Here is a 54452-nt window from a genome sequence, read left to right on the forward strand (position 1 = left end):
CACCGCCCTCGCCGAGATGGCGGCCGGCATGCTTCATCACCAGGAACGCACCGTTGAGGCAGACGTCGACGACCGAGCGGAACTGTTCGGCGTCGAGCTCGGTGATGACACCGAAGCCGCTGAACCCCGCACAGTTGACCACCACGTGCAAGGCACCTTCACGCTCCACGACGCTGTCGAAAAGCGTTGCGACCGAGGCTTCGTCAGTGACATCCACCTCCGCCCAGGTGTGCGGGTCACCCAGCGTCGCCGCGCGTTCGCGGGCCAGATCGGTGTTGCGGTCGGCGATCGTCACGCGCATGCCCCGGGCTGCCAGCGTCTGGGCCGTCGCCCAGCCGATCCCGGAAGCGCCCCCGACAATCACGGCTATCTGCTCGGTCATGACACCTTCCCGTCGTTGTCCGGAGCTCCCCACTTGCGCCGCACGGCCTCCCACGGGTTGCCGTATCCCGGTGGCTGACCGTGGTACGGCGACTGACGTTTGAGGTATTCGCGAGCCAGCGGTGCGATCACCCGGAAGATGTAGCGTTTCCAGCCGACCTTGTCGGCGGTCTCGGCCAACATGTCGGGCCAGGAGTGGTGCTGATGTTTGAGCACCTGTTGTGCGGTCGCCGAGTCCATCCAGTCGGTGGCGAACCAGCCGGCGTCGTCGTTCGGGTCACCCTTGCGGCCGGCGGGCAGCGCACCGACGAGACCCATCGCAGCGGCGGTGGACTGTCCGATGTCGCTCTGCCGCAGCCGGTGGGTGTCGTCGCCACCGATCAGCAGGGTCTGGCCTGAGACGTCGGCCGTGGTGGCCGCCGCGAACGCGGACGCCACATCGCGGACGTCGACGGTCTGCAACCGTCCGTCGGCGGGCAGTACACCTTCGAAGAAGATCAGGTTGGGGTCCATCCCGAGGTTGGGTTCGGTGGTCAGCACCCCACCGAGTCGCAGGATCACCCAGTCCAGGCTCGACGCCCGCACCAGAGCCTCGGCTTCGACCTTGTGCTTGCCGTAGTTGTCGTACGGGTTGACCGGCGTCTGCGCGGTCAGGACGTCAGTGATGTGGTGCGGGTTGCGCGGTCCGTACACCGCGATGCTGGATGCCTGCACCAGGCGCGCCGGATTAGGTTGAGCCTCAAGGGCTTTCACCAGGTTGGCGGTCGCGCCGACGTTGACCTTGTAGGCCAGTTGTGGTTTGGCGTAGCACAGTGGCGGGATCACGGCGGCCAGGTGGATGACGGCGGCGGGGGAGACCTCGGCCAGCAGCTTCTCGACAGCGGCCGGGTCGGTGAGGTCCGCCCAGCGCACCTGGACGCCGGTGGGGAGAGCCGCGGCGGCCTTCACGGTCGCCGGTGTTTCGAGGTCGGTGGCGACCACCCGGCGGCCGGTGGCCGCCAGCTGCTTGACCGTGGCACTTCCCACCAACCCGAATGCGCCGGTTACCAGCACAGCGTCGGACATCGAGCCCCTTCCGTCAGAGAACGCGTTCTAGTGAAGCACGGGCGAGGTACTGGTCCTAGCGCTTCACGCAGCGGAATCCGATGTGGCTCATGCCGGTGTCGACCATCTGCGGGCGGCGCGCGGCGGGACGGTAGCGCATGCAGTAGCTGTCGGCGCACAGCAACGATCCGCCTTTGACGACCTTGCGTGGCACGGTGAACTGCGGTTGCGCGGGGTCGTAGCTGGCCGCCTCGCTGCCCGCCCACCAATCGGTGGTCCACTCCCAGACATTGCCGGCCATGTCGAACAGTCCGTACCCGTTGGGTCCGAAGGTGCCGACGGCGGTGGTGCGTCCGTAGCCGGGTTCCGGGCGCCAGGGGAAGTCGCCGTGCCAGTAGTTCGCCAGGCGCTCGCCGGGTCCTTCGGGCTGATCGCCCCACGTGTAGTCGGTGTGCTCGCGCCCGCCGCGGGCGGCGGTCTCCCATTCGGCCTCGGTCGGCAGTGCCAATCCGGCCCAGGCCGCGTAGGCGTCGGCGTCCTCGTACGCGACGTGGACGACGGGGTGCTCGGCGCGTTTGGCGATCGACGAACCGGGTCCCAACGGGTGCAGCCAGGAGGCGCCCGGGGTCCAGGTCCACCACTGGCTGAGGTGACGCAGGTCGACGGGCCCGCTGGTCCGGCGGAACACCATCGAGCCCGGTTGCAGGTTGGCCGGCGGCGCACCCGGATAGTCGGTCGGGTTCAGCGGCCGCTCGGCGACGGTGAGATAACCGGTGGCCGAGACGAATTCGGTGAACTCTGCATTGGTGACCTGCCGGGCCTGGATGCCAAAGCCGGCGATGGTCACCGGTCGAGCGGGAGATTCTTCGGGGTAGTGCCGGTCGGAGCCCAGCATGGCGGTCTGTGCGGGGATCCGGACCAGTCCGGGCTCAGTCACCGAAGACGGTTTTCCAGTCGTCGCGCATACTCGCCCGTGTCCAGCCGGACTTCTCGGCGTGCTCCAGGGCCTTCTCCGCGCCTGCGGTGTAAGCGAATTCGCGCATATCGTCATCGTGGCAGACCAACATCGCCAGCGACGGCCCTGATCCGGCCATCGCGTACTGCAGCATCTCGATGTCCCCGTTCGAGTTGCCCACGGCCAGGATCGGCCGCCGGCCAACCCGCTCCCAGATGCCGACCGGCTTGACCGGGCCGTCGTTGAGGATTTCCGGCTGCGCGGTGGTCAGCAGTTCGCCGTTCTGGTAGATCAATCCGACCGAACTGCCGATCACCCGTTCCGGCGGGACGCCGTACATCGCCGTCGTGACGGGCCGCATGAAGTCCCGGCCGCCGCCGGAGACGATGTAGTTGGTGAAGCCCGACGACTCGAGGTAGCGCAGCAATTCGATCATCGGCGCATACCCGCAGGCGGTGTACGCACGGCCGAGTGTCGGATGCTTGGCGTCGGCGAAAAATGCGTTGACCCGCGCCGCGTGCTCCTCGGTGGTGATGGTGGCGTTGGCCGAAAGAACGCCTCCGGCAAGGAGTTTCAGGTCGGAGTCGTCACCGTTGTAGTGCTTGGTGACTGCGTCGCCGAACCAGCCCAGATCGCCGGATGCGGCGGCGGTGTAGGGCTGTTCGGTAGCCAGCGCGGGATCGAGCGCGACCTGTTCGGCGATCCGCCGGACCAGGAAGTCCAGCTGGATGTATGCCGGCTTCTCGCACCACAGCGTGCCGTCGTTGTCGAACACGGCGACCCGCTCCTCGGGTGCCACCGAGTCGACGGCACGCGCTGTGAACTCGACGAGTGCCGACTTCGCGGCCCCGTCGGCCCACGACTCCAGCATCTAGTCGGCCGCCAGGAACTCGTCGAGCTTCTTGACGATCTGGTCGATGCTGAAGCTGGCCGGTGGGTGCCGCGGCGGAAATTCCTTGAAGGTGTCGAGGAACATCGACGCCATCGCTGTTGCGTAGAACGCGAAGAAATCCCGCCGCAGGAACCACTCGTAGTACGTGTTCGACGTGATGTCGGCGTACTCGAACGGGTCGGTGCGCAGGTTGAACAGCTTGGGTACCCGCAGCTCGGTGAACGGCTCGGCCCAGATCCGCAGTGTGCCCTGGCAGCGCTGCTCGGCGAACACGATCTTCCAATTCTCGAAACGCATCGCCACCAGTTGGGCGTCGTCGTTGAAATAGAAGAAGCCGCGTCTGGGACTGTGCTCGACCTCGCCCATCAGATAGGGCAGCAGGTTGAACCCGTCGATATGGACCTTGTATTCCATATCGCCGATCCGATAGCCCTTCTTCAGCTTCTCGCTGACGTCGGGGTCTCCCGCTGCGGCCAGCAACGTCGGCAGCCAGTCATGGTGCTGGATGATGTCGTTGGAAACGCTGCCCGCCTTGATCTTTCCGGGCCAGCGGATCATCTCCGGCACCCGGTAGGCGCCCTCCCAGTTGGTGTTCTTCTCGCTGCGGAACGGAGTGGTACCGGCGTCCGGCCACGAGTTCCGATGCGGGCCGTTATCCGTCGAGTAGATGACGATGGTGTCCTCGGCGATACCGAGTTCGTCGAGAACGTCGAGCACCGTGCCCACGTTCTTGTCGTGGTCGATCATCGCGTCGTGGTATTCCGACTGCCACAGCCCCGCCTGCCCCTTGCTGCCCGGTTTGAGGTGTGTGTACAGGTGCATGTGGGTGAAGTTGCACCAGACGAAGAACGGGTTTCCCGCGTCGTGCTGGCGACGGATGTACTCGACCGTGCGATCGGCGATGTCGTCGTCGATGGTTTCCATCCGCTTGGCGGTCAGCGGCCCGGTATCGGTGATGGTCTGCTTGCCGACGGGCCCGAACTTCTCGTCGTCGGGCTCGGTCGAAACTTCGGCCAGCGCCTTGCAATCCATCACGCCGCGCGGCAAGGCCTGTTCGTAGAGTCGCGGGAACTGATCCTTGTGCGGATAGTCGTACTGCTCGGGTTCCTCTTCGGCGTTGAGGTGATACAGGTTGCCGTAGAACTCGTCGAACCCGTGCACGGTCGGCAGGTACTTGTTGAGGTCGCCGAAATGATTCTTGCCGAACTGGCCGGTGGCGTATCCGAGCGGTTTGAGCAGCTCGGCGATCGTGGGATCCTCGGCGGCCCAGCCGATGTCGACACCGGGGATGGCGACCTTGCTCATACCGGTGCGGTAGACGCTTTGGCCGCTGATGAAAGCGGCTCGTCCGGCCGTGCAGCTCTGTTCACCGTAGGAGTCGGTGAAGCGCATACCCTCGGCGGCGATCCGGTCGATGTTGGGTGTGCGGTAGCCCATGATTCCGTCGCTGTAGCAGGACAGGTTCGTGATCCCGATGTCATCGCCCCAGATGACCAAGATGTTGGGTTTTTCTCCAGGCATATTCCGACGTTAGGCCAGTCGGTCGGGCGATGGTGCGCTCTCACCAACTATTCATGAAACCTGGATCAGGACGAACAGTTTTCGTATCGGGCGGTCAATTGTCGTTCCGGCTGGGTGGGTAGGTACACCAACGGGTCATACCTGGTGCATCCGCCGACGGTGACCACGACGGGGCCGCGGGCGAATCCGCGACCGCCGATGTGCCCGGACAGCTGATCGCCGGCACTGTAGAGAACCGGTGCCGGCAGTGTCGCCACGACCGGCAGATGTGTGCGCGCCAAACTCAATGCGACCGCGATATCGTGGGACCCGATTGTCTTCTCGGAGAACCAAACTGGTGCGGTGAGCGGAGCATTGATCCGTAGCCGATCGATATGGGCGATCGCCTGGTCACTGTTGAGCCGGTTGAACACATCCAGCTCGGCCGCCGTGGGCAGCCGCCGTGACGTCTTGATCTCGGCGGGGTGCTCCTTGCCTGCCTCGACGGACCAGTCCAGCCCCGCAAGGTGCGGGAATCGATCGGCCAACGTGCGCATCGCCGCGCTGACGTTGCGGTAGTCGCTCGGATCGGCAAGGTCGAGGCGTGCGAGATTCGATTGGCCGCCTTCCTGTGCGGTCAGCTGTCCGCCCGGATGCGTAATGGTGGATCGCATAGTGACTGTGGCGCCGGGGAATTCGTGTCGGAGCAGCGCCCAGTCCCGCGCCTGCGTGACGATCTGATCCGCGTTGGTGATCGCCAGCGTCCCGCTGTCGACGGCGAACAGATTCCAGCCGCGTCGCAGGTCCATCTCGAGCCGGTATCCGGTGTACTTGCCCCCGGCAAGATCGCGCAGATACTGCGAGGTGATCGCGGCGGCCTGATCGCTGGTCAGATGGTCGGAAACGTCGACGTACAGGCGGAAGTAGACCATGCCCTGCGCCTGACTTCGGGCGAAGTCGCTCGTGGCCGCGACCACGCCGGGCAGACCCCGCACCTGGGCGGCGAGCGCGTCGGCGTCCGCGCGCCGGTCTGGCACGCCGCCGGGAGCGCACCCCACCAGCGCGGCGAGTGCGATCAACGCCCCCAGGGCGGCGGATAGACGGCGGATCGGCACGGCAACCGAGTGTACGGGTGTGGAGTCTGGCAACGCGCTGTGAGCGCGGAGTACTGAAGTCGCTCTCGCACCGGCCTTTTGGCCCTCGCGGTCGACGCGGCTTCGGAGCAGTGTGGAGGACGTGAGCGCAGACGACACCCTGGCCACGGTCCCCTTGAGCGAGGCCTTGTCGACGTTGGAGACCTCGGCCCTTGGACTGACATCCGAGCAGGCGCTGACCCGTCGTGACCGTTATGGGCTCAACCAGATCGAAGAACAGCGCGTCAACCCGGTGCTGGCTTTCCTCGGCTATTTCTGGGCCCCGATCCCGTGGATGATCGAGGTGGCACTGCTGCTGTCGCTGGCCGCGCGGCACTGGGCGGACGCGCTGATCATCGGCATCCTCCTGATCCTCAACGGGCTGGTCGCATTCGTGGAAGAACACCAGGCGGCCGGCGCGATCGCCGCGCTCAAAGAGGGGTTGGCCACCTCGGCGCGCGTCCGGCGGGACGGGTCGTGGGTCACCGTCGCGGTCAGTGAACTCGTGCCCGGCGACGTGGTCCGGGTACGTCTCGGTGATGTGATACCGGCTGATCTGCGGGTGCTCGACGACGTTTCGGTGCAGGTCGACCAATCCGCACTCACCGGAGAGTCACTGGCAGTGACCAGGGGCCGGGGTCAACCGCTGTACTCCGGCTCGGTGCTGGTGCGCGGCGAGGCGGATGCGGTCGTGTACGCCACCGGTGCCTCGTCGTATTTCGGGCGCACCGCTGCGCTGGTACAGACGGCCGGCACGATCAGTCACTTCCAGCGCGCCGTTCTGCGCATCGGCCACTACCTGATCGTGCTCGCCGTGGGGTTGGTGGCGCTGACGACGGTGGTGTCGCTGATCCGCGGCAACGCCGTCCTGGAGACGCTCGAGTTCGCGTTGGTGGTGACGATCGCATCCATCCCGGTCGCCCTGCCCGCGGTGCTGTCGGTCACGATGGCGGTCGGGGCGCGCAAACTCGCCCGACAGCAAGCGGTGGTGAGCCACCTGCCGGCCATCGAGGAATTGGGTGGCATGGACCTGCTGTGCTCCGACAAGACCGGCACGCTCACCCAGAACCAGCTGGCAGTCGCCGCGGTCTGGACTGCCGACGGAGTGGCCGAGCAGACACTGCTCGCCACCGCCGCACTGGCCTCCCGCGCCGAGGACAACGACCCCATCGACCTCGCGGTACTGGCCAGTGCGGTGCAGGTTCCGGCGGCCGACGTATCGCTGTTCGTCCCGTTCGACCCGGTGAGCAAGCGAACCGAAGCGCAGGTGCGCGATGTTTCCGGCGGGCAGTTCCACGTGAGCAAGGGCGCACCGCAGGTCATCGCGGCGCTGTGCGAACATGACCCCGCCGCCGACGCGGTCGCCGGCGTCGTCGGCGGATTCGCCACCCACGGCTATCGCTCCCTGGCAGTGGCTCAGACCGACTCGGCCGGTGTCTGGCGGATGATGGGCGTGCTCGGCCTGGCCGACCCACCGAGGTTCGACTCGGCTGAAACCATCGCCGCAGCAAGGGAACTCGGAGTCCACGTGAAGATGGTCACCGGCGATCAGGTTGCGATCGGGCAGGAGATCGCCCGCCAGGTCGGCCTCGGTGACCGGATCCTCGACGCCGCCGCGCTCGACGCATCCGCGGACCAGGAGCTGGCTGATGTGGTGGCGGGCGCTGACGGGTTCGCTCAGGTCTATCCCGAACACAAGTACCGGATCGTTGAGCTTCTGCAGTCCCGCGGACACATCGTGGGAATGACCGGCGACGGCGTCAACGATGCTCCGGCGCTCAAGCAGGCTGACGCCGGGATCGCCGTTGCGGGCGCCACCGATGCCGCACGGGCAGCAGCGGATGTGGTGCTGCTCGCACCGGGACTCTCGGTGATCGTGGCCGCAATCCGAGAGGCCCGCGAGATCTTCGAGAGGATGACCAGCTACGCCATCTACCGCATCGCCGAGACGATCCGGGTGCTGTTGCTCATCACGCTCTCGATCATCGTGATGAACTTCTTTCCGGTCACCGCGGTGATGATCGTGTTCCTCGCGTTGCTCAATGACGGTGCCATCCTGGCGATCGCCTACGACCGGGTTCGCGGCTCATCAAAACCCGCGTCCTGGGACATGCAGGGGATCTTGGTCATCGCCACCGCGCTCGGCCTGATGGGGGTGGCCGAGACGTTTCTGCTGTTTCTGGTCGCGGACAAGTATTTCGGCCTCGACCACGACCTGATTCGGACCCTCATCTACCTCAAACTGTCGGTGTCGGGCCATCTGACCATTTTCGTCACTCGCACCCGGCGGCCGTTCTGGTCGTCACCTGCGCCTGCTCGTGTTCTGCTCGTCGCAGTCATCGGGACGCAGGCGGTGGCGACGGTGATCGCGGTCTGCGGGTTCGCCATGACGCCGCTGGGCTGGCGATGGGCGGCTGTGGTCTGGGTGTACGCGATTATCTGGTTCCTCGTCGAGGACCGCGTGAAGTTACTCGCGTATCGCTGGCTCGATCGGCGGTAACCGCGCTCGTTATCCTCGAAGGATGCCGACGAGATTCCGATTGCTCATGGCTGCCGCGCTCGTTCTCGGGCTGACTGCTCTGCAACAGCCGTCGGCCAACGCCGGAACCGGCCACGAACCGCTGACCGCCGGGGGCCTGGTGGCGGCTCTCACCGCCGACGGTGTCGCGGTGCCCAACGCCATCGACACCACCGCCCAGGAGTGTCCCGCTGCCGGCTGCGAGCAAGCGATCGTCACCGACACCCTGAGGGTCAAGTCGTTCGCGACGGTCCGGCAGGCCAAGTGGTATTCGGTCGCGGCGGGGCTGCCTCGATTCGCCAACATCGTCGTCGAATTCGCGCCGCCGCTGACCGTCGCCGAACGAGACGGCTATCTCGAGGCGATCGGACGGCTGCTGCCATGAGGTGTCCTCGGCGGCCCCTGAGGCTGGCGGTAGCCGGCCTCGCCGTGCTGGTGGCGGGCTGCGCCGGCCAGGACGCCGGTGCGCCGCCGCGGCCGAGCGTGCCGGCTGGACCGGTGATGCTCAACGATGCGTCGGTCGGCTCGGTACTGAGCGCCATCACGAAGTCCGGGCTGCCCGCGGTGAACGCCCACGATTCGACGGCGTCCAGGTGCCCGCAGGCAGGCTGTGTCCAAGCGACTGACACCGACACCGTCTCGATCCTGAAGTTCCCCAGCACCGGCCGAGCGGAGATCTACGCCGCCGCGGTGCCCGACATGCTCCAGGTCGAAGACGTCGTCCTGGTCTTCACGACCACCGTGACGAGCGAGCAGAAGGCCGCCTACGGCCGCGCCGTCAAAGACGCGATGCGTTAGCCCTTCATCTCGGCGTAGAGGTCGGTGTAGTAGGGCAGGCAGTGCTCGAGCGCCTCACCGGTGGTGTACAGCGGCTGGTAGCCCAGGTCGCGGCGGGCCTTGGCGATGGAGAAGTAGTTGTCGATCGACACCCGTTCCACCGCAAGCGGTTCCAGCGGCGGCTGGGGGAACTTGAACTTGAAGTGCAGCCACTGCCAGCCGGTCAGGACGGCATGGACGAAGCCGCCGGGAATCCATACCGTCGGCCACTTCTCGCCGCAGGCCTCCACCACCGGTCGGGAGAAGTCGAACATGTTGATCGGCTCGCCGTCGTTGATGAAGTACGCCTGACCGGGTGCGGTGCCACCGGGCGCCAAATGCTCTGCGGCCAATATGAATCCGTGCACGAGGTTGTGCACGTAGGAGTTGTCGAGCTTGGCGTCCTTGTTGCCGACGAGAACCTTCACGTGCCCGGCGATCACCCGCTCGAACAGCTTGCGGAACATGGTCTGATCGCCCCGGCCCCAGATGCCGCTGGGCCGGATCGAACAGGTCAGCAGGCCGTCCACACCGTTCTGGCTGAGCACGAACTTCTCGGCCACCACCTTGGTCTCGGTGTAGAGGTCGTTGAAACGTGCTGTGTACGGCAGTGTTTCGTCGCCATTGACGATCCGTTGGCCGCCCATGACCACGCTGTTGGATGCGGTGTAGACGAATCGCTTGACGCCGGCTGCTTGTGCGGCGTGCACCAGGTTCTTGGTCCCTTCGACGTTCACGTCGAAGCTGCGCTTGCGGTACTCCGCGGTGACCGACGCCCCGCCCATCAGGTCGATGATCGCCGCGGTGTGGAAAATCGTGTCGATCCCGTCGACGGCCGCAGCGACGGTGGCGGTGTCGCAGATGTCGCCCTGGATCACTTCGAGGCGCTCATGGGAGGGCAGCGCCGACGGTGCCCGATCGAAGGCGCGAACGAAGTGCCCGCGGTCCAGCAACTCGGTCACGAGGTTGGCGCCGACGAATCCGGCGCCCCCAGTCACCAGGACGCGGCCCAGCTCGGTTGTCAGGGTGGCATCACTCATGGCGGCGAGAATAACTGAAACACGTTCCAGTTTTCCAATATCGCAGGTTAGCGCGCCGGCCGGATCACTCCTCGTCGGCGTCGCGGGCGGCCAGCGCATCTTCGATGCGTTTGCGCGCCCCGGCTAAGTGCTCCTCACAGCGTCGTGCCAGTTCCTCGCCTCGTTCCCACAGTTTCAGCGACGAATCAAGATCGAGGCCGCCTTGCTCCAGCACCCGGACGACCTCAATCAGCTGATCCCGGCAATCTTCGTAGCCAAGCTGACTAATGGGCGTCGTCTCGTCAGGTTTGCTCATGCGGATCCGTCCGTCGGGCCTGTGCTACTTGCGCCGATTGCGCCGTCGCCGACCCGGATGCGCAGCGCGGTTCCGGGCGGTGCATCGGCGGTAGAGCGAAGGATCTCAGCCTCTCCTTGTCGGCTGAGCACCTGGACCACGGCGTAACCCCGCGCCAGGGTGGCCGCCGGGCCGAGGGTGGCCAGCCGCGCCGCGAGGTGACCGATCCGGTCGGTTTCGGCGGCGACCAGCCGTTTGACGTCGCGTCGAACGCAGGCCCGGGCCCGCTCGATCTCCTCGGTGCGATGTGTCAATGCGCCCAACGGGTCGGCCAGCACCGGCCGACTGCGCAGATGGGTGACGGTCCGCTGCTCGCGGCCGACCCAGTTGCGCAGTGCCTGCGCACTGCGGTGCCGAAGCTCCGAGACCAGCGCCAGCTCGGCGGCCGTGTCGGGAACCACCCTCTTGGCGGCATCGGTCGGGGTGGCCGCCCGCACATCAGCGACCAGGTCACACAGCGGGTTGTCCGGCTCGTGGCCGACGGCGCTGACCACCGGCGTGGTGCACGCGGCGATCTCACGGCACAGCGTCTCATCGGAGAACGGCAGCAGGTCTTCCACGCTGCCGCCGCCGCGGGCGATCACGATCACGTCGACCTCGGGGTCGGCGTCGAGTTCACGCAACGCCTCGACGATTTGCGCCACTGCGTTGACGCCCTGCACCGCGGTGTTGCGGATGGCGAAACGGACCGCGGGCCAGCGGGCGGCCGCCACCGTGGTCACGTCGTGCTCGGCCGCGCTGGCCCGCCCCGTGATCAGGCCGACGGTCGACGGCAGGAATGGCAGCGGGCGTTTGAGCCGCGGGTCGAACAGTCCCTCGGCCTCCAGCAGCCTACGTAACCGTTCGATGCGGGCCAGCAGCTCACCGACGCCGACCGCGCGAATGTCGCTGACGCGCAACGAAAACGAGCCGCGCACGGTGTAGAAGCTCGGCTTGCCGCACACCACCACCTGGGTGCCCTCGGTGAGCTTCACCGGTGCCGCGAGCAGCAGATCACGCGAGCAGCTGATATCGAGCGACATGTTGGCCGCCGGATCGCGCAGCACCATGTATGCCGTGGAGTTGCGCACGTTGATCTGGGTCAGCTGACCTTCGACCCACACCGTGCCGAGCTTGTCGATCCAGCCGGCGATGCGGATGGCCACCGCTCGGACCGGATACGGGTTCTCCGCAGAGTTGTTCTGAGCGCTGGTCACTTGGCGGACGCGCGGGTGATCCTGTTGGCCAGCAGCGTCTGGAACGGCGCCCGCGACTTGGAGGCCTCCTCGTAGGCGAGCAGCGCTTCGAGGTCGGCCACACTGAGCGATTGCAGCCGGGCCCGCAGTTGCGCCAGCGTCAGCGACTCGTAGTCGAGCTCCTCGGCGATCGGCGGTGCACCCTTGGTGGCCGTTGCCCCATTGGAGGGCTGGGCCGAAGACTGAGACTTCACCTCGACGCCGTCGGTGGTGCTGTACAGGGCGAACCGGCCTTCGGTGAGACGCTCCCCGTCCTGTGCGGGTGCGTCGTCGTCCTCGCCGGCGGAGTCCTCGTCGAAGGTCGCCCACTCGGGCTGCTCGTCCTTCGGCGGGAAGATGTTCTCCAGGGCGCTGTCGCCCTTGATCACCAGGTCAGCCAGGTCCTGCTGCATCTTCATCACGATGTGCGCGACGGTGCTCGCCACCGTCATCGGGTACATCAGGATGGTTTGCGGCAGCTTGCGGGTTTCTTCGAGGGCGGTGACGGCGGCGCCGACCAGCAGACGAACCCCGTACGGTGCGGTTGCCATGGGCCCTAGCCTACGGCTGGCCCGTCGAGGTTGCGGGAACGTACCCTGAAAGCATGCCGCCTACCGTCAACATGGGGATTCCCGGTGCCGCCAGCACGGCTGCCGGGCCAGTCACCGGCAAGCGGGTGCTGCTGGCCGAACCGCGCGGTTACTGCGCGGGCGTGGACCGTGCCGTCGAGACTGTCGAACGCGCCCTGGAGAAGCACGGCGCACCCGTCTACGTGCGCCACGAGATCGTGCACAACCGCTACGTGGTGGACACCCTGGCCAAGGCCGGTGCGGTGTTCGTCGAGCAGACCGACGAGGTGCCCGAGGGCGCCATCGTGGTGTTCTCGGCGCACGGTGTGGCGCCGACCGTGCACGAGGAGGCGGCGGCCCGCAACCTGCAGACCATCGATGCCACCTGCCCGCTGGTCACCAAGGTGCACAACGAGGCCAAGCGGTTCGCTCGCGACGACTACGACATCCTGCTCGTCGGCCACGAGGGCCACGAGGAGGTCGTCGGCACCGCCGGTGAAGCCCCCGACCATGTTCAGGTGGTCGACAACCCGGACGCCGTGGACAAGGTGACCGTGCGTGACCCGAACAAGGTGATCTGGCTGTCCCAGACCACGCTGAGCGTCGACGAGACCATGGAGACGGTGCGACGGCTGCGGGAGAAGTTCCCGACGCTGCAGGACCCGCCCAGCGACGACATCTGCTACGCCACCCAGAACCGGCAGGGCGCGGTCAAAGCGATGGCGCCCGAGTGCGATCTGGTGATCGTCGTCGGCTCGCGGAATTCGTCGAACTCGGTGCGGCTGGTGGAAGTGGCGCTGGGCGCCGGCTCGAAGGCCGCCAAGCTGGTGGACTACGCGGACGACATCGACCCGGCCTGGCTGTCGGGTGTCACGACCGTCGGCGTGACGTCGGGTGCCTCGGTTCCCGAGGTGTTGGTGCGCGGGGTTCTCGACCGGTTGGCCGAATACGGTTACGGCACCGTGCAGACGGTCACGACCGCCAACGAGACGCTGGTGTTCGCGCTGCCGCGCGAGATCCGGCCTGCCCGGACCTAATTCCGCGACTCAGCGAGCTCAAGGCCCGCCGAGAGTAACGCCGTGGCGGGAATCCAGGTGTTTTCTCGCCGTGAGGTTACTGTCGGCACGCCCCATCGAAGGGGCCGTTGAATCGGGATCGCTCAGCGGTCGGGACGCCACGATTCGGCGTCCCAGTCATTCGCGCTGGGGCGACGCGTCCTGGGCGGGCGACCCGGCTCCGGGTCGACCTCACCGCGATAACGCACCCGCGACACCGGGTGATGGGTATCGCTGTCGCCGTTCGTCCGCCCGGGCGGACGTTGCCGGGTCGGCGGTTCGTACGGCGGGTACGGCTCGTAGGACGGGTAGGGCTCGTAGGGCTCGTACGGCTCGAATCGGCTGCTGCGCCGCGAGGGTGAGCCGTAGGGGTCCCTGCGGTCGCGGGCCTCACGCGGCTCGCGGGGCTCGCGGGGCTCGCGCGGCTCACGCCGTGACGAGGTGCGGCTGTTCGGGTCACGCGGCTGGCGCCGACGCCGCGGAGTCTCGGGGTAGTCGAGCGCGTCGGGCTCGGCGTCGACGGGACGACGACGGGCCGACTGGCGGCGGGGCCGCTCGGGCGCCTCGGTGATGTCCTCAAGCGGGGGACGGGCATGCCGCGAGCGGGTCGGTGCCGGACGCTTGGCGGGCCGCTCCGAGCGCGGACGCCGTTCGGCGGTCGCGGGTCGGTCGATGCCGTGCTTGCGCTTGGGCGTCTCGGCGGCATCGTCCTCGTCCTCGACGTCACCGCGCTGCAGCATCGACGAGAACTTGGCCGCCAGCCCGGCGAAAAGGCTGGGGCCCGCGGCGGTTTCGTCGTCGCCGTCGGGGCGGGCCGGCGCCGACGATTTGGCCGACATCCCGAAATACCAGCGCACCAACCCGATCAGCAGCACGCCGGCCGAGGTGAACAGCATCAGCGGGAAGCGCTCGATCAGCGGGTAGCCGAAGTTGATCAGGGTGTCCTTGACGCCGGTGAACGCTGCGCCGTGGAACAGGAAGTAGGAGCCCGGCACCATGACGAACAGGATCAGCGGAGGCTGGATGACGGCGGTGAAAATACTGGAGTAGCGCACCGCGAGAACGGCCGCCACACAACCGAGCGCGTACATGGCGGCGAAGACGTTGCCGAGTTCCTTGTTGCCGGAGCCCGCATCGAAGGCGAAGCCAATTGTGGTGGCGATCACAGCAATCAGGACGGCGGCCCACCATGGCACGCCGGACAGGTTCGGGTGCGCCGAGCGGTTCGCGGGCGCCACGGAGGACCTCGCTCGCTGTGCTGACACACGTAGACCGTACCGGCTCCGGCTGAATGTGGACCGTCGGCGGGGCCGCAAGCGGAGGGGTCATCCGGGGCTTTCTCCTAGACTGTCTTCTCTGTGAGCCTGAGCCTCGGAATTGTCGGTCTGCCCAACGTGGGAAAATCGACCCTATTCAATGCGCTGACCCGCAACAACGTGCTGGCAGCCAACTATCCGTTCGCGACGATCGAGCCGAATGAGGGCGTCGTCCCGCTGCCCGACCCGCGGCTGACCAAACTGGCCGAGATCTTCGGCTCCGAGCGGATCCTGCCGGCGCCGGTCACGTTCGTCGACATCGCCGGCATCGTCAAAGGCGCCTCCGAAGGCGCGGGGCTGGGCAACAAGTTCCTGGCCAACATCCGCGAGTGCGACGCGATCTGTCAGGTGGTCCGGGTGTTCGCTGACGACGACGTCGTGCACGTCGACGGCAAGGTGGACCCGAAGTCCGACATCGAGGTCATCGAAACCGAGCTGATCCTGGCCGACCTGCAAACCCTGGAGAAGGCGGTGCCGCGGCTGGAGAAGGAAGCCCGCAACAACAAGGACCGCAAGCCGGTGTTCGAGGCCGCGACCGCTGCGCAGGAGTTGCTGAACGGCGGTACGACGTTGTTCGCCAGCGGCAAGGACTGGTCGCTGCTGCGCGAGCTGAACCTGATGACGATCAAGCCGTTCCTGTATGTGTTCAACGCCGACGAGTCGGTGCTCACCGACGCGGCCAAGCAGGCCGAGTTGCGTGCGCTGGTGGCCCCGGCGGACGCGGTGTTCCTGGACGCCAAGATCGAGTCGGAGCTGATCGAACTCGACGACGAGTCGGCGGCCGAGCTGCTGGAGTCGATCGGGCAGAGTGAGCGTGGGTTGGATGCGTTGGCGCGAGCCGGTTTTCACACGTTGAACCTGCAGACGTATCTGACCGCGGGGCCAAAAGAGGCGCGCGCCTGGACGATTCACCGCGGGGACACCGCACCGAAGGCGGCCGGCGTGATCCACACCGACTTCGAGAAAGGCTTCATCAAGGCCGAGGTCGTGTCCTACGACGACTTGGTGGAGGCGGGCTCGATGGCCGCGGCCAAGGCTGCGGGCAAGGTGCGGATGGAAGGCAAGGACTACGTCATGGCCGACGGCGACGTGGTCGAGTTCAGGTTCAACGTCTAGGCCGCGCGTCGACTGTGGGGGATGTGCACGCAGTCCGCCCGTTTTTCGTGCACGAGACCCACAGTCGCGATTTGACGTCTAGCAGACCTGTCGGTGGGCGGGTCTAGCTTGGGCGCCATGAAGCTAGTGTCGATCCGCCTGATCACCGCCGACGTGAAGCGTCTCGTCTCGTTCTACGAGACCGTGACCGGAGCCCATGCGGTCTGGGCCAACGAACTGTTCGCCGAGATCCCCACCCCGGTGGGCGTGCTGGCCATCGGCAGCGAGAAGACCGTGCCGTTGTTCGGCGCGGGATCTGCCGAGCCGGCCGCCAATCGCAGCGCCATCATCGAGTTCATCGTGGGCGATGTGGACGCCGAATACGCCCGCCTGCGTGGGCAATTGGACGAGGTAGTCACCGAGCCGACCACCATGCCGTGGGGCAACCGCGCCGTGCTGTTCCGCGACCCCGACGGCAACCTGGTGAATCTGTTCACTCCGGTCAGCGACGATGCGCGTGCCAAGTTCGGTGTCTAATGAGAGGCATGCCGCTCGTCGACCGCGCGCTTGCCGGGCTGGCTCGCCAGCTCGGTGATCCCACCGGCTTCGCGGGCCGGATCGTCGGGCGGGTACTCAACCGTGGCAATCGATCAGTCGTCGTCGCTGCCGTTGCCGCCACCGAGTGCGGGTCCGCCGACATCGCCGACATCGGATTCGGCGGGGGCGTCGGACTCGAGGTCTTGCTCGATCGCGGGGACACAGTTGTTCACGGTGTCGAGATGTCAGCAACGATGCTCGCTGAGGCGCAGCGCAGGTTCACCACCGACATTGCGCGCGGGCGGTTACATCTGCACTCCGGTCGGATGGAGAGTCTGCCGCTCGGCGATTCCGCACTGGACGCGATCATCTCGACCAACACGGTCTATTTTGTGCCGGATCTCGCACCAGCTCTCCATGAGCTGGCTCGGGTGCTCCGGCCGGGCGGGCGACTGGTGCTGGGGGTCGGTGATCCGGAACAGATGACCACGATGCCCTTCACCCGCCACGGATTTCGGTTGCGGCCCATCGACGAACTCGTGTCGGCTATCCGCGCCGCGGGTTTCGATCAGATCGAGGACAGACGCGTGGGTAATGGCCCGCGGGCCTTCCATCTCCTGGTGTGCGACCTGCCGGTGATCTAGCGGCAGCAGTTCGGGTCCAGCACCGTGCAGAGTGCCACCAGCGCCTCGCGGCGCGGGCGGTGGTAGACGTTCATTCCGCGGCGCTCGGATTCGACCAGACCTGCACGACGCAGCTGAGACAGGTGGTGGCTGACCGTTGATTCGCTCAGTTCTACCGCCGCTGCCAGGTCGCAACTACATACCTCGCCCGCGTCCGAGCCGAACAGCAATGAGACCAGTTTGACCCGAACCGGGTCAGCTAATGCCTTGAGCCGCAACGCGATCTCGAGTGCTGCCTGATCGCTGACGGGGCCAGCGGCCACTGGCGCGCAGCGGACCGGCGCGGACATGTCCACGGTGGGCAGCGTCTTCGGCATGGCTACATCTTGCCACGGATATTGACATACGTCGAAGAGGTGGCATCATCGTGTGTACCCGTAGTTCGACATATGCCACATAGGTAGGAGCCCGTCATGTCCCGCGCTCAGTTGGCCCTCAACGTCGATGACCTGGACGAGGCCATCACGTTCTATTCGAAGCTGTTCAATACCGAACCGGCCAAGGTGAAGCCGGGCTACGCGAACTTCGCCGTCGTCGACCCGCCGTTGAAGCTTGTCCTGCTGGAGAACCCTGGCAAGGGCGGCACCATCAACCACCTCGGCGTCGAGGTCGAATCCAGCGCGACCGTCCACGCTGAGATCGCCCGCCTCGCCGGTGAAGGTCTGTTCACGGACGAGGAGATCGGCACCACCTGCTGCTTCGCCACCCAGGACAAGGTGTGGGTGACGGGCCCCGCCGGCGAGAAATGGGAGGTCTACACCGTCCTCGCGGATTCGGACACCTTCGGCAACAGCCCCGAGCACTCTGAGGGAGGCGCCGCCGAGGGCGGCGTTTGCTGCTCATCGTGAACGCGCCCAACGCAATTGGCATCGACACCGCAGTAGTCGGGAAGCTGTCGCTACTGGACCGATTCCTGCCGGTATGGATCGGCCTTGCCATGGCGGCCGGGCTACTCCTGGGTCGCCTGGTACCCGGGCTGAACACCGCGCTGGACAAGGTACAAGTCGACGGCATCTCGCTGCCCATTGCGCTGGGCCTGCTGATCATGATGTATCCGGTCCTGGCCAAGGTCCGCTACGACCGCTTGGACACCGTCACCGGGGACCGCAAACTACTCATCAGCTCGCTGCTGTTGAACTGGGTCCTCGGACCCGCGCTGATGTTCACTCTGGCCTGGCTGCTGCTGCCCGATCTACCCGAGTACCGCACCGGACTCATCATCGTCGGCCTCGCCCGCTGCATCGCGATGGTCATCATCTGGAATGACCTCGCCTGTGGCGACCGTGAAGCCGCCGCCGTTCTCGTCGCCCTCAACTCCGTGTTCCAGGTAGTCATGTTCGCCGTGCTCGGCTGGTTCTACCTGTCCGTGCTGCCTGGCTGGCTGGGGCTGGAACAGACCACCATCAGCACCTCGCCGTGGCAGATCGCCAAATCAGTGTTGATCTTCCTGGGCATCCCGCTGCTCGCCGGCTACCTATCCCGGCGGTTGGGGGAGAAAGCCAAGGGCCGCGAGTGGTACGAATCCGCATTCCTGCCGAGGATCGGACCATGGGCCCTCTACGGGTTGCTGTTCACCATCGTCATTCTTTTTGCGCTGCAAGGTGATCAGATCACCAGTCGCCCGCTGGACGTCGTCCGCATCGCGCTCCCGCTACTGGCGTACTTCGCGATCATGTGGGGCGGCGGATACCTGCTCGGTGCACTACTCGGGCTGGGCTATCAGCGCACCACCACCCTGGCGTTCACCGCGGCGGGCAACAACTTCGAGCTCGCGATCGCGGTGGCCATCGCCACCTACGGCGCGACGTCCGGGCAGGCGCTCGCCGGAGTGGTCGGCCCCCTCATCGAAGTGCCCGTTCTCGTCGCGTTGGTCTACGTCTCCCTCGCACTCCGGCGCCGTTTCACTGACGCCGCTCGACCACGGACCCCGAAGCCCGACAGGAGCACACCATGACCGACAGCCCGGCCGCACACGTTCGACACGACCTGTCCATCGACCAGCAGCATGCGTTGACGACAGCAGCCACCCGTTTGCACAGCGAGTTCGGTGAGCACTTCGGTGTCGATACCGTCGAGCGTTTTCTGCATTCGTCCTACGAGCAGGTCGCCGCGCAGGCCACGGTTCCCAATTTCTTGCCGTTGCTGGCCGAGCGGTGGGCGCACCAGCGCCTTGATGCCCTCGCGCGGGTCGAAGGCAAGATCACCACCGCGAAGCCCATGGTGTTATTCCTGTGCACCCACAATGCGGGCCGATCCCAGATGGCGCTCGGATTCTTCAATCACCTCGCCGGAGACCACGCACTGGCGTGGTCGGGAGGCTCGGAACCAGGCAACGAAATCAACCCCGCCGCCGTGGCTGCCATGGCCGAGATCGGCATCGACATCGCGCGCGAGTTCCCGAAGCCATGGACCGATGAGATCGTCCGGGCCGCCGACGTAGTGGTCACCATGGGGTGTGGTGACGCTTGCCCATTCTTTCCCGGAAAGCGTTACGAGAACTGGGAACTGCCCGACCCGGCAGGCCAGGGGATCGACGCCGTCCGGCCAATCCGCGACGAGGTCGAGGTGCGGGTGCGCCGACTTCTCGCCGAACTCGGCATCGAACCCGCCGTGCACTGACCACACCGATCGGCCTCCGCGATGACTTCCGCCGGCTGAGTCAGTCTGTATGGCATGGGAAAGCTGATCTTCACCGCGACCATGTCCATCGACGGCTACGTCGCCGACGCTGCCGGCGACTTCCAATGGTCCGCCCCCGAGGGGGCGGTGTTCGCCACGCACGTCGAGCGGATGGGCGAGGTGTCCACCGAGGTGCTGGGCCGCCGGACCTTCGAGTTGATGCAGTACTGGGAGACCGATCCCGACGACCAGGTCTGGACGCCGGCAGAGCAGGAGTTCGCTCGCCGCTGGCGGCGCATCGACAAGGTGGTGGCGTCCTCGACGCTGACGCACGACGAGATCGGATCGGACCGTGTCCGTCTGGTGCCGGACTTGAGCCTGGCGGAGTTGCGGCGAATCGTCGACGACGCACCAGGGGTGGTCGAGATCTTCGGGCCGACCGTCGCGGCTGCCGCGATCCGGGCCGGCCTGGTCGAAGAGTTCCAGTTCTTCGTGGTCCCGAAGGTGGTGGGCGGTGGCCTGCGGGCACTGCCCGACGATGTGCAGCTCGACCTCAGGCTCGAAGGGCACGAGACGTTCGACAACGGCATCGTTCATCTGCGCTATGTCGGGCAGCAGGATTCGATGTTGGGCCATGACGCCGGAAGCGGGCGGTGAAAACCTAGACTCACGCGTCGTCGTCCGTCTGGGTGGTGACGAGTTCGTCGTCGTCCGCGAACGCCTACCGGGCCTCGCCCAGCTGGATGACCTTGCCGAGCACATCGGTCACAGTCTGTCGACGCCCTTCGACGTCGATTCCCGTGCGCTGACCGTCGGCGCCAGCATCGGGCGCGCCGCCGGCTCTGATCTCACTGCCGCGCAACTACTTTCCCGAGCCGACGAGGCGATGTACATCAAACGTGACCGGCGCGGCGAGGGTGGGGGAGCTCAGGCGTAGCCGACCCAGCCGCGGAACGTGAACGCCGTGAAGAAGTCGGTGACATCGGTGAAGCCTGCTTCCCGCAGAATGGCGCGGTCTTGTTCTGGCGAAAGAACAGGAACCTCGTCGGCGATGGCGTTGCGCGCCTTGTCGACGTCCGCCGGATCGATGCCCGCCGCGACGAGGTTCGCGACATGCCTGCTGATCCACACGTCCCGTTCGCCGTCGCCTTGGGGAAAACTCATGTGCGCAACGACGAACGGCGCACCGGGTGCCAACCGGCGCCGGACCTGTGCGGCCGTCTCGCGGCGGACCTCCCAGGGCAGAAAATGCATTGTCAGCAGACTTGTCGCGGCGGCGAACGGGCCGTCCGGGGCGTCCTCGATGTAGCCACAGTGCATGCGCACCCGTTCGGCATACGGTCCGAGGTTGCGCGCCGCGAGTTCCAGCATCGCCGCCGACGGGTCAACGGCGTCGAACGTCCACCCTGGCTGGGCTTGGGCGAATGCCGTGGTCTCCAGCCCGCCGCCGGCTCCGAGCACCAGCACCCTGGCATCGGACGGCGCGCGTTCATCGATGAGAACCGTGGCCAGCCGGTGGATGTCGCGGTAGGCGGGCACCATCTGCGCCGCACGGGCGGCGTACATCTCGACGTGGCGTGGATCGTCGAACGGGTTCGCAGTTGAGGTCACGTCCCGATGGTGCTGACGGACGAGCGACATCGGCAAGGGGATTTGCCAATCAGGCAAGACCGGCGAGGCGCCCGCGCGCTACTATCCGCCCATGCGCGGAACACGGTTGGTCAGAGTCCCTCTCGGCCTGTTGGCCATCGCACTCATGGGTGCGGCATGCGGGAATTCCACCCAGACCGCCCAGCAGTCGCCGCCGAGCACACCTGCCAGTACGTCGATGGCGCCCGCGCTGGAAGCGGTCGCATTCGGCACCAAGGTCGACATCGCGTCATCCGACGGAACCGCGGCCTACATCGTCGACAACCTTCAGCCGGTGCCGCCCGACGCTCAGATCGTCCCAGCCAAGGGCACGATGTACGCCGTCGACGTGACGATCGCCGCCAAGAGCGGCACACCGGCCTACAACGGCTTCTACCTCGTCGCGCGCGCCGCCGACGGGTCGAACATCGCGCCCGCCGTCGGCGCTGTCCGCCCCGGCATCACCTCGGGGCAGCTCGCGCAGGACCAGCAGGTCGCCGGCCACGTCGCCTACGACGTTCCCCAGGGCCAGACCATCACCGCGATCCAGTTCCGCGACCCCAAAGGCAAGGTGCTGGCGGTCTGGGGCGCCGGGTAGGTTCAGCTCGGGAGGTGCGTCATGCGATGGGGGATCGGGCGACCGGTGACCGCGCTGCTCGGCGCGGCCGCTGCGCCGATCGTGTTCGCGTCGACGGCCTCGGCCGACACGGCACAGGCGACCATCGACGAATTGCAGTCCCAGGGCTACGTCGTCGCGATCAACTGGGTTGACGGCAACACCGGTGCGCCGTTGTCCTCCTGCCAGGTGGTGGCAGTGCACAATCCGGACAGCTCGCCCGGCGAGTCGACCGGCGCGACCACCGTCTACGTCGACCTGTCGTGCCCGCACCGTGAGTCACCGGTCGGTATCGGCGTCGGCATCGGCTTCTGACGAATCAGTCTGCCAGAACCTGTATTTCGTCACCGAGTCGATAACCGTCGACCAGCGGTAGCGTGTCACCGCTCCAAAACCGGCCGGGATCGAACCAGTTCTCGTTCTTCTCGGTGGCCAGCAAGCCCATCTCCTCGTAGGTGATGGCCACCGTCTCCGCGCAATAGGCCGTCTGCAGTCCGACTTCGCGCTCGGCCAGCTTGCGCCGCTCCGCGGACTGTCGAACCTTGTTGTGTACGACCGGAATTCCACGCGTCCAGTCACTCACGGTGGGTAGCCGCCCGCGCAGCCAGCGGCCGGTCAGCCGCGCCGTCGACGGAAACGGGGTGCCGTCCATCCGGGCGATCACCTTCAGCAGCTGATCTTCGTGGTCGCGACTGACATCCGGGGTGAGCTGGCGCAGCCAGCACCGCTGACCGTAGTGGTGCAGCCATTGCTCGACGGCCTCTCGGGCGTCGTTGAGCTGCACTCCCCGGTGATTGGTTCCGGTCCACAGATCCAGCAGCTTGTGGCCGAGCTCGGCGTGCCAGATCAACGGCGGCAGATCGTCGATCGCCACCGTCATGCCGACGTGGTTGACCGGCGCGTTGGTCAAAGTCTGGATCGCCCGGTCCGGGCCGGATCCGCCGCGGAACAACCAGACGTCACCGGTGCGGGTTTCGTTCAGCGCCTGTGTCAACGACACGGTGTGCTCACTCACCAGCGCAGCATAGTGTGATCCCATGCGCGGTATCTGGAAGTGGATCGGTCTGGCCGGTGCGGCCGGCGTCGTCGCGGGCGGGGTACTCGTCGCGCGGGACCAACGGCGCCGCAAGGCATACACACCCGACGAGATCCGCGCCCGGCTGCACCAGCGTCACGCCGAAGCGGACGCCGCGCCGAAGGGCTAGGCCACCGCGTACAGCCGGTGGCTGCCGCTGAACCCCTTGAGTTCGGCGTCCCGGCCCTCGTCGAAGTTCTGCTGATCGCCGACGGCGGTCCGCACCGACTCGCTCACCAGGATCTCGCCGCCGTCGGCCTGACCGGCGACCCGCGCCGCCATTGCGACGTTGCGGCCGAACAGGTCGTCGCCGCGGCGCACCGACTTGCCCATGTGGATACCGATCCGCACCCGAATGCTGTTGTTTCGCAACCTTTTCGCATCGCGCGCCAATTCCCGCTGCATTGCCACCGCGCAATTCACCGCGGCGGAGGGATCGGCGAAGGCCACCATGAACCCGTCGCCCTGACTCTTGACGACGTGGCCGTCGTGTTTGTTCACCAACCGCCGGACCATCCGGTCGTGGCTGCCGATCAGCTTGACCCAGGCCCGGTCTCCGATGCGTTCGTTGAGCGCGGTGGACTCCTCGATGTCGGAGAACATCACCACCACCTTGCCGTCGGGCGCCAGCCGAGCGAGGTCCGGCCGCTCGACGTCGGCCCAGTCGGCGAGCTCCTCGATCGATGACCGCACCGCACCGCCGAGGCCCTGGGTGCGGACCAGGTTGGCGGTCTGCCACACCTGCTTGACCGCTTCCCGGCCGCCCGTCCACAGCATGGTGCGGGTGTCCAGGCGCCCGCGGAGCTCGTCGGCTTCCCGCTGGCTGGCGGCCAAACGTGAGCGCATCACCAGCAGCGCGATCGCCTCGGCCACGACCAGCACCGCCAACACCGCAGCCACGATCGTCCAACCCACTGTGCGCCGCCCTTCTGTCCGCGATCCTGAACAGATGATGCCTCCTTACTACGAGAGCAGATTCATCCGCGCGAATCACCCTCGGCGCGCGCAGGCCATCTGGCTGCGCTGGACACGACTGCTGCCCAAGCCCGGCGACGCGGTGGCCGACGTCTGGGTGATGCTGTTCGACCCCGACGGCGCCGGAAACCGTGCGCTCAAGGTGCCGCACCCGCTGTCCGACGCCGACTACCTGTCCGATCCCTGGTCGGCCAGGATCGCCGACACCGAGATCGACGACGTACACGCCAGTGCGACGCTGGACGGCGCGTCGTGCGACCTGGCCATCACGCCCGGTGACGAACCGCCGGTCAAGCTCCTCACCGACCGCTCCTATGCGGCGAAGTTCCCCACCGCCAAGACCCAGGTGCGCCACCCGCTGGCCCGCTTCGACGGCACGGTGACCCTCGGTGACGCCCGAGTCGCCGTCGAGTCGTGGACGGGCAGTGTCAACCACAACTGGGGCAGCAAGCACACCCCGGCCTACGCCTTCGGCCAGGTGTGCGGATTCGACGAGCACCCCAAGTCCAGCCTGGAGGTGGTCACCGCGCACGCCGCACTCGGACCGCTGCGGTTGCCCGCCACCACCCTGTTCGTCCTGCGCCACGCGGGCTGGCAGGTGGCCGTGCGGTCCATACTGGGCGCCCGGCACACCCACGGTTCATACGCACCGTTCGAATGGTCGTTCGGCGGCCGTACCGACGGATTCGAACTGCACGGCGAGATTCGGGCCGAGCCCGGCGACGTCATCGGGCTGACTTACACCGACACCAACAGTGCGACCAAGTACTGCTACAACTCCGCTCTGGCGGACTGTCGAATAACTCTGTCCGGCAACGGTCTTGACACCGAACTGGCTGCCTCGCGGCGCGCGATGTTCGAGATCCTGACCGACCAGCGGCACGGCGGCGTCCCGTTGTTGGCCTAGCGCCGGCCGCGGAACCGGTTATCGTGTGGGCCCCGAACGTGCGCAATCTGCCCAGTTCAGGGCTTTCGCCTGCGTAAACTGCGGCCGTGGGGGACAGCCGCACCTGGCCTGTCATGCGTCGAGGCAAGGAACTCGCCGCGATCCAGGCGACCCTGCAGGGCCGGCCCGGCCAATGCGGGACTCTGCTTCTCGGCGACGCCGGTGTCGGGAAGACCACGCTGGCACGGATGGCCGCGCACACGTTGCGCACCGCGGCGGTGTGGGTCGCTGGCACCGAGTCCGCCCGCGATGTGCCGTTGGGTGTGTTCGCCCATCTGCTTGTCAGTCCGATGCCCACCGACCCGGTGGCCATGCTGGCCGCCGCCTTTCACGCGGTACGCCGGGAGAAGCTGGCGCTCATCGGCGTTGACGATGTGCACCTGGTCGACCACCTGTCCGCGACGCTGCTACACCGGCTGGCTGTCGAAGGGGCGGTGCGCATCGTGGCGACCGCCCGCAGCGGCGAGCCGATACCCGAGACGATCACCGCGCTGTGGAAAGACGGCTACCTGGCTCGGCTGGATGTCGCGCCGTTCAGCAAGGCTGAGTCGGTGGCGCTGATCGAGACGGCCCTCGGCGGACGCCTGGAGCGGCTTTCCGCGGACTTGATGTGGGAAGCCTCCAGTGGCAACGCATTATTCGTCCGGCACCTCGTCGAAGGGGCGCTGGAAGCCGGAACCCTGCGCCAGGTGAACGGTGTTTGGCAGCTCCGCGGCGAGACGGCGGTGGCCTCGAAACTGGCGCCGTTGCTCAGCAGTCGGCTCGACCGGTTGCCCGACGACGAACGGCGGGCTCTGCATCTGCTGGCGGTGTCGGAGCCGCTGACATTGGAGGTGCTGTCCGAGCTCGTCGACACCGACACGTTGGAACGAGCCGAGCGGCGAGGACTGATCCGTGTCGTCGATATCGGCGGCTCAGCTGAAATTCACTTCACCCACTCGGTGATCGGCGATGTCATCCGGCAGAGCCTGGGCCGGGTCGCGGGCCGCCGCCTGCGGACCGAGCTGGTGAGCGCGATGGATCTGCACCCGTCGCAGACGCCGGTGCAACGCGTGCGGCGCGCTGAACTGGCGCTGCACTCCGACACCGCGATGGACGCCGGATTCTTCTCCCGCGCAGCAGAAGACGCGATCGCCCTGATGAACATCACGCTCGCCGAGCGGCTGGCCCGGGCCGCCGTCGACGCCGGTGGCGGCCTGGTGGCCTCCGAACTACTCGCACGGACACTGCTGTGGCAAGGCCGGGCTCCTGAGTCCGAAGTGATCCTGGCGTCGTTCGACCCCGACACCCTCACCGAGTTCGAGCTGGCCCGGTGGGGCATGGCGCGGATTGCGAATCTCCAGTGGTCGATGGGAGACGCCGCGGCCGCCGCAGAGATCCTGAAAATGCTGCAGCAGAGAATCACTCACCCGCGCGTGCGGGTGGGTGTCGATAGCCTCGCGGCCGCGCTGGCCGTTCTCGACAATCGACTCGACGAGGCCGCCGAGCTGGCCGACAAGGTGCTGGCCGATCCGGCCGCGCCACCGATTGCCGTCGGGTGGGCGGTCTTCGGCGGTGGCATGGCGGCCGCACTCAAAGGCTGCACCGCCGACGCGGCACGGCTGGCCGCACGGGGCCACGAGGTCTACGACAAGATCGATGGGTTGCTGCGGTTCCTGCTGGCGCTGGGTGAGGTGCGCGCCCTGACATTGGCCGGTGATTTCGCTGCCGCGCAAGCCCGTTCGGGTGACATCGTGCGGATCACCTCGCCCGGCCAGTACCGCGCCCGCGCGATGGCGAACGTCTTGGCGGGCACCGTGGAACTGGGTCGGGGGCAACTGCGGGTGGCGATGGGCCGTCTCGAGGAGACCCTGGCCGCGCTCAGCGGTGAGGCCGCCGCCTCCTGGAATGTGCCGGCCAGATTGCTTCTGGCGCAGTGCTATTGCGGACTCGGGTACGACTCGGCGGCCGCACCGCTGGTCACTGAACTGCGGGACCTGGTGAGCCGCGCGGCGACGATGTTCGAACCTGCGGTCCGGATCGCCGAGGCGTGGCTGGCCGCGGCCATGGGCCATGTCAGCGGCGCGGTCACGATGGCCCTGCGCGCGGCCGACCTGGCCGCCGAGTCGGGCCAGCGCGCCATCGAACTGATGGCACTGCACGCCGCCGCGCGATTCGGCGACAAGACCTGCCTGCCACGGATCGTCGAGGTGGCCGCGGTGATCGGTGGGCCCTTGGCGGCCATCGACGCGGCGCACGCCACCGGCCTGATGAACGACGATGGTGCAGCGGTGTTTTCGGCGTCGCAGGAGTTCGAACGGATCGGCGCCCTGCTGTCGGCGGCCGACGCCGCAGCACAGGCGGCGGCACTCTTCGATACCGCCGGACAGCGCAGACATTCACTGGAAGCGGCGGCGGCCGCCGACCGGCTCGGTAAGGAATGCGGCGGATTGAAGACTCCAGCACTGATGGCCACCTCGCAGCCGCTGCCACTGTCGCGTCGGGAACGCGAGATCGCCCAGCTGGTGGTGCGCGGATTGTCCAACCGCGACATCGCCGAACGGCTCGTGGTGTCGACCCGCACCGTCGAGGGGCACCTGTACCGGATGTACCTCAAACTCAACGTGACCAGTCGCGAGGACCTGCGCGACATCATCCGCCACGCGCTCGAGGACGGCAGGCCTGGTTGACTGGCGGTATGGCCATCCTCGTCGTCGGCAGACTCGAACCGTCTCTGGAGAAGCAACTGACGGCCAAGCACACACCGCTGCGACACCCCGTCGACACGCAGCGTGCCGCCGAGGTGACGGTGATCGTGTGCGGTGGCAGGCCGGGTGTCGATGCCGCGCTGATGGATTCGTTGCCCGCGCTGGGGGCCATCGTGAACTTCGGCGCCGGGTACGACGCCATCGACGTCGACGCGGCGCGCGAGCGGGGGATCGGGGTGAGCAACACCCCCGACGTCCTCAACGACACCGTCGCCGACACCGCGCTCGGCCTGATCCTCGACACCATGCGCCGGTTCAGCGCCGCCGACCGATACGTGCGGGCCGGCCGCTGGGCAACCGAGGGGCCGTTCCCCTACACCCGCGACCTCAGCGGCAGCCGCGTCGGCATCCTCGGGCTGGGCCGGATCGGCTCGGCTATCGCCACCCGGTTACGCGGATTCGACTGTGCCATCGCCTATCACAACCGCCACGAGCTACCCGACAGTCCCCACCGCTACGCCGCTTCACCGGTGGAGCTGGCGGCGTCCGTGGACGTCCTGGTGGTCGTCACCGCCGGCGGACCCGACACCGCGCAGCTGGTGGATCGCGAGGTGCTGGAGGCGCTCGGCCCGGACGGTTTCCTGGTCAACGTCGCCCGCGGCAGCGTCGTCGACCAGGACGCACTCATCGAGTTCCTGGAAGCGGGCCGCCTGGCCGGCGCCGGTCTGGACGTCTACGCGGCGGAGCCCGACGTACCCGTTCGGTTGTGGGAGCTCGACAACGTCGTGCTGTTGCCGCACATGGGCAGCGCAACGATGCGAACCCGAACGGCGATGGCCACGTTGGCGATGCGCAACCTGGAGGAGTTCCTGGCCAGCGGTCAGCTGGTCACGCCGGTCTAGCGGGTGACGAACGAGACGACGGCGTCGCTGAAGGCGTCGTTGTCGTCACCGGCGGCGGTGTGGCCGGCGTCGGAGAGCTCGACGAACTCGGCAGGCACCTTTGCCAGGAAGTCTTGCACCCCTTCGGCGCTGACCACATCGGACAGTTTGCCGCGGATCAGCAGGATCGGGATGGTCAGGTCGATGGCGGCCTGTTCGAGCCGCTCCACCCGGCCGAACGGATCGTCTTTCGGGGCGGTCAGGAACGCGGGATCCCAGTGCCAGAACCACCGGCCGTCCCGGAAGCGCAGGTTCTTCTTGAGACCGTCGAGATTCTTCGGCCGCTTGCGGTGTGGCAGGTATCCGGCGATGGCGTCGGCCGCCTGCTCGAGGGTGTCGAAGCCGTCCACATTGCTGAACATGAAGTCCCGGATCCGGGCGCTGCCGTCCTTTTCGAAGCGGGGCACCACGTCGACCAGAACCAGCTTGGTCACCACGGCTGGCCCGGCCTCCTCGGCCACCAGGATGCTGGTCAACCCGCCCATGCTGGCCCCGATCAGCACGACCGGGCGGCCGATCTGCTCGAGCACCCGCAGCACGTCGGCGGACAGCGAGTCGACGCTGTAGTCGGCATCCGGGGCGCGGTCGCTGTCACCATGCCCGCGGGCGTCCAGCGCGATCACGTGAAAACCGTGGTCGGCCAGCACCTGGCCGGTGTTCTTCCAGGAGAACCGGTTCTGCCCGCCGCCGTGCAGCATGAGGATTGTTGGGCGCTCAGCCGCCGACTCGGCGCCCCGGTTCCACTCGTCGGCCACGAGGGCGAGCTCGTTGGTGCCGCGGAACTCGACTGTCTGACCGCTGTTCGTGCTGCTCACCGGCATCCTCTCGACCGAACCTGAACAGCACGTTACATAGCGGTGCTATCGATGAGTTTCGGTACCCCGGGCGGTCAATCCTTTCGACTGTCCTGGAGAGGAGACCACCCGTGCCCACCATCACCCCGTCGCTGTGGTTCGACGACGACCTCGAGGAGGCGATGCGGTTCTACACCGGCGTCTTCCCGAATTCGTCCATCGAGTACGTCAACCGCTACACCGACGCGGGGCCCGGCACCGCCGGCCGGGTCGTATCGGCCGGGTTCACCCTCGATGGCACCCGGTTCGTCGGCATCAACGGCGGGCCGGTGTTCTCGTTCACCGAAGCGGTGTCGTTCCTGATCGAGTGTGCTGACCAGGCCGAAGTGGACTATTACTGGGATGCGCTGGTCGCCGGCGGTCAGGAATCACAGTGCGGCTGGCTCAAGGACCGATTCGGGCTGAGCTGGCAGGTGGTGCCCACCCGGCTCTACGAGCTGCTGTCCGACCCCGACCAGACCCGAGCGGCCGCCGCGACCAAGGCCATGCTCGGGATGCGCAGAATCGTCATCGCCGACCTGGAGGCCGCTGTCGCGAACCCGTGACGGCCCTCACAGCGCCTACCGGTAGCCTTTCGCCCCAAGTGCGGGTGATCGGAGCCCGGTAACGCCGCAGAGGGAGAAACATGGCCGACGAGCCTGCCGAGCCCGGAGACGAGCCCACCACGGCCGTCGAGCTCGGGGTTGACGGGGACACGCCCACACCCGCGAAACCGGCGCGCTCGCATGTGCAGCTGGCGCTGATCGTGGGGACGGCCGTCGTGGTCGCCCTGGCCGCGTTGACGGGATGGCTCGGCTACCGGGCCTACGAGTCCAGGCAGGCCGCGCAGCTGCAGGACCTGTTGGTCGGCGTCGGCCGGCAGGGCGCGCTCAACCTGACGACCATCGACGCCGCCGAGGCCGACAAGGATGTCCAGCGCATCCTCGACTCGGCCACCGATGCGTTCTACGACGACTTCGCGAAGCGGTCCCAGCCGTTCATCGAGGTGGTCAAGCAGGCCCAGTCCAAATCGGTGGGTGAGGTGACCGAGGCGGGGCTGGAGTCGGTGTCGGGCAACGAAGGCCAGGTGCTGGTGGCCGTCACCGTCACCACCTCCAACCGAGGCGCACCCAACCAGCCGAAGCGCGCCTGGCGGATGCGCCTGACGGTCAAGAAAACCGGGAACGACGAAGCGAAGGTCGCGAAAGTGGAGTTCGTACCGTGACGACTGACGACGCCAAACCAGAAGACGCCAAACCAGACGAGGCCACCGAGGACGAGGCCACCGCGGCCGAGGCGCCGGCTGCTACCGAGGCCGCACCGACGAAGCGGTTCAGCCTCGCCGGGGCGGTGGCCTTCGGCGTGCTGCCGATCGTGGCGCTGCTGCTCGCGGCGGCGGCCGGCTACCTACGCTATGAGGATTCGTCGCGCCGGGACGCCGACACCGCCCGCACCGAATCGGTGCAGGCGGCCAAGGACTCCACCGTCGCCCTCCTGAGCTACAAGCCCGAGTCGGTCGAGAAGGACCTCGGCGCGGCGCGCGACCGCCTGACCGGGAGCTTCCTGGACGCCTACACGCAGCTGATCAACACCGTCGTCATCCCGGGTGCCAAGGAGAAGAAGATCTCCGCCCTGGCGGCCGTGCCCGCGGCGGCATCGGTCTCGGCCAAGCCCGATCACGCGGTGGTGCTGCTGTTCGTCGACCAGACCGTCGTGGTCGGCACCGACGCGCCGACCAACACCGCCTCCAGCGTGCGGGTGACCCTGGAGAAGGTCAAAGACCGCTGGCTCATCTCGGGATTCGACCCGATCTAGCGAAGAGGGGGTTCGATGACCGAGCCGCGCTGGATTGACGTCTCCGCACCGGCTGTGCAGCTGCGTGCGCTGAGCTGGGGCCCGGACGACGGCCCAATCGCGTTGTGCCTGCACGGCTTTCCCGATACCGCCTACGGTTTCCGGAAACTGGCACCGCATCTGGTGGCGGCCGGCTACCGGGTGATCGCGCCGTTCATGCGCGGCTATGTGCCCTCGTCGCTGCCCGCCGACGGCAGCCAGCACATCGGGGCCGTGATGGACGACGCGCTGCGGGTGCTCGCGGCGTGCAATCCCACCGGAGCCGACGTGGTGATCGGCCACGACTGGGGCGCGATCGCCGCGACCGGTTTGGCCGCGATGCCGGACAGCCCGTTCACCAAGGCCGTCGTGATGTCGGTGCCGCCGTCGGCGGCGCTGCGGCCCGGGGCGGGCAGGAAGCTGGCCAACCCGGGCCGGCTGCTGCGCCTGCTTCCGGTGCAACTCCTGCGCAGCTGGTACATCACCTACTTTCAGCTGCCGTTCGCCCCGGAGCGCTCGTCGTCGTGGATCGTCCCGCTGCTGTGGCGCCGCTGGTCGCCCGGCTACAACGCCGCCGAGGATCTGCGGCACGTCGACGCCGCGATCGGCAGCCCGGATCGCTGGCGCGCCGCGCTGGGCACTTACCGCGCCACCATCCGCAACACCCGCCCGCCGAGCCGCTACGCCGAGCTGAACCGGCTGTGGCTGGAGGTGCCGCGGCTGCCGACGCTGTACCTGCACGGAGCCGACGACGGTTGCATGACAGCGGAATTCACCCCCTGGGTGGCGGGGGTGCTACCGCCGGGCAGCGAAGTGGCGATCGTCGAGCACGCCGGGCACTTCCTTCAGCTCGAACAGCCCGACGTGGTGGGCGGGCAGATCGTCGACTTCCTGCGCACTACTTCTTCTTGAGGCTCGGGTGGCTGCGGGCCAGCAGTGGCAGCAGTAGCCGCTTCGGTGTGAGCTGATAGACCGCGGTCGCCGCGTAGTTGAGTCGGCCCGGCACGACGACTGCCTTGCCGGCGGCCAAACCGTCCACCGCGGCCTTGGCGACATCTTCGGCCGATACCCACAGCGGCTTGGGCAGCGCCGCCTCGGCGTCCTCGTCGGAGATGCCGGCGGCCGCGCCGAATCCGGTTTTCACCGGACCCGGGCACAGGGTGGTTGCCGTGACGCCGCTGGGTTTGAGTTCCTCGCGCAGCGCATAGGTGTAGGACAGCACGAAGGCCTTGGCCGCCCCGTAGACGGCTTGCCCCGGTAGCGGTCCGAAGGCGCCCAATGAGGCGACGTTGAGCACCGCCCCGCGCCGGCGGGCCGCCATTGCGCCGACGAAGCGGGTGCACAGGTCCACGACGGCGGCCACGTCCACCTCGACCACGTTGAGCTCGGCGGTGGGATCGGCTGAGGCCACCGGGCCGGTGGTGGACAGCCCGGCGTTGTTGACCAGGATGTCGACGTCCAGCCCGAGTTCGGTGACCCGCCCGGGAAGCGCTGCCCGCTCCTGGGGCTGCGAAAGATCGGCGCCGACAACGGAACTCGGGCCAGGCAGCGACTCGGCGAGGGCGGTGAGCTGGTCGGTGCGGCGGGCTACCAGCACGACGTGGTGACCGCGCGAGGACAGTACGCGAGCGATTTCGGCGCCGATGCCGGAGGAGGCTCCGGTGATCAGCGCGGCGCGGTGGGGACCGGGAGTCGGCAGCACCTGGCCAGCCTAGGACAATGGCCGCCATGGCTGCCAGCAGACCGATGACCGCGGTTGACGCGCAGATGTTCTGGATGTCGGCCGTCGTACCGAGTGATCAGCTGGTGCTGTACGCCTTCGACGGATCGCCCGAGTCGCCGCAGACCGCCGTCGACGAACTACGCCGGCGCGCCCAGGCGTGCGACGAACTGCGGATGCGGGTGGTGGACAGCGGCCGGTGGCGATACCCGCGATGGTGCCGCGGAGACGTCGGCGCCGATCAGTTCGTGCTGCACGACACCGGGGGAGTGGACTGGCAGGACTGCCTGGACATTGCCGCCCGATTCCGTGGTGACCCGCTGGACCTTCATCGAATGACTTGGCGCGCACACATTTTCCCGCAAGTTGTGGGTGTGCCGGGATGCCGAGACGCGGGATCGGTGGTCGTCATGCAGACCGGCCACGCCTTCGCCGACGGCACCCGGGGGACCCTGCTCGGCGGGGCGCTGCTCGGCCGGCGACAGCCGGTGCCGGTGCCGTCGTCCGCGCGGCCCGGGTTCCTGCCTGCCCGCGGTGTGGCGGCCGCGCGCGCCCATCGCCAACTCGTCCGCGACACCGAGGCCGGGCGGGTGCCGCCTGCCGCTCCGGGCGCTCCGCTGCTCAGCATCAATCAGCGGCCCCGCGCAACACCGGTGCTGCGGACGCTGGTGCTCGACCGCGACCAGCTGACCAAACCCACCGTCACCATCGGGGCATTGTTGGTGATCGCCGAGGCGCTCGGTGGCTACCTCGCCGCGCGTGGTGAGGACACCTCGGCGCTGACGGCCGAAGTGACGATGGCCGGACAACAGGTTCCGGGCGGGCACAACAACTTTCGCAATGTCGGGATCCGATTGCACACCGAGGTCGGCCGCGCCCGGCGGGCGGAGCTGATCGCTGCCGAGCTGGCCGCCCAGCGCCTGCGCGGCGAGCATCCGGCGCTGCGAGCCTCGGCCGCCGCCTCGGCCGCCGTTCCCGCGGCGCTGTTGCGCTGGGGTGTGCGGCAATTCGACCCGGACGCGCGGTCGGCGACGGTCACCGGCAACACTGTGGTGTCCAGCGTGAATCGTGGGCCCGCGGATTTGTCGTTCGGCGGCTGTCCGGTCCTGCTGGCCGCTGGGTGGTCGGGGCTCTCGCCGATGATGAGCCTGACCCACGGAGTGCACGGCCTCGGCGACACCATCGCGCTGAGCGTGCACGCCGACCCGGGCAACGTGGACGTCGACGACTACCTTGACCGGTTGCGCGTTGCGTTTGGCCGCTGAGGTGTAACGCCGATCGGTGCTGATGCTCTAGGTTTACCTGCGTGACTGCCTACAGTGTCGGACTGCTCATCCTGCGTGTGGTGCTCGGCGTGACGATGGCCGCCCACGGTTACAACAAGTTCTTCGGCGGCGGCCGGATCAAAGGGACCGCCGGCTGGTTCGAGAGCATCGGCATGAAGCCCGGCACCTTTCACGCCCGGGTGGCGGCCAGCACCGAGATGGCTGCCGGCATCGGCCTGGCGCTGGGCTTGCTGACACCGATCCCGGCCGCGGGATTCGTCGCGCTCATGCTCGTTGCGGCGTGGACGGTGCACCGGCACAACGGCTTCTTCATCGTCAAAGAGGGCTGGGAGTACAACCTGGTGCTGGCGGCCGCGGCCGTCGCGATCGCCGCAACCGGCGCGGGCAAGTACAGCCTGGACTATCTGCTGTTCAAGGGCACCAGCGTCTACCCGTGGCTGCACGGGTGGTGCGGATTGCTGATCGCACTGGTGCTCGGCCTGGCCGGCGGCATCGGCCAGCTGGCCATCTTCTACCGCCCGCCCGCCAAGGCCTGATCCTTCGGAGTCTCGCCGCGCGGGAATTCGCGCCCGTCCGACTAGAACACGTTCTAGTCTTTTTGCCATGGGATTTCTGAAGCAGGAAGTGCCCGTCATCGACTTCGAGACGTGGAGCAAGGGCACGCGCGCGGAGAAGATCAAACCGATGGCACGGCACTGGGCCGAGGTGGGCTTCGGCACGCCGGTCGCCCTGCATCTGTTCTACGTCGTCAAGATCCTGCTCTACGTCTTCGTCGGAGCACTGTTCGGTCTGGCGACCGCGGGCATCGGTGGACTGACCGACATCGGATCGTGGTGGTCGGAGCCGATCGTCTACGAGAAGGCCGTGCTGTACACGATGCTCTTCGAGGTCGTCGGCCTCGGCTGCGGCTTCGGCCCGCTGAACAACCGGTTCTGGCCGCCGATGGGATCGATCATCTATTGGTTGCGCCCCAACACGATACGGCTGCCACCGTGGCCCAAGCTCGTGCCACTGACCAAGGGCGACAACCGTGGCCCCGTCGACATCGTGCTCTATGGGGCGCTGATCGTGATGATCCTGGTGGCGCTGTTCTCCGACGGCACCGGGCCGGTCCCGGAACTGGGCACCGAGGTGGGTCTGCTGCCGACCTGGCAGATCGCGACAGTCGTGGCGCTGCTGGCGCTGGCCGGTCTGCGCGACAAGGTGATCTTCCTGGCCGCCCGCGGCGAGGTGTACGGCGCGTTCGCGGTGGCCTTCCTGTTCAGCGGTGTCGACATCATCATCGCCGCCAAGCTGGTGTGCATGGCGATCTGGATCGGCGCCGCGACCTCCAAATTGACCCGGCACTTCCCGTTCGTCATCTCCACGATGATGTCCAACAGTCCGGTGGTGCGGCCACGCTTCCTCAAGCGGATGTTCTTCAAGAAGTTCCCCGAAGACCTTCGGCCCGGCCCGATGTCGCACACGCTGGCCCACATCAGCACCGCCATCGAGATGGGTATTCCGTTGGCGCTGTTCTTCTCCCACGGCGGGTGGCCGACCACGATCGCGGCCATCGTGATGGTGTGCTTCCACCTCGGTATCCTGTCGGCCATTCCGATGGGTGTTCCGCTGGAGTGGAACGTCTTCATGATCTTCTCGGTGCTGTCCCTGTTCGTCGCGCACGCTCAGATCGGGATCACCGACATCACCAACCCGTGGCCGATCCTGCTGTTTCTGGCATTGGCGACCACCGTCGTCCTCGGAAACACGGTGCCGCGCAAGGTGTCCTTCCTGCCCGGTATGCGCTACTACGCAGGCAACTGGGACACCACGCTGTGGTGTGTGAAGCCCTCCGCGGAGGCGAAGATCGAGCAGAACCTGGTGACGATCGCCAACATGCCGGCCGCGCAGCTCGAAAAGTTCTACGGCAGTAAGGAAGCCGCGCAGATCCCGCTGTTCATGGGGTATGCGTTCCGCGCGTTCAACACCCACGGCAAGGCGTTGTTCACCCTGGCCCACCGCGCCATGGCCGGTGCGAATGAAGAGGACTACTCGATCACCGACGGCGAGCGCATCTGCAGCATGGCGATCGGCTGGAACTTCGGCGACGGGCACATGCACAACGAACAGTTGATCGCGGCGATGCAGAAGCGCTGTCACTTCGAACCCGGCGAGGTGCGTGTGGTGCTGCTCGACGGCCAGCCGCTGCACCGGCAGCGGCAGGAGTACCGGCTGGTGGATGCCGCGACCGGCGAATTCGAGACCGGTTACGTCAACGTCGCCGACATGGTGAACCGGCAGCCGTGGGACGACACGTTGCCGGTGCACGTGACGTCGGGTACGACTGACCGAACGGTTGGTTGACCCGCTTGACGGTCGTCAAACGGCGTGTGTTTTGATCCAAAGATCACCCCGTCGTAAAGGAGTAGGCCGATGGCTGAAGCGGTAATTGTCGAAGCGGTACGTTCACCAGTCGGGAAGCGCAACGGCGGTCTGTCCGGTGTGCACCCCGCCGAGCTGTCGGCCCAGGTGCTCAACGGTCTGGCCCAGCGCGCCGGCATCGACCCCGAGATCGTCGACGACGTCATCTGGGGCTGTGTCATGCAGGCCGGTGAGCAGGCCCTCGACATCGCGCGGACCGCGGTGCTGACCGCAGGTTGGCCCGAGTCGGTTCCCGGTGTCACCGTCGACCGCCAGTGCGGCTCCAGCCAGCAGTCGGTGCACTTCGCCGCCGCCGGCGTGGTGGCCGGCCACTACGACGTCGTCGTCGCCGGTGGTGTCGAGTCGATGTCGCGCACCCCGATGGGCGCCTCGCTGGCCAACGGCGGAAACCCCTACTCGGCCGGATTCAAGGGCCGCTACGACCGCACCCCCAACCAGGGCATCGGCGCTGAGATGATGGCCACCAAGTGGGGCCTGAGCCGCACCGATCTCGACCAGTTCTCCCTGGACTCGCACGAAAAGGCTGCTGCCGCACAGGACTCCGGCGCCTTCGAGGACCAGATCGTGGGGATCAAGGATGCCGAAGGAAACGTCGTCCTCAAGGACGAGGGCATCCGCCGCGGCACCACGCTGGAGAAGATGGGCCAGCTCAAGCCGGCATTCTCCGAGGATGGCGTGATCCACGCGGGTAACTCCTCGCAGATCTCCGACGGCTCGGCCGCGCTGCTGTTCATGTCGGCGGAGAAGGCAAAGTCGTTGGGTCTCAAGCCGATTGCCCGCGTGCACACCGCGACACTGGCCGGCTCTGACCCGGTGATGATGCTGAGTGGCCCGATCCCGGCCACCCAGAAGGCCCTCGCCAAGTCCGGCCTCAGCGTCGACGAGATCGGTGCCTTCGAGGTCAACGAGGCGTTCGCGCCGGTTCCGATGGCCTGGCTCAAGGAGATCGGCGCCGACGAGAAGAAGCTCAACCCCAACGGCGGCGCGATCGCCCTGGGCCACCCGCTCGGCGGCTCCGGTGCACGGCTGATGACCACGCTGCTCTACCACATGCGCGACAACGGAATTCGCTACGGTCTGCAGACCATGTGCGAAGGCGGCGGCCAGGCCAACGCCACCATTCTCGAGCTGCTGTAGTGACCGACGTGCAAGCCCCCGCCGCTCTCGGAGAGCGGCGGGGCAACGTCCTGCTCATCACGATCAACCGGCCGGAGGCGCGCAACGCCGTCAACGGTGCGGTCAGCACCGCCGTAGGTGACCTGCTTGCGCAGGCGCAGGACGACGCCGACGTCTGGGCGGTGGTGATCACCGGTGCCGGCGATAAATCGTTCTGCGCCGGGGCCGACCTGAAAGCGATCTACAAGCGGGAGAACCTCTTTCACCCGCAACACCCGGAGTGGGGTTTCGCCGGTTACGTCCGGCACTTCATCGACAAGCCGACCATCGCCGCAGTCAACGGCACCGCCCTGGGCGGCGGAACCGAACTGGCCTTGGCCAGCGACCTGGTGATCGCCGAGGAGAGCGCCAAGTTCGGGTTGCCCGAAGTCAAGCGCGGCCTGGTCGCCGCGGCGGGTGGTGTGTTCCGCATCGTTGAGCAGTTGCCCCGCAAGGTGGCCATGCAGTTGCTGTTCACCGGTGAACCGATCACCTCTGCCGAGGCGCTCAAGTGGGGCCTGATCAACGACGTCGTGCCCGACGGCACCGTCGTCGACGCGGCTTTGGCTCTGGCGCAACGCATCACCGTCAACGCGCCGCTGGCCGTGCAGGCCAGCAAGCGCGTCGCGGTCGGTGTCGACGACGGGACCATCACCGCGGACGAAGCCGGCTGGACTCGCACCATGCGCGAGATCGGCCCGCTGATGAAGTCCGAGGACGCCAAGGAAGGCCCGCTGGCCTTCGCCGAGAAGCGCCAGCCGGTCTGGAAGGCGCGCTGACCTAGTTAGGCCGTCGCGGGCTTGGTCGTCGTCGGCGTGGCCGACGTCGACTCGGTCGGCGACGACGTCGTCGTGGTGGTCGGCGTCGTGCTGGTGGTGCTGGTCGCCGTATTGGGTTCGGGCGCATCGGCCGGGCTGAGCACGGTGTCGATCATGTAGATGTACGCGCCCCGAGCGGTGTAGCCGCACACCAGCTTCGCGGTGTCGTTGACCTTGATGTCGCCGCCCTTGCCGGTCACATTCACCGGGCTGCCCTGCTGCGTCGGCATCTTGCCGTGCAGGTCATCGGGGCCCAGGTAGCCCAGCACCAGGTGGTAGTACAGCGTGGACGTCAGTGCGGCCGGGTCGCTCTTCAGCTGCTCCAGCGTCGCCTCGTCGAGCTTGGCGAAGGCGTCGTTGGTCGGCGCGAACACCACATACGGGCCGCCGTCGATGACGCTGTCGATGTTGACGGCCGGGTTGAGGCCACCGGAGATCGCCGCGCTGAACGTGCTCAGGTCCGGGTTCGCGGCGATGGCCGCGGTCGCGTTCTGGTTGCCCATGTTGGTGAACGAGCCCGCGCCGGCCGGGATTCGGTTCTTGTACGCGTCGCAGCCGGAGCCCTGTGGATCGGGCAGCGTGCTCATGCTCGGCACGGGGATCTGCGTCGTGGTCGGCGCCGCCGGGGTGGTGGTCTCCGGGGTCGGATCGGCGTAGGCCTGAACGGCCGTCGGGATCGCGATGGCGATGGCGGCCAACCCTGCGGCGACGCCAAGGGACTTGGTACGAATGCTCACTTCGGCTCCTTTTGAGTCTCTAGTGGAGTCGGCGAAACGCGGGTCCCCGTTACCGCTGCGCCCCGACGAATCGTACTGGCAGCAAAGCTTCAGTCTCAAAACGGCTGGTGAAGCTGCAGTTCAGAGCGCTGCCCGGCGTACCCGCCAGCACAGCAGCGCGGCGAGCGCGCACAGTCCCGCGGCCAGGTAGAAGGCCAGGTTGTAGGTGCCCTGCACGTCGCGCAGCCGGCCCGCGCCGGCGGCCGCCACGGCCGCGCCGACCTGATGGGCGGCGAATACCCAGCCGAAGACCACCGGGGAGCGGGCACCGAAGTACTCGCGGCACAGCACGATCGTCGGCGGCACGGTGGCCACCCAGTCCAGGCCGTAGAAGATGATGAACACCCAGGTGCCCGGCTCGGCGTGCGGGGACAGCAGTGCGGGCAGCGCCAGCAGCGACAACCCGCGGCCGAGGTAGTAGACGACCAGCAGCAGCCGGGGGTCGACCCGGTCGGTGAGCCAGCCGGACAGGATGGTGCCCGCGACGTCGAGCACGCCGACGGTCGCCAGCAGCCCGGCCGCGACGGTGGTGGGCATGCCGTGGTCATTGGCCGCCGGGATGAAGTGCGTTCCGATCAGCCCGTTGGTGGTCATGCCGCAGATCGCGAAGCTGCCCGCCAGCAACCAGAACGCCGGCACCCGCGCGCCGATCAGTATGCCGTCGAATGCCGCCCGGAAACTGGATGCCGGGACTGCTTGCGGCGCTTGGGCTTCCGTCGCTCCGTAGGGGAGCAGGCCCTTGTCGGCCGGGTAGTTGCGCATCAGCAGCAGCACCGGTGGCACGACGGCCAGCGCCGCGCCCGCGACGATCAGCGAGGCCCACCGCCAGCCGTGGCGGGTGGTGACCTCGGCGACCACCGGCAGGAAGATCAGCTGCCCGGTGGCGCTCGCGGCGGTGAGCACCCCGGTGACGAGTCCGCGGCGCTGTTCGAACCAGCGCACCGCAATGGTCGCGACGAAGCCCATCGATATCGCGCCGGTGCCGCCGCCGACGAGCACGCCCCACAGCAACACCAGCTGCCAGCTGGCGGTCATCAGCACGCTGGCCGCCGACCCCGTCGCGATCAGCATCAGGGCGCCGGCCAGCACCGGGCGCACGCCGAACCGATCCATCAGTGCGGCCGCGAACGGTGCGGTCAGCCCGAACAGCGTCATGTTGACCGCCATCGCCAGCCCGACCACACCGTGCGACCAGCCGAACTCGTGGTGCAGCGGGTTCATCATCACGCCGGGCACCGACCGGAAGCCCGCGGCGCCGAGAATCGCCACGAAGCTGACGCCGGCCACTACCCAGGCCCAGTGCAGGCCGATGCGGGTTTTCGGGGTGGAAGTCGTGGTCACCGGATCACTCTGACGGACCGCGCGATCGTCGGCTAGTGGCAAGAAAGACACCATTCGTCAAAAACATGCCAGACTGGCCGAGTGCATCGGATCGCCGTCCTGTGGGTCGAACCCGTCGTCGGCTTCGACGCGGCGATCGCGCCGACGCTCTTCGGTGCGGCCACCGACGCCGACGGGAATCCGCTCTACGAGGTGGTGACCTGCGGCCTGAACCGGGCCCCCGTCGCGACCACCAACGGCTACGCGATGGTCCCTACTGCCGGTCCGGAGGCGCTGGCGACCGCCGACACCGTCGTCATCCCCGGCACCCGGTACGCGCCCGCCCGCGTAGACGGCGAGCTCCACGCCGACCTGGCCGCCGCGCTGGCCACCATCCGGCCCGGAACCCGCATCGTGTCGATCTGCACCGGCGCGTTCGTGCTCGCCGCCGCAGGATTGCTCGACGGACGGCCGGCCACCACGCACTGGCGCTTCGCCGGCGACCTCCGCGCGCTGCGCCCCGACGTCATGCTGGACGAGAACGTGCTGTTCGTCGATGACGGCGACCTGCTCACCTCTGCGGGTCTCGCCGCGGGAATTGACTTGTGCCTGCACATCATTCGCCGTGACCACGGTGCTGCCGTGGCCAACGAGGTGGCCCGCTACTGCGTGGTCCCGCCGTGGCGGGAGGGCGGCCAGGCGCAGTTCATCGAGCGGCAGGTGCCCGACGATCCGCACGGGCACACATCCACCGCCGCCACCCGGCAGTGGGCCCTGGACCATCTCGACGAGCCGCTGTCGATCGAGCAGCTGGCCCGCCACGCCCAGATGAGCGGGCGCACCTTCTGCCGCCGGTTCCGCGACGAGACCGGGCAGTCACCCGGCGGGTGGGTGCGCAGCCGGCGGGTGGAGCGGGCCCGCGAACTGCTGGAGACCCACGACCTGCCCGTCGACGAGGTGGCGCGCCGCGCGGGGCTCGGGTCCGGCGCGAATCTGCGACACCATCTGCGGCGAGGTCTGGGCATGTCGCCGTCGAGCTACCGCAAGGTCTTTCAGGGCTCCTGACCGCGTCTGCCTACGATGTCGGCCATGGCCGAACCACTGATCATGTCCGTTGGCGGGCACAGCCCCGAACTGCACGCCGAATCCTGGGTCGCACCCAACGCGGCGGTGATCGGCCAGGTGCGGCTCGCCGCGCGGGCCAGCGTCTGGTACTCGGCGACCTTGCGGGCCGAGGCCGAGTGGATCGACGTCGGCGAGGGCAGCAACATCCAGGACGGCTCCACCGTGCACGTCGACCCGGGCTTCCCGGTGAAGATCGGTGCGGGCGTGACGGTCGGGCACAACGCCGTGCTGCACGGCTGCACGGTCGAGGACGGTTCGCTGGTCGGGATGGGCTCGATCGTGCTCAACGGCGCCGTGATCGGTGCGGGGTCGATCGTGGCCGCCGGCGCGGTGGTTCCGCAGGGCATGATGGTGCCGCCGCGATCCCTGGTGGCCGGTGTTCCCGCCAAGGTGCGCCGCGACCTGTCCGACGCCGAACTGGACGGCAATCGGATGAACGCCGCGGTCTACGAGCACCTCATCGACCTGCACCACGACTCCGCGTAGCGGCCGGCGGGATCGATCTCACACCGTGGTCAGGTTTGCGTCGCGGCAAGACTGCCGATAAGTCCTAGCGTGAACTCGAAGCGGATCCTGGTCACCGGTGCCACCGGATACGTTGGTTCCCGGCTGGTGGCGCGGCTGCTCGACGACGGTCACGAGGTCGTCGCCGCGACCCGCAACCCGGAGAAACTCGGCCGGTTCGGCTGGTGTGACCGGGTGACGGCCGTCGTCTTCGATGCCGACGACCCGACGTCGGTCGAGACAGCGCTCGCCGTATCCGGACACATCGACGTCATCTACTACCTGGTGCACGCCATCGGCCAGCCCGGCTTCCGCGAGCGCGACAATGCAGGCGCGGCGAACGTGGGCAGAGCGGCGGCTGCGGCCGGCGTGGGGCGCATCGTGTACCTCGGCGGGTTCGTGCCCGACGACGACACGTTGTCCGAGCATCTGGCCGGCCGGGCCGAGGTCGCCGCGGCGCTGGACGTCGACGGCGGCGCAGAACTGGTCTGGCTCGGAGCGGCGGTCATCATCGGCGCGGGCTCGACGTCGTTCGAGATGGTCCGCTATGTCGGCGACCGGTTCTGGGTGATTCCGCTACCGCCGTGGGCCGACCACGACATCGAACCCATTTCGATCAGCGACGTGCTGTACTACCTGCTGGCCGCGGCCGACCCCGCAGTGGTGCCGGCGGGGTCGTACGACATCGTCGGGCCCGACGTCGTGACCTACGGCGAGCTGTTGCAGACCTACATCGAGGCCGCCGGTGAACTGCGGGCCGGGCTGCCGGTGCGCGATATCGTGCCGCAGGCGATCGTCGGCCGAGTGGCCGGCGCGGCGGTACCGGTGCCCAGCGGATTGGCCGCCGATCTCATCGAATCGCTGGACCATCCGATGACGGCCTCGGACACTGTCTTACGTGATCATGTCCCGGACCCGCCCGGTGGACTCACCACCATCGAAGACGCCGTCGCCGCCGCGGTGGCCAGCCCGCCGCCCTGTCCGGTCGACCGACTGGCCGACCCGCATCATCTGGCTGACAGCGATCCGATCTGGGCAGGCGGGGATGCGCTGCGACTGCGGCGGATGGCTGCCACGGTGACGCCCGGGGTGGCGCGCCCCGCGCTGAGACTGCTGGACTCGGTGCCCGGCCCGCTGGCCGGCGCGCTGCGGACCGGCCTGGACCTGGTGCTGGCGAAAGTTCGCTTGTTATGACGATGTTGGCTGAACTTCGGTCGGTGGCGTCCAATGTTGCTGTACCGCATCAGGAGTGGCCGTCCGCGATCCGCCGGCGGCGCATCGCGGTGTGCGTGGTGCTGGTTCTCGGTGCGCTGCTGCTCGGCTTGTCGCTGACCCGCAGGCCCGGCGATGCGGCGTTCTACTGGCTGACGATGGCGCTGGCGGCGACGTGGGCCTTCGGTGCGCGGGCGTCCGGACCGGTGCACCTGGGGTGCATCCGCTGGCGCGGGCGAAACCAGCGCCCGGTCATCACCGGGCTCGCGATCGGATTGCTGCTCGGCGGCATTTTTGTGCTCGGCGGTCTGGTGACCCGTGAGATACCGCCGGTGGCCGAGGCCATCACCCGTGTGCTGGAGTACGCCAACCACGGCAGCCTGCTGCTGATCGTGGTGATCACCCTGGTGAACGGTCTGGCCGAGGAAATGTTCTTCCGCGGCGCGCTGTACACCGCGCTGGGCGCCTTCCACCCTGTGGTGATCTCGACGGTGCTCTACACCATCGCGACGTGTGCCAGCGGCAACTGGATGCTCGGCTTCGCCGCGATCATCCTCGGCACCGTGTGCGCCCTGGAACGCCGAGCCACCGGCGGAGTGCTGGCACCGGTGCTGACCCACGTGGTCTGGGGTCTGATCATGGTGCTGGCACTGCCGCCGATGTTCGGCATCTGGCACTAGGCCCGATTGGCCGGCTCCTCAGCGGGTCGTCCCTCCCCGCATCGTCGACCGACCTAGGCCAGCGGGTGGGCGATCTCGTCGCGCGGCATGCGTGCCGCGACGAGCGCGACCGCGGCCAGCAGCACCGGCGCGACACCGGTCACCGCGAAGATGAGCTCCACCGGAACCACTTTCGACAGCGGGCCCGCGACCGCCATCGACACCGGCATGAACGCCAGCGAGACGAAGAAGTCCAGACTCGACACCCGGCCCAGCATCTCCGCCGGTACCCGCCGCTGCAGCAGCGTGCCCCAGATGACCATGCCCGCGCCGTCGGTGAGGCCGACGACGAACAGCGCGATCACCATCACCGGCAGCGACGACGTCGCGCCGACGAGCACCAGCGGCAGTGAGCCCGCGCCCCACATCGTCATCATCACCGTGAGGTAGCGCCGCGGCAGCCGACGCGAGGACACCGCCAGTGCGCCCAGTGCACTGCCCAGCCCGAACGAGGCGAGCATCAGGCCGTATACCTGCTCGCCGTGGGCGAACCGGTTGTGGGCGATGAACGGCAGCAGCACCTCGATCGGACCCATCGCCAAGAACACCCAGGTGCAGGCGAACAGCAGCGTCCAGCGCAACCATCGGGTGTGCAGGACGAACCGCAGACCCTCCCTGAGATCGGTGAGGACGTGCGGCTTTTCGCGCTCGACGGTCATCACGATGTGTGAGCCGTGGCCGGGCCGCATGGACACCAGCAGGGTCAGCGCGACCGCGAACAGTGCAGCCACCGTGACCGAACCCAGGGCGGGGAAGGTGATCCCGATCAGCACACCGGCCGCTGCCGGGCCGATGGCCTGTTGCAGGGTGGGCCGGATCGCGCCTTCGACACCGTTGGCGGCCAGCAGCTGCTCGGCCGGCAGGATGCGCGGCAGGTAGGCGCTGTAGGCCGGGAAGAAGAAGGCGGCGCCGATACCGAGAACCGCTGCCGCAGTTGCCATGTGCCACAGATGCAGCTCGCCGAGCATGCCGAGGACGGCGACGGCGCCGGTGGCGGCGAGGTTGGTGACCTCGACCGCGATGATGATGGCGCGCTGCGGTACCCGGTCGGCGACGATTCCGCCGACGAGGATGAAGGCCAGCATGCCGGCGGCAAGGCAGGCCGCGACCAGAGACAACGCGGCCGGGTCGTCGGCGAGGGCGATGACTTGAAGCGCCATCACGACGGTCCACATACCTTCGGCGAACAGCGAAATCGACATTGCCGCGATGAGCAGCCGGAATTCGCGGTACCGGAACGGTGTGAGCACGCGCCAGCGCCCGGTGGGTTTCACCGGCTCGATGTCGTAGTGCGTACTCATGCCGTCGATGGTCGCTGACCGGCGCAGGCCACGTCCAACGATTTTCGGGTCAGCCGAACAGGTCGTCGATGGAGGGTGCGGGGCGGCCGGCGAGTTTGTAACTCACCCACTGGTTCAACGAGATTCCCTGCTCGGCGGCCTCGACCACCAGTCGTTCGTGCAGCACGGGCGAGGTGCGCACCGCGAACTTGCCGCTGTAGCGGTGGTCGGTCAACGACTCCGGCGGGTACCGGCCTTTGAACTCCAGGCAGAGTCCGAGTTACCGGCAGTAGTCGTCAGACCATTCGGCGCGGTACGTGTAGTTCGGCATCGCCCCATGATGGCCAGAGGCTCCGACAATTCCGGGGCCGGTGGCGGCTGGGCGCCGCGTGGTGAGTGGCTTTTCCAGAGTGGTATTGCCCCGCCGGCTCGGCTAGTCGTCGGTGAACGTCGGCGAGCGGTGTTCCTGGAATGCCCGGGTGCCCTCGCGGAAGTCCTTGGAGCCCAACAGAACCAGCTGGCCTTCGCTTTCGCGGCCGATCGCCGGTTCGAGTTCGGTGAGCGTCGCGGCGTTGATCGCCTGCTTGGTCTTGCGCAGCGCGATCGCGGGACCGGATACCAGCTTGTCGAGCACCGCCGCCACGCCGGCCTCCAGCTCGTCGGCCGGATACACCTCACTGACCAGACCGAAGCCGAACGCGTCGGCCGCCGAAATACGTTCGGCCAGAAGCGCCATCTTCATGGCGCGGGCCCGCCCGATCGAGGCGGCCACCAGCGCCGACGCGCCGCCGTCGGGCATCAGGCCGATCTTGGTGAACGCCAGCAGGAAAAACGCCTTCTCCGAAGCCAATACGATGTCGCAGGCCAGCGCGAGCGATACCCCGACCCCGGCCGCCGGCCCGTGCACAACCGACACCACCGGCTTGGGCAGGTTCACGATCGCGCGCACCGCGCGGTTCGCCTCCTGCAGAACCTCGTCCGGGGTGTCCGGCCGGCGGTTCGACTGATCCTCGGCGCTGATGCCCGCACCGGAGCTGAACCCGCGTCCCGCCCCACCGAGTCGCACGGCCCGGACCGCCGCGTCGTCGGCCGCATGCTCGAGAACGTCGGCCAGCGTGCGGAGCATGATCGCGTTCAGCGAGTTCAGGCTGTCCGGCCGGTTCAGCGTCACCGACAACACTCCGCTGTCGAGCGACACGGTCAGTTCCGGCACACCGGTGTAGGCGTCGATGGTCGTCATGGCTGCACCTTAGCCCCGGCGGGGGCGCAGCCCACGACTGGTCGGGCCAGGTGTAAATAGTTAAAGCGGCGATCAATCAACTGGAGGGTAGACAACCTATGGCCGGACCACTGCACGGCTTGCGAGTCATCGAATTGGCGGGCATCGGCCCCGGTCCGCATGCCGCGATGATCCTCGGTGACCTGGGCGCCGACGTCGTCCGCATCGACCGGCTCGGCAAGGGCGCCGGCACCCCCAGCAACGACTACCTGCTGCGCAACCGTCGCTCGGTCGGCGCCAACCTCAAGGATCCGAACGACCGCGACATGGTCCTGGGTCTGATCGCGAAGGCCGACGTCCTCATCGAGGGATTCCGTCCCGGTGTCACCGAACGACTCGGGCTCGGACCGGAGGACTGCGCCAAGGTCAACGAGCGCCTGATCTACGGCCGTATGACCGGGTGGGGCCAGGACGGGCCGCGCAGTCAGCAGGCCGGCCACGACATCAACTACATCTCGCTCAACGGCTTGCTGCACGCCGTCGGCCGGGTCAACGAACGTCCCGTCCCGCCGCTGAACCTGGCCGGCGACTTCGGCGGCGGCTCGATGTTCCTGCTGGTCGGCATCCTGTCCGCGCTGTGGGAGCGGGAGCGTTCCGGCAAGGGGCAGGTCATCGACGCGGCGATGGTCGATGGCTCCAGCGTGCTGGCCCAGATGATGTGGGCGTTCCGCCACATGGGCATGTGGAGCGACGAGCGCGGCACCAACATGCTCGACACCGGCGCGCCCTACTACGACACCTACGAGTGTTCCGATGGACGGTACGTCGCGGTCGGCGCGATCGAGCCGCAGTTCTACGCCGAACTGATCGAGAAGCTCGGTCTCAAAGACGCCGACCTGCCCGACCAGAACGACATCACCCGTTGGCCGGAACTGCGTGCGGTGCTCACCGACACCTTCGGCAAGCACGACCGTGACCACTGGGCCACGGTGTTCGCCGGAAGCGACGCCTGCTGCACGCCGGTGCTGTCATTCGCCGAGGTCGACACCGAACCGCACAACACCGAGCGCAACACCTTCTACACCGAAGCGGGCTCGACGTTCCCGGCTCCTGCCCCCCGGTTCTCCCGGACCGGGCTCGACACCCCGGCCGCACCCGGCGTACCGGGAGCCGACAACGAGGCCGTCCTGCGCGACTGGGTATAGTCCCCAACCAACCAGTAGGTCGAGCTAACTGAGTATCTGAAAGGAAACCATTCGTGGAGATCAAGGACGCCGTAGCCGTCGTCACCGGCGGTGCCTCAGGACTGGGCCTGGCCACCACAAAGCGGCTGCTCGACGCGGGCGCCTCGGTGGTCGTCATCGACCTCAAGGGTGAAGACGTCGTCGCCGAGCTGGGGGAGCGCGCCAAGTTCGTGGCGGCCAACGTCACCGACGAAGAGGCCGTCACCAAGGCGCTCGACATCGCCGAGTCCCTCGGCCCGGTGCGTATCAACGTCAACTGCGCGGGCATCGGCAACGCCATCAAGACCCTGGGCAAGGACGGGCCCTTCCCGCTGGACGGCTTCAAGAAGGTCGTCGAGGTCAACCTGATCGGCACGTTCAACGTGCTGCGCCTGGCCGCCGAGCGGATCGCCAAGACCGAACCGCTCAAGGGTGAGGAGCGCGGCGTCATCATCAACACCGCCTCGGTCGCGGCCTTCGACGGCCAGATCGGGCAGGCCGCCTACTCGGCGTCCAAGGGCGGTGTGGTCGGTATGACCCTGCCGATCGCACGGGACCTGTCGCGCAGCCTGATCCGGGTGTGCACCATCGCCCCGGGCCTGTTCAAGACCCCGCTGCTGGGTTCGCTGCCCGAAGAGGCGCAGCGCTCGCTCGGCCAGCAGGTGCCGCACCCGGCCCGCCTCGGCGATCCCGACGAGTACGGCGCGCTGGCCGTGCACATCGTCGAGAACCCGATGCTCAACGGTGAGGTGATCCGTCTGGACGGCGCCATCCGGATGGCCCCGCGATGACCCTGAAGACCAAGTTCACCGAGACCTTCGGTGTCGAGCACCCGATCGCCCAGGGCGGTATGCAGTGGGTCGGTCGCGCGGAACTCGTTGCCGCCGTTGCCAATGCGGGCGGACTCGGGTTCATCACCGCGCTCACGCAGCCGACGCCGGCTGATCTGGCCAACGAGATCGCCCGCACCCGGGACATGACCGACAAGCCGTTCGGGGTGAACCTGACGATCCTGCCGGCCATCAACCCGCCGCCTTACGACGAGTACCGCCAGGTGATCGTCGACGCGGGCATCAAGATCGTCGAGACCGCCGGATCCAACCCGGCGCCGCACCTGCCGATGTTCCACGACAACGGCATCAAGGTGCTGCACAAGTGCACGTCGGTGCGGCATGCGGTGAAGGCCCAGAGCCTGGGGGTCGACGGCATCAGCATCGACGGGTTCGAGTGTGCCGGACACCCCGGTGAAGACGACGTCCCGGGCCTGGTGCTGATCCCGGCCGCCGCCGAGAAGATCGAGATCCCGATGATCGCCTCGGGCGGTTTCGCCGATTCCCGCGGCCTGGTGGCCGCGCTGGCGCTGGGTGCCGACGGCATCAACATGGGTTCACGGTTCATGTGCACGGTCGAGTCCTGCATCCACCAGAACGTCAAGGAAGCGATCGTGGCCGGCGACGAGCGGGGCACCGAGCTGATCTTCCGCAGCCTGCACAACACCGCCCGGGTGGCCTCCAACGTCGTGTCCCGCGAGGTCGTGGAGATCCTCAAGGGCGGCGGGCAGTTCGAGGACGTCAAGGATCTGGTGGCCGGCGTGCGCGGCCGCAAGGTGTTCGACGACGGTGACATCGATGCCGGCATCTGGACCGTCGGCACCGCGATGGGCTTGATCAACGACATCCCGACCTGTGGCGAGCTGATCTCCCGGATCGTCTCCGAAGCCGAAGAGATCATCGGTGGTCGGCTGGCCGGAATGATCGAGAGCCAAGACGCAAAAGTGCCCGCCTGATCCCAGGCGGGCACCACCCACATCAAAGCTCCGGACGGCGCGTCACCGCATCAGCGGTGGGGCGCCGTTTGGCGCTGCGCGCTAGCTCGCGTTGGCGAGCGGGGGCTTGTCCTCGAACTGCTCGGAGGTGTCACCCTCCACGAGGAAGTCGCCGTGATACAGCGCATCGAAATCGATTTTGATGACATCGGCACTGGTGTCGTCGATCCACATACCCAGGACTCTATGAGCCGCCTTTAAGGAATCGTTGAGCCCCGATTCGGAGTTTCCTGGCAATTGTTACTCACGAGTCAGGTCGTGCCTTACTCAAAAGTCAGGTTGGTCACACGTGGAGCCAAAAACCGCCTACGACTAGGGTGGCTCTGAGCAGGGAGGACATCACAGATATGTCACAGCAGACCGTCGACAACCCGTTTTTCGCCCGCTTCTGGACCGTGCTGTCCGCGCACGAGTCACAGGCCATGCGCAGGCTCCGCCGAGAGAATCTCGCCGGGCTGCACGGGCGTGTCCTGGAGGTCGGGGCGGGCACCGGAAGCAACTTCGAGTTCTACCCCGACACGGTGACCGAGGTCGTCGCGCTCGAGCCCGAAACCCGCCTCGCGCCGATGGCCGAACACGCCGCCGCGGCGGCCAGGGTTCCCGTCACCGTCATCGAATCGACCGTCGAGACCATGCCGGCCGCCGAACCCTTCGACGCGGTGGTGTGCTCGCTGGTGCTGTGCTCGGTCGCCGACCCCGACGGGGTGCTGCGGCAGCTCAACTCCGTGCTGAAGCCGGGCGGCGAACTGCGCTACTTCGAGCACATCGCCGAAGGCGGATGGCGCGGTCAAGTGCAGCGGGTGGCCGACGCGACGATCTGGCCGCGGTTCGCCGGCAACTGTCACACCCACCGCGACACCGAGCGCGCGATCTCCGGGGCCGGATTCGTCATCGAGACCGCGCGTCGTGAGGCGCAATTCCCGGCCTGGGTGCCCCTGCCCGTGCACGAGGTCGCACTGGGCCGGGCGACGAAGAACTAGTTCTTCAACAATTCGGGCAACTGCTGCAGCAGGGTCGGCAGCGCGGTGCTGGCCGACTCGCGGATCGTGAGTGTCGCATTCGTCGACAGCGGAGTCGGCTCGGGATTGACCTCCACGACGACGGCTCCGCGGGCCAACGCCACATCCGGCAGGCCCGCCGCCGGGTAGACGATTCCGGACGTGCCGACCACCACCAGGACGTCGGAGGTCGCCACCGCTTCGACGGCGGCCTGCCACGGCTCGTCGGGCAGCTGTTCGCCGAACCAGACGATCCCGGGACGGACCAGTCCGCCGCATTCGCAGTGCGGCGGCATCTTCTCCAGCTCGGGCTCGGGCATGTCCGGCAGCGGACCGTGGTAGCGCGAACCGCAGGTGTCGCACCAGAACTCGAACAGGCTGCCGTGCAGGTGGTGCACCGGGTTGCTGCCCGCCCGCTCATGCAGATTGTCGACATTCTGGGTGATCACCGAAACCTCGGCGTAGTCCTGCCAGGCCGCCACCGCGCGGTGCCCGTCGTTGGGCTCGACCTGCTGCACGAGGTGATGCCGCCACAGGTACCAGGCCCACACCCGTTCGGGGTGGTTCTGCCAACCGTCTGTGCTCGACAGTTCGTAGGGGTCGTACTTGGCCCACAAACCGGTCTTGTCGTCGCGGAACGTCGGCACGCCGCTCTCGGCGGAGATCCCCGCCCCGCTCAGTACCGCGATACGCACATCCCCCAAAATAGCCGGTCTGGGCGATACTTAGCAGGTGTCGGATTTGGGGGTCTGGTTACGCGTCGACGGACAGGCCTCGCGGCCGTTGTTTGATCAGCTCAGAACACAGATCATCGAGGGGATCCGGGACGGGCGCCTGTCGCCCGGGACCAGGCTGCCGACGGTGCGCGAGCTGGCCGGTCAGCTGAATCTGGCCGTCAACACCGTCGCGCGGGCCTACCGCGAACTGGAAACTGCAGGCATCGTCGAAACCCGCGGCCGTTTCGGCACGTTCGTGGCCCGCGCCGATCCGGCCGACGCCGCGATGGCGGCGGCGGCCCACGCCTACGTCGAAGCCGCCCGTGCGCTGGGACTGGGCAAGCAGGAGGCGCTGCAATATCTGGACAACGCGTTCGGCTGACCCGTCAGCCGAATTCCAGCAGAGTGTAGGAGCCGCGGAAGCGCTTCGTCGGGCCGAAGTTCCAGATCGCCGGCCACACCGTGTCGAAGAAGAAGCCGCGGCCCTTGGGCATCGGGATGTCGTGGACCGCGGTGATCCCCGGCACCGTGTTGACCAGGTCGGCCAGCTGCACGGTGGTCAGGCTGAACGGCATCGGTGGGACGCGGTAGTGCTTCGAGGACTTCATACCCTTCGGGGCAAGCTTCTTGACGAACACCGGCGGCATGTCGAAGAACATCTGGCCGCCCGGAAAACGCTTGGCGCACTGGACAATAAGGTCCATCGCCTCGTTCGGCTGCAGGTACATCAGCAGACCCTCGGCGGTGATGAACACACCGTTGGAGGTATCGATTCGGTCCATCCAGCTGTAGTCCAGCGCGGACTGCGCCAGCGCGGTGATTCGCGGAGACGCCGGCAGCAGACGCTCACGCAGCTCGATCACCGGCGGCAGGTCCACCGACACCCAGTGGAACTGAGGATCGGCGATGGCATCGCTCAACCGCCAGAAGCTGGTTTGGAAACCTTCGGCCAGCGCGACGACGGTGGCCTTGGGATGCGTGCGCAGATAGCTGACCGCGCAGGAGTCGACGGCCAGCGAGCGCAGCGCCATCTCCTGGCCCTTGCGACCGAACTTGTCGAAGTCGAAGTCGATGGAGTCGACGACCTTGATCGCCATGGGGTCGCGCAGGATCGCGCCGGGCAGACTCGCCTGGTGGGCGCGGCCGTTGAGCGTCAGCAGCGCGGTTTCGGAGACGCCACCCAGCTGGCTTGCGTCGATCTTTTCCGTTGTCATGTCAATACCTTCGCCAGAGTGCGCAGGTTGCGCGTGGTGGTCGACGACTTGTAGCGCTTCTTACCCATCGTCTTACCGACGGCCGAGTCCAGCGTCGAGGACTTGGGGACCTGCCAGTACAGGACGCCGTCGCCGCGTTCGATCTTCTCGTCGGGTCCGGCGTCGCCGGCCAGATCGGCCAGCTCGTCGAGAACCTTCCCGTCGCTGACGAACGTGACGTACGAGTGATACCCCTCGACCTCGCGTTCGAACGGATAGCCGTCGGCGATGGCGCGCAGAGTCTCGAGGTCGTACACCAGCACCCAGGCTTCGTAACCGAACGTATCCCGAAGTGCCGCTTCGGCTTTCGTGCGCACCGTCGTGGCGGTGGCACCGCTGTCCAGCAACACGTTGCCGCTGGCGAGGATGGTGCGCACGTCGGTGAACCCGGCGCCGGTGAGTGCCTCGGCGACGTCGGCCATCTTCATGGTCGTTCCGCTCACGTTCACACCGCGCAGGAAAGCCGCGTAGCGGGTCATGTTCTCGATGCTAGCGACGTAGGCTCGGGGGATGTCCCGTCAGGTGTTCGACGACAAACTGCTGGCGGTGATCGCGGGCAACTCACTGGGCGTGCTCGCGACCATCAAACGTGACGGCCGCCCGCAGCTGTCCAACGTGACGTATCACTTCGACCGGCGCAATCTCGTCGTCGAAGTCTCCATCACCGAGCCGCGCGCCAAGACCCGCAATCTGCGCCGCGACCCGAGGGCCTCGCTCCTGGTGTCCTCCGACGATGGCTGGTCCTATGCCGTCGCCGACGGCAACGCCATCCTCACCCCGCCCGCGGCCGAACCGCACGACGACACCGTCGAAGCGCTCGTCGCGCTCTATCGCAACGTCGCCGGTGAGCATCCGGACTGGGACGACTACCGACGCGCCATGGTCACCGACCGCCGGGTGCTGCTGAAGCTGCCGATCTCGCATGTCTACGGAATGCCGCCCGGCATCCGCTGACCCACGGGTTAGTCTGACCGCATGGCCGAATCAGAGTCCGAACCGCAGGACGACAACAAGCGCAAGTTCCGCGAGGCGCTGGAGCGCAAGAAGGCGAAGTCTGCGGGTGGCTCGGCGCACACGGACAGCGGCCCCAAGCAGCCCCGCTCGCACGGGCCGGTGGAGAACCGGCGGGAATTCCGTCGTAAGAGCGGCTAGCCGGCCGCCTGCTCGGAAAGCTCTGCCGCAGGTCGTGATTCCTGCCAGAGAATGGCCGCCAGGCACGCCACGGCCAGCACCCCGACCGCGACCGCGAACACGGTGCCGCCGGTGCGCAGCCCCCACGCCTGTGCGGCGAAACCCTCCCCGATCACCGGGATCGAAATCGCGATGTAGGCCACCACGAAATAGGTGGAGCTGACCTCGGCGCGCCGGTCCGCGGGAGTGCGTTCGGCGACCGCCGCCAAGCCGCGGCTGAAGCTGATGCCCTGACCGGCCCCGGCCACCACAGCCGCGGCGATCAGGCCGGTCAGTGACGAATAGTGCAGGGCGACAACCAGAATGCCCATGCCCACCGCGAGTATGGCGCAGCCAAGCGCGACCGCGCGCTGCGGTTCGATACGGGTTCCGGCGATCTGCGCGACCGCCGAGGCGCCGAAGATCGAGCCGGCCATCAAGCCGGCCAGCGCGTGATTGCCGATCCCGATCAC

The 54452-nt window shown here is 67.4% G+C and carries 63 protein-coding genes and 2 pseudogenes (2 of these 65 cut by a window edge); 38 read left to right on the forward strand and 27 right to left on the reverse strand.

Annotated features, from left to right (window positions below; all coding sequences use genetic code 11):
* The 6 genes from AB4879_RS23400 to AB4879_RS23425 all read right to left on the reverse strand — a co-directional run.
* Positions 1–382: the beginning of an SDR family NAD(P)-dependent oxidoreductase gene (locus AB4879_RS23400; RefSeq protein WP_370509462.1), read on the reverse strand. 392 nt of this gene lie to the left of the window's left edge; 382 of the gene's 774 nt are visible here — the first part of the coding sequence; the start codon lies at positions 380–382; its stop codon lies off the left edge, out of view.
* The gene (locus AB4879_RS23405) at positions 379–1446 is read right to left on the reverse strand and encodes an NAD-dependent epimerase/dehydratase family protein (RefSeq protein ID WP_370509463.1); all 1068 of its coding nucleotides are present in this window, start codon (positions 1444–1446) and stop codon (positions 379–381) included. The genes AB4879_RS23400 and AB4879_RS23405 overlap by 4 nt, the downstream gene beginning before the upstream one ends.
* Positions 1447–1501: 55 nt before the next feature.
* Positions 1502–2362, reverse strand: coding sequence for a formylglycine-generating enzyme family protein (locus AB4879_RS23410; protein ID WP_370509464.1), 861 nt, complete (start codon positions 2360–2362; stop codon positions 1502–1504).
* Positions 2355–3251 (reverse strand): HAD family hydrolase, encoded by an 897-nt coding sequence (locus AB4879_RS23415; RefSeq protein ID WP_370509465.1) that lies wholly within the window; start codon positions 3249–3251, stop codon positions 2355–2357. The genes AB4879_RS23410 and AB4879_RS23415 overlap by 8 nt, the downstream gene beginning before the upstream one ends.
* Positions 3252–4793: an arylsulfatase gene (locus AB4879_RS23420; protein ID WP_370509466.1), complete on the reverse strand. Its 1542-nt coding sequence runs from the start codon at positions 4791–4793 to the stop codon at positions 3252–3254.
* A gap of 65 nt (positions 4794–4858) precedes the next feature.
* Complete coding sequence (locus AB4879_RS23425) at positions 4859–5887, reverse strand: hypothetical protein (protein WP_370509467.1); 1029 nt, start codon at positions 5885–5887, stop codon at positions 4859–4861.
* A 121-nt stretch (positions 5888–6008) separates the two neighbouring features.
* Here AB4879_RS23425 and AB4879_RS23430 point away from each other — a divergent pair, with 121 nt between their 5' ends.
* From AB4879_RS23430 to AB4879_RS23440, 3 genes are read left to right on the forward strand one after another with little or no spacing between them, the layout of a single operon-like run.
* On the forward strand, positions 6009–8405 hold the full coding sequence (locus tag AB4879_RS23430; protein WP_370509468.1) for a plasma-membrane proton-efflux P-type ATPase: 2397 nt from the start codon (positions 6009–6011) through the stop codon (positions 8403–8405).
* A gap of 22 nt (positions 8406–8427) precedes the next feature.
* Complete coding sequence (locus tag AB4879_RS23435; RefSeq protein WP_370509469.1) at positions 8428–8808, forward strand: hypothetical protein; 381 nt, start codon at positions 8428–8430, stop codon at positions 8806–8808.
* Complete coding sequence (locus tag AB4879_RS23440) at positions 8805–9221, forward strand: hypothetical protein (protein WP_370509470.1); 417 nt, start codon at positions 8805–8807, stop codon at positions 9219–9221. Before AB4879_RS23435 ends, AB4879_RS23440 begins: the two co-directional genes overlap by 4 nt.
* Here the strand turns inward: AB4879_RS23440 and AB4879_RS23445 are convergent.
* Genes AB4879_RS23445 through AB4879_RS23460 form a run of 4 tightly spaced genes read right to left on the reverse strand, consistent with a single transcriptional unit; the run spans position 9218 to position 12378 of the window.
* A complete protein-coding gene (locus AB4879_RS23445; protein WP_370509562.1) occupies positions 9218–10291 on the reverse strand; it encodes an NAD-dependent epimerase/dehydratase family protein in 1074 nt (357 codons plus the stop codon). The two genes, AB4879_RS23440 and AB4879_RS23445, sit on opposite strands and share 4 nt — an antisense overlap.
* A 52-nt stretch (positions 10292–10343) precedes the next feature.
* Positions 10344–10574 carry an exodeoxyribonuclease VII small subunit gene (locus AB4879_RS23450; RefSeq protein ID WP_102809369.1) on the reverse strand — a complete coding sequence of 77 codons (231 nt, stop codon included), beginning with the start codon at positions 10572–10574 and terminating at the stop codon, positions 10344–10346.
* Complete coding sequence (gene xseA, locus AB4879_RS23455; RefSeq protein ID WP_370509471.1) at positions 10571–11809, reverse strand: exodeoxyribonuclease VII large subunit; 1239 nt, start codon at positions 11807–11809, stop codon at positions 10571–10573. The genes AB4879_RS23450 and xseA overlap by 4 nt, the downstream gene beginning before the upstream one ends.
* Positions 11806–12378, reverse strand: coding sequence for a lipid droplet-associated protein (locus AB4879_RS23460; protein ID WP_370509472.1), 573 nt, complete (start codon positions 12376–12378; stop codon positions 11806–11808). Before AB4879_RS23460 ends, xseA begins: the two co-directional genes overlap by 4 nt.
* A gap of 53 nt (positions 12379–12431) precedes the next feature.
* Between AB4879_RS23460 and AB4879_RS23465 the strand changes: the two genes are divergently transcribed.
* Complete coding sequence (locus AB4879_RS23465) at positions 12432–13433, forward strand: 4-hydroxy-3-methylbut-2-enyl diphosphate reductase (protein WP_102809372.1); 1002 nt, start codon at positions 12432–12434, stop codon at positions 13431–13433.
* A gap of 122 nt (positions 13434–13555) precedes the next feature.
* Here AB4879_RS23465 and AB4879_RS23470 read toward each other — a convergent pair whose 3' ends face one another.
* Entirely contained in the window at positions 13556–14689 is a 1134-nt protein-coding gene (locus AB4879_RS23470; protein ID WP_370509473.1) for a DUF6542 domain-containing protein, read from the reverse strand.
* A 120-nt stretch (positions 14690–14809) separates the two neighbouring features.
* Here AB4879_RS23470 and ychF point away from each other — a divergent pair, with 120 nt between their 5' ends.
* The 3 genes from ychF (at position 14810) to AB4879_RS23485 (ending at position 17043) form a co-directional block, all read left to right on the forward strand.
* The gene (gene ychF / locus AB4879_RS23475; RefSeq protein WP_102809374.1) at positions 14810–15883 is read left to right on the forward strand and encodes a redox-regulated ATPase YchF; all 1074 of its coding nucleotides are present in this window, start codon (positions 14810–14812) and stop codon (positions 15881–15883) included.
* Between the two features lie 117 nt (positions 15884–16000).
* Positions 16001–16399 (forward strand): VOC family protein, encoded by a 399-nt coding sequence (locus AB4879_RS23480; RefSeq protein ID WP_370509474.1) that lies wholly within the window; start codon positions 16001–16003, stop codon positions 16397–16399.
* 8 nt (positions 16400–16407) lie between these two features.
* On the forward strand, positions 16408–17043 hold the full coding sequence (locus AB4879_RS23485) for a class I SAM-dependent methyltransferase (RefSeq protein ID WP_370509475.1): 636 nt from the start codon (positions 16408–16410) through the stop codon (positions 17041–17043).
* On the opposite strand, the gene AB4879_RS23490 is transcribed toward AB4879_RS23485, so the two are convergent.
* Positions 17040–17399: an Rv2640c family ArsR-like transcriptional regulator gene (locus AB4879_RS23490; RefSeq protein WP_102809377.1), complete on the reverse strand. Its 360-nt coding sequence runs from the start codon at positions 17397–17399 to the stop codon at positions 17040–17042. The genes AB4879_RS23485 and AB4879_RS23490 overlap by 4 nt on opposite strands.
* Before the next feature lie 96 nt (positions 17400–17495).
* On the opposite strand from AB4879_RS23490, the gene AB4879_RS23495 reads away from it, so the two are divergent.
* The 5 genes and pseudogenes from AB4879_RS23495 (at position 17496) to AB4879_RS23515 (ending at position 20638) form a co-directional block, all read left to right on the forward strand.
* Positions 17496–17930 (forward strand): ArsI/CadI family heavy metal resistance metalloenzyme, encoded by a 435-nt coding sequence (locus AB4879_RS23495; RefSeq protein ID WP_370509476.1) that lies wholly within the window; start codon positions 17496–17498, stop codon positions 17928–17930.
* Positions 17927–19014: pseudogene (gene arsB / locus AB4879_RS23500) on the forward strand (ACR3 family arsenite efflux transporter); the annotation flags it as partial. The gene AB4879_RS23495 and the pseudogene arsB, both read left to right, overlap by 4 nt.
* A gap of 18 nt (positions 19015–19032) precedes the next feature.
* Positions 19033–19701, forward strand: coding sequence for an arsenate reductase ArsC (locus AB4879_RS23505; RefSeq protein ID WP_370509563.1), 669 nt, complete (start codon positions 19033–19035; stop codon positions 19699–19701).
* A gap of 54 nt (positions 19702–19755) precedes the next feature.
* Positions 19756–20358 (forward strand): dihydrofolate reductase family protein, encoded by a 603-nt coding sequence (locus AB4879_RS23510; RefSeq protein WP_102809380.1) that lies wholly within the window; start codon positions 19756–19758, stop codon positions 20356–20358.
* Positions 20336–20638, forward strand: a complete 303-nt coding sequence (locus AB4879_RS23515) for a diguanylate cyclase domain-containing protein (protein ID WP_370509477.1) — start codon at positions 20336–20338, stop codon at positions 20636–20638. Before AB4879_RS23510 ends, AB4879_RS23515 begins: the two co-directional genes overlap by 23 nt.
* Here the strand turns inward: AB4879_RS23515 and AB4879_RS23520 are convergent.
* On the reverse strand, positions 20629–21312 hold the full coding sequence (locus AB4879_RS23520) for a class I SAM-dependent methyltransferase (RefSeq protein WP_370509478.1): 684 nt from the start codon (positions 21310–21312) through the stop codon (positions 20629–20631). The two genes, AB4879_RS23515 and AB4879_RS23520, sit on opposite strands and share 10 nt — an antisense overlap.
* Before the next feature lie 91 nt (positions 21313–21403).
* On the opposite strand from AB4879_RS23520, the gene AB4879_RS23525 reads away from it, so the two are divergent.
* Both AB4879_RS23525 and AB4879_RS23530 read left to right on the forward strand, forming a co-directional pair.
* A complete protein-coding gene (locus AB4879_RS23525) occupies positions 21404–21928 on the forward strand; it encodes a DUF1942 domain-containing protein (protein ID WP_370509479.1) in 525 nt (174 codons plus the stop codon).
* Between the two features lie 21 nt (positions 21929–21949).
* Positions 21950–22261: a hypothetical protein gene (locus tag AB4879_RS23530; protein WP_370509480.1), complete on the forward strand. Its 312-nt coding sequence runs from the start codon at positions 21950–21952 to the stop codon at positions 22259–22261.
* A 4-nt stretch (positions 22262–22265) separates the two neighbouring features.
* Here the strand turns inward: AB4879_RS23530 and AB4879_RS23535 are convergent, their stop codons facing one another.
* On the reverse strand, positions 22266–22946 hold the full coding sequence (locus tag AB4879_RS23535) for a guanylate cyclase (protein ID WP_370509564.1): 681 nt from the start codon (positions 22944–22946) through the stop codon (positions 22266–22268).
* A 37-nt stretch (positions 22947–22983) separates the two neighbouring features.
* Here AB4879_RS23535 and AB4879_RS23540 point away from each other — a divergent pair, with 37 nt between their 5' ends.
* Positions 22984–23151, forward strand: a complete 168-nt coding sequence (locus tag AB4879_RS23540; protein WP_102809383.1) for a hypothetical protein — start codon at positions 22984–22986, stop codon at positions 23149–23151.
* Here the strand turns inward: AB4879_RS23540 and AB4879_RS23545 are convergent.
* Complete coding sequence (locus tag AB4879_RS23545; protein WP_370509481.1) at positions 23148–23936, reverse strand: adenylate/guanylate cyclase domain-containing protein; 789 nt, start codon at positions 23934–23936, stop codon at positions 23148–23150. The two genes, AB4879_RS23540 and AB4879_RS23545, sit on opposite strands and share 4 nt — an antisense overlap.
* A 34-nt stretch (positions 23937–23970) precedes the next feature.
* On the opposite strand from AB4879_RS23545, the gene AB4879_RS23550 reads away from it, so the two are divergent.
* The 3 genes from AB4879_RS23550 to AB4879_RS23560 all read left to right on the forward strand — a co-directional run bounded on the left by AB4879_RS23550 (position 23971) and on the right by AB4879_RS23560 (position 28531).
* The gene (locus tag AB4879_RS23550) at positions 23971–24903 is read left to right on the forward strand and encodes a hypothetical protein (RefSeq protein ID WP_370509482.1); all 933 of its coding nucleotides are present in this window, start codon (positions 23971–23973) and stop codon (positions 24901–24903) included.
* A gap of 86 nt (positions 24904–24989) precedes the next feature.
* Positions 24990–27611 (forward strand): LuxR C-terminal-related transcriptional regulator, encoded by a 2622-nt coding sequence (locus AB4879_RS23555; protein WP_370509483.1) that lies wholly within the window; start codon positions 24990–24992, stop codon positions 27609–27611.
* Between the two features lie 8 nt (positions 27612–27619).
* Entirely contained in the window at positions 27620–28531 is a 912-nt protein-coding gene (locus AB4879_RS23560; RefSeq protein ID WP_370509484.1) for a 2-hydroxyacid dehydrogenase, read from the forward strand.
* Here the strand turns inward: AB4879_RS23560 and AB4879_RS23565 are convergent.
* Positions 28528–29385, reverse strand: a complete 858-nt coding sequence (locus AB4879_RS23565) for an alpha/beta fold hydrolase (protein WP_370509485.1) — start codon at positions 29383–29385, stop codon at positions 28528–28530. The two genes, AB4879_RS23560 and AB4879_RS23565, sit on opposite strands and share 4 nt — an antisense overlap.
* A gap of 110 nt (positions 29386–29495) precedes the next feature.
* Between AB4879_RS23565 and AB4879_RS23570 the strand changes: the two genes are divergently transcribed.
* The 4 genes from AB4879_RS23570 to AB4879_RS23585 all read left to right on the forward strand — a co-directional run bounded on the left by AB4879_RS23570 (position 29496) and on the right by AB4879_RS23585 (position 32148).
* Positions 29496–29969, forward strand: coding sequence for a VOC family protein (locus AB4879_RS23570; RefSeq protein WP_370509486.1), 474 nt, complete (start codon positions 29496–29498; stop codon positions 29967–29969).
* Positions 29970–30049: 80 nt separating this feature from the next.
* The gene (locus tag AB4879_RS23575) at positions 30050–30628 is read left to right on the forward strand and encodes an Mce protein (RefSeq protein ID WP_102809389.1); all 579 of its coding nucleotides are present in this window, start codon (positions 30050–30052) and stop codon (positions 30626–30628) included.
* Positions 30625–31218: a hypothetical protein gene (locus AB4879_RS23580; RefSeq protein WP_370509487.1), complete on the forward strand. Its 594-nt coding sequence runs from the start codon at positions 30625–30627 to the stop codon at positions 31216–31218. The genes AB4879_RS23575 and AB4879_RS23580 overlap by 4 nt, the downstream gene beginning before the upstream one ends.
* Positions 31219–31233: 15 nt before the next feature.
* Positions 31234–32148: an alpha/beta fold hydrolase gene (locus tag AB4879_RS23585; RefSeq protein ID WP_370509488.1), complete on the forward strand. Its 915-nt coding sequence runs from the start codon at positions 31234–31236 to the stop codon at positions 32146–32148.
* On the opposite strand, the gene AB4879_RS23590 is transcribed toward AB4879_RS23585, so the two are convergent.
* Complete coding sequence (locus tag AB4879_RS23590) at positions 32135–32938, reverse strand: SDR family NAD(P)-dependent oxidoreductase (protein WP_370509489.1); 804 nt, start codon at positions 32936–32938, stop codon at positions 32135–32137. The two genes, AB4879_RS23585 and AB4879_RS23590, sit on opposite strands and share 14 nt — an antisense overlap.
* A gap of 26 nt (positions 32939–32964) precedes the next feature.
* On the opposite strand from AB4879_RS23590, the gene AB4879_RS23595 reads away from it, so the two are divergent.
* The 5 genes from AB4879_RS23595 (at position 32965) to AB4879_RS23615 (ending at position 38600) form a co-directional block, all read left to right on the forward strand.
* On the forward strand, positions 32965–34221 hold the full coding sequence (locus AB4879_RS23595; protein WP_370509490.1) for a DUF1298 domain-containing protein: 1257 nt from the start codon (positions 32965–32967) through the stop codon (positions 34219–34221).
* 41 nt (positions 34222–34262) lie between these two features.
* Positions 34263–34778 carry a DoxX family protein gene (locus AB4879_RS23600; RefSeq protein ID WP_102809392.1) on the forward strand — a complete coding sequence of 172 codons (516 nt, stop codon included), beginning with the start codon at positions 34263–34265 and terminating at the stop codon, positions 34776–34778.
* 67 nt (positions 34779–34845) lie between these two features.
* Positions 34846–36588: a DUF3556 domain-containing protein gene (locus tag AB4879_RS23605; protein ID WP_370509491.1), complete on the forward strand. Its 1743-nt coding sequence runs from the start codon at positions 34846–34848 to the stop codon at positions 36586–36588.
* Between the two features lie 69 nt (positions 36589–36657).
* Positions 36658–37803, forward strand: coding sequence for an acetyl-CoA C-acyltransferase (locus AB4879_RS23610; RefSeq protein WP_102809394.1), 1146 nt, complete (start codon positions 36658–36660; stop codon positions 37801–37803).
* The gene (locus AB4879_RS23615) at positions 37803–38600 is read left to right on the forward strand and encodes a crotonase/enoyl-CoA hydratase family protein (RefSeq protein WP_370509492.1); all 798 of its coding nucleotides are present in this window, start codon (positions 37803–37805) and stop codon (positions 38598–38600) included. The genes AB4879_RS23610 and AB4879_RS23615 overlap by 1 nt, the downstream gene beginning before the upstream one ends.
* A 5-nt stretch (positions 38601–38605) precedes the next feature.
* On the opposite strand, the gene AB4879_RS23620 is transcribed toward AB4879_RS23615, so the two are convergent.
* Together AB4879_RS23620 and AB4879_RS23625 are read right to left on the reverse strand one after the other, a co-directional pair.
* Positions 38606–39376, reverse strand: a complete 771-nt coding sequence (locus tag AB4879_RS23620; RefSeq protein ID WP_370509493.1) for a fasciclin domain-containing protein — start codon at positions 39374–39376, stop codon at positions 38606–38608.
* Positions 39377–39496: 120 nt separating this feature from the next.
* Positions 39497–40810: an MFS transporter gene (locus AB4879_RS23625; protein ID WP_370509494.1), complete on the reverse strand. Its 1314-nt coding sequence runs from the start codon at positions 40808–40810 to the stop codon at positions 39497–39499.
* A 27-nt stretch (positions 40811–40837) separates the two neighbouring features.
* Here AB4879_RS23625 and AB4879_RS23630 point away from each other — a divergent pair, with 27 nt between their 5' ends.
* The 4 genes from AB4879_RS23630 to AB4879_RS23645 all read left to right on the forward strand — a co-directional run bounded on the left by AB4879_RS23630 (position 40838) and on the right by AB4879_RS23645 (position 44256).
* The gene (locus tag AB4879_RS23630) at positions 40838–41800 is read left to right on the forward strand and encodes a GlxA family transcriptional regulator (protein WP_370509495.1); all 963 of its coding nucleotides are present in this window, start codon (positions 40838–40840) and stop codon (positions 41798–41800) included.
* 24 nt (positions 41801–41824) lie between these two features.
* Positions 41825–42346, forward strand: a complete 522-nt coding sequence (locus AB4879_RS23635; protein ID WP_083121189.1) for a gamma carbonic anhydrase family protein — start codon at positions 41825–41827, stop codon at positions 42344–42346.
* Positions 42347–42415: 69 nt separating this feature from the next.
* Positions 42416–43558 carry an NAD(P)H-binding protein gene (locus tag AB4879_RS23640; RefSeq protein WP_370509496.1) on the forward strand — a complete coding sequence of 381 codons (1143 nt, stop codon included), beginning with the start codon at positions 42416–42418 and terminating at the stop codon, positions 43556–43558.
* Positions 43555–44256, forward strand: coding sequence for a CPBP family intramembrane glutamic endopeptidase (locus AB4879_RS23645; protein ID WP_102809398.1), 702 nt, complete (start codon positions 43555–43557; stop codon positions 44254–44256). The genes AB4879_RS23640 and AB4879_RS23645 overlap by 4 nt, the downstream gene beginning before the upstream one ends.
* A 53-nt stretch (positions 44257–44309) precedes the next feature.
* Here AB4879_RS23645 and tet(V) read toward each other — a convergent pair whose 3' ends face one another.
* The 3 genes and pseudogenes from tet(V) to AB4879_RS23660 all read right to left on the reverse strand — a co-directional run bounded on the left by tet(V) (position 44310) and on the right by AB4879_RS23660 (position 46815).
* Positions 44310–45596 (reverse strand): tetracycline efflux MFS transporter Tet(V), encoded by a 1287-nt coding sequence (gene tet(V), locus AB4879_RS23650; RefSeq protein ID WP_370509497.1) that lies wholly within the window; start codon positions 45594–45596, stop codon positions 44310–44312.
* A gap of 49 nt (positions 45597–45645) precedes the next feature.
* A pseudogene (locus AB4879_RS23655) lies at positions 45646–45906 on the reverse strand (toxin-antitoxin system HicB family antitoxin).
* A 102-nt stretch (positions 45907–46008) separates the two neighbouring features.
* On the reverse strand, positions 46009–46815 hold the full coding sequence (locus tag AB4879_RS23660) for an enoyl-CoA hydratase (protein ID WP_102809401.1): 807 nt from the start codon (positions 46813–46815) through the stop codon (positions 46009–46011).
* A gap of 98 nt (positions 46816–46913) precedes the next feature.
* On the opposite strand from AB4879_RS23660, the gene AB4879_RS23665 reads away from it, so the two are divergent.
* Genes AB4879_RS23665 through AB4879_RS23675 form a run of 3 tightly spaced genes read left to right on the forward strand, consistent with a single transcriptional unit; the run spans position 46914 to position 49803 of the window.
* Positions 46914–47999, forward strand: coding sequence for a CaiB/BaiF CoA transferase family protein (locus AB4879_RS23665; RefSeq protein WP_370509498.1), 1086 nt, complete (start codon positions 46914–46916; stop codon positions 47997–47999).
* Positions 48000–48052: 53 nt separating this feature from the next.
* Complete coding sequence (locus AB4879_RS23670) at positions 48053–48808, forward strand: 3-hydroxyacyl-CoA dehydrogenase (protein WP_102809403.1); 756 nt, start codon at positions 48053–48055, stop codon at positions 48806–48808.
* On the forward strand, positions 48805–49803 hold the full coding sequence (locus tag AB4879_RS23675; RefSeq protein WP_370509499.1) for an NAD(P)H-dependent flavin oxidoreductase: 999 nt from the start codon (positions 48805–48807) through the stop codon (positions 49801–49803). The genes AB4879_RS23670 and AB4879_RS23675 overlap by 4 nt, the downstream gene beginning before the upstream one ends.
* A gap of 81 nt (positions 49804–49884) precedes the next feature.
* Here the strand turns inward: AB4879_RS23675 and AB4879_RS23680 are convergent, their stop codons facing one another.
* The gene (locus AB4879_RS23680; RefSeq protein ID WP_096312721.1) at positions 49885–50016 is read right to left on the reverse strand and encodes a hypothetical protein; all 132 of its coding nucleotides are present in this window, start codon (positions 50014–50016) and stop codon (positions 49885–49887) included.
* A 173-nt stretch (positions 50017–50189) separates the two neighbouring features.
* On the opposite strand from AB4879_RS23680, the gene AB4879_RS23685 reads away from it, so the two are divergent.
* The gene (locus AB4879_RS23685; RefSeq protein ID WP_370509500.1) at positions 50190–50822 is read left to right on the forward strand and encodes a class I SAM-dependent methyltransferase; all 633 of its coding nucleotides are present in this window, start codon (positions 50190–50192) and stop codon (positions 50820–50822) included.
* Here the strand turns inward: AB4879_RS23685 and AB4879_RS23690 are convergent.
* The gene (locus tag AB4879_RS23690) at positions 50819–51535 is read right to left on the reverse strand and encodes an NAD-dependent deacylase (protein WP_370509501.1); all 717 of its coding nucleotides are present in this window, start codon (positions 51533–51535) and stop codon (positions 50819–50821) included. The genes AB4879_RS23685 and AB4879_RS23690 overlap by 4 nt on opposite strands.
* A 37-nt stretch (positions 51536–51572) precedes the next feature.
* Between AB4879_RS23690 and AB4879_RS23695 the strand changes: the two genes are divergently transcribed.
* Positions 51573–51938 (forward strand): GntR family transcriptional regulator, encoded by a 366-nt coding sequence (locus AB4879_RS23695; RefSeq protein ID WP_102809808.1) that lies wholly within the window; start codon positions 51573–51575, stop codon positions 51936–51938.
* A 4-nt stretch (positions 51939–51942) separates the two neighbouring features.
* On the opposite strand, the gene AB4879_RS23700 is transcribed toward AB4879_RS23695, so the two are convergent.
* Positions 51943–52770 carry a class I SAM-dependent methyltransferase gene (locus AB4879_RS23700; RefSeq protein ID WP_370509502.1) on the reverse strand — a complete coding sequence of 276 codons (828 nt, stop codon included), beginning with the start codon at positions 52768–52770 and terminating at the stop codon, positions 51943–51945.
* Complete coding sequence (locus tag AB4879_RS23705) at positions 52767–53288, reverse strand: DUF1697 domain-containing protein (protein ID WP_370509503.1); 522 nt, start codon at positions 53286–53288, stop codon at positions 52767–52769. Before AB4879_RS23705 ends, AB4879_RS23700 begins: the two co-directional genes overlap by 4 nt.
* A 31-nt stretch (positions 53289–53319) precedes the next feature.
* On the opposite strand from AB4879_RS23705, the gene AB4879_RS23710 reads away from it, so the two are divergent.
* Entirely contained in the window at positions 53320–53763 is a 444-nt protein-coding gene (locus AB4879_RS23710) for a PPOX class F420-dependent oxidoreductase (protein WP_102809811.1), read from the forward strand.
* A 21-nt stretch (positions 53764–53784) separates the two neighbouring features.
* On the forward strand, positions 53785–53961 hold the full coding sequence (locus AB4879_RS23715; protein WP_102809812.1) for a DUF5302 domain-containing protein: 177 nt from the start codon (positions 53785–53787) through the stop codon (positions 53959–53961).
* Here the strand turns inward: AB4879_RS23715 and AB4879_RS23720 are convergent.
* Positions 53958–54452, reverse strand: the end of a protein-coding gene (locus tag AB4879_RS23720) for an MFS transporter (protein WP_370509504.1). The gene runs 708 nt beyond the window's last position; 495 of the gene's 1203 nt are visible here — the last part of the coding sequence; its start codon lies off the right edge, out of view — the gene reads right to left on this strand; it ends in the stop codon at positions 53958–53960. The genes AB4879_RS23715 and AB4879_RS23720 overlap by 4 nt on opposite strands.

The organism is Mycobacterium sp. SA01, from assembly GCF_041287105.1.
Classification (GTDB): domain Bacteria; phylum Actinomycetota; class Actinomycetes; order Mycobacteriales; family Mycobacteriaceae; genus Mycobacterium.

What these genes read in the sequence shown, in the direction of transcription:
- AB4879_RS23625 (WP_370509494.1), bottom strand. Translation starts at nt 40,810, where the DNA reads ATGGTGTCTTTCTTGCCACTAGCCGACGATCGCGCGGTCCGTCAGAGT.
- AB4879_RS23710 (WP_102809811.1), top strand. Translation starts at nt 53,320, where the DNA reads ATGTCCCGTCAGGTGTTCGACGACAAACTGCTGGCGGTGATCGCGGGC.
- AB4879_RS23530 (WP_370509480.1), top strand. Translation starts at nt 21,950, where the DNA reads ATGCGATGGGGGATCGGGCGACCGGTGACCGCGCTGCTCGGCGCGGCC.
- AB4879_RS23665 (WP_370509498.1), top strand. Translation starts at nt 46,914, where the DNA reads ATGGCCGGACCACTGCACGGCTTGCGAGTCATCGAATTGGCGGGCATC.
- AB4879_RS23560 (WP_370509484.1), top strand. Translation starts at nt 27,620, where the DNA reads ATGGCCATCCTCGTCGTCGGCAGACTCGAACCGTCTCTGGAGAAGCAA.
- AB4879_RS23675 (WP_370509499.1), top strand. Translation starts at nt 48,805, where the DNA reads ATGACCCTGAAGACCAAGTTCACCGAGACCTTCGGTGTCGAGCACCCG.
- AB4879_RS23415 (WP_370509465.1), bottom strand. Translation starts at nt 3,251, where the DNA reads ATGCTGGAGTCGTGGGCCGACGGGGCCGCGAAGTCGGCACTCGTCGAG.
- AB4879_RS23485 (WP_370509475.1), top strand. Translation starts at nt 16,408, where the DNA reads ATGCCGCTCGTCGACCGCGCGCTTGCCGGGCTGGCTCGCCAGCTCGGT.
- AB4879_RS23490 (WP_102809377.1), bottom strand. Translation starts at nt 17,399, where the DNA reads ATGCCGAAGACGCTGCCCACCGTGGACATGTCCGCGCCGGTCCGCTGC.
- AB4879_RS23515 (WP_370509477.1), top strand. Translation starts at nt 20,336, where the DNA reads ATGACGCCGGAAGCGGGCGGTGAAAACCTAGACTCACGCGTCGTCGTC.
- AB4879_RS23405 (WP_370509463.1), bottom strand. Translation starts at nt 1,446, where the DNA reads ATGTCCGACGCTGTGCTGGTAACCGGCGCATTCGGGTTGGTGGGAAGT.
- AB4879_RS23505 (WP_370509563.1), top strand. Translation starts at nt 19,033, where the DNA reads ATGACCGACAGCCCGGCCGCACACGTTCGACACGACCTGTCCATCGAC.
- AB4879_RS23585 (WP_370509488.1), top strand. Translation starts at nt 31,234, where the DNA reads ATGACCGAGCCGCGCTGGATTGACGTCTCCGCACCGGCTGTGCAGCTG.
- AB4879_RS23605 (WP_370509491.1), top strand. Translation starts at nt 34,846, where the DNA reads ATGGGATTTCTGAAGCAGGAAGTGCCCGTCATCGACTTCGAGACGTGG.
- AB4879_RS23685 (WP_370509500.1), top strand. Translation starts at nt 50,190, where the DNA reads ATGTCACAGCAGACCGTCGACAACCCGTTTTTCGCCCGCTTCTGGACC.
- AB4879_RS23480 (WP_370509474.1), top strand. Translation starts at nt 16,001, where the DNA reads ATGAAGCTAGTGTCGATCCGCCTGATCACCGCCGACGTGAAGCGTCTC.
- AB4879_RS23510 (WP_102809380.1), top strand. Translation starts at nt 19,756, where the DNA reads ATGGGAAAGCTGATCTTCACCGCGACCATGTCCATCGACGGCTACGTC.
- AB4879_RS23680 (WP_096312721.1), bottom strand. Translation starts at nt 50,016, where the DNA reads ATGTGGATCGACGACACCAGTGCCGATGTCATCAAAATCGATTTCGAT.
- AB4879_RS23715 (WP_102809812.1), top strand. Translation starts at nt 53,785, where the DNA reads ATGGCCGAATCAGAGTCCGAACCGCAGGACGACAACAAGCGCAAGTTC.
- AB4879_RS23550 (WP_370509482.1), top strand. Translation starts at nt 23,971, where the DNA reads ATGATGCCTCCTTACTACGAGAGCAGATTCATCCGCGCGAATCACCCT.
- AB4879_RS23450 (WP_102809369.1), bottom strand. Translation starts at nt 10,574, where the DNA reads ATGAGCAAACCTGACGAGACGACGCCCATTAGTCAGCTTGGCTACGAA.
- AB4879_RS23525 (WP_370509479.1), top strand. Translation starts at nt 21,404, where the DNA reads ATGCGCGGAACACGGTTGGTCAGAGTCCCTCTCGGCCTGTTGGCCATC.
- AB4879_RS23575 (WP_102809389.1), top strand. Translation starts at nt 30,050, where the DNA reads ATGGCCGACGAGCCTGCCGAGCCCGGAGACGAGCCCACCACGGCCGTC.
- AB4879_RS23595 (WP_370509490.1), top strand. Translation starts at nt 32,965, where the DNA reads ATGGCTGCCAGCAGACCGATGACCGCGGTTGACGCGCAGATGTTCTGG.
- AB4879_RS23420 (WP_370509466.1), bottom strand. Translation starts at nt 4,793, where the DNA reads ATGCCTGGAGAAAAACCCAACATCTTGGTCATCTGGGGCGATGACATC.
- AB4879_RS23435 (WP_370509469.1), top strand. Translation starts at nt 8,428, where the DNA reads ATGCCGACGAGATTCCGATTGCTCATGGCTGCCGCGCTCGTTCTCGGG.
- AB4879_RS23635 (WP_083121189.1), top strand. Translation starts at nt 41,825, where the DNA reads ATGGCCGAACCACTGATCATGTCCGTTGGCGGGCACAGCCCCGAACTG.
- AB4879_RS23440 (WP_370509470.1), top strand. Translation starts at nt 8,805, where the DNA reads ATGAGGTGTCCTCGGCGGCCCCTGAGGCTGGCGGTAGCCGGCCTCGCC.
- AB4879_RS23460 (WP_370509472.1), bottom strand. Translation starts at nt 12,378, where the DNA reads ATGGCAACCGCACCGTACGGGGTTCGTCTGCTGGTCGGCGCCGCCGTC.
- AB4879_RS23465 (WP_102809372.1), top strand. Translation starts at nt 12,432, where the DNA reads ATGCCGCCTACCGTCAACATGGGGATTCCCGGTGCCGCCAGCACGGCT.
- AB4879_RS23705 (WP_370509503.1), bottom strand. Translation starts at nt 53,288, where the DNA reads ATGACCCGCTACGCGGCTTTCCTGCGCGGTGTGAACGTGAGCGGAACG.
- AB4879_RS23495 (WP_370509476.1), top strand. Translation starts at nt 17,496, where the DNA reads ATGTCCCGCGCTCAGTTGGCCCTCAACGTCGATGACCTGGACGAGGCC.
- AB4879_RS23660 (WP_102809401.1), bottom strand. Translation starts at nt 46,815, where the DNA reads ATGACGACCATCGACGCCTACACCGGTGTGCCGGAACTGACCGTGTCG.
- AB4879_RS23610 (WP_102809394.1), top strand. Translation starts at nt 36,658, where the DNA reads ATGGCTGAAGCGGTAATTGTCGAAGCGGTACGTTCACCAGTCGGGAAG.
- AB4879_RS23700 (WP_370509502.1), bottom strand. Translation starts at nt 52,770, where the DNA reads ATGACAACGGAAAAGATCGACGCAAGCCAGCTGGGTGGCGTCTCCGAA.
- AB4879_RS23540 (WP_102809383.1), top strand. Translation starts at nt 22,984, where the DNA reads ATGCGCGGTATCTGGAAGTGGATCGGTCTGGCCGGTGCGGCCGGCGTC.
- AB4879_RS23645 (WP_102809398.1), top strand. Translation starts at nt 43,555, where the DNA reads ATGACGATGTTGGCTGAACTTCGGTCGGTGGCGTCCAATGTTGCTGTA.